The following is a 56667-nucleotide window of genomic DNA, read 5'->3' on the forward strand; positions in this document are numbered from 1 at the left end:
ATCTCCGAAATACGGCGGGTCAGGAACTTGAGATCATCGTCATAAGCGGAATAGATATGTGTCGATGCCATGGGGCTTATCCTTGAATGTCCTGACCACGCCTAGCCGAACCGGCCAGTGATATAATCCTGGGTCCGCGTTTGGGTCGGCGATGTAAACATCTTGGAGGTATCGTCAAACTCCACCAGCTCACCAAGATACATGAACGCCGTCTGGCCGGAGACGCGTGCTGCTTGCTGCATGTTGTGGGTGACGATGACGATCGTATACTCACTTCGCAGCTCGTGTATCAGCTCCTCGATTTTGGTCGTCGAGATTGGATCGAGCGCGGAACACGGCTCATCGAGAAGAATAATCTCCGGTTTGACGGCAACCGTGCGCGCAATGCACAGGCGCTGCTGTTGTCCACCGGACAAGCTCAGGCCGCTTGCGTTCAGCTTGTCCTTGACCTCGTTCCACAGAGCCGCGCGCTGCAACGCAGCTTCGACGCGCGCGTCGATTTCGCTTTTGCTCAGGTTCTCGTAAAGTCTGACACCGAAGGCGATATTCTCGTAGATCGACATCGGAAACGGCGTCGGCTTTTGGAACACCATGCCTATCTTCGTGCGAAGATGGTTGAGGTCCTGCGATCGATCCAGGATATTCTCGCCATCGACAATCACTTCGCCCTCGGCGCGTTGCTTCGGATAGAGCTCGTAGATGCGGTTCATGACGCGCAAAAGCGTCGACTTACCGCAGCCAGATGGTCCGATGAACGCCGTGACGCTGCGCTCGGGCAGCGAAACGTTGATGTTCTTAAGTGCCTGGCTGCCACCATAGTAGAAGCTCAAGTTCCTTATATCGATCTTGGCTTTTTCACCCAACTCCGCGGGCCTGGCTGTCTGAAAAGTTGTCGACGTCGTCATTTTTCGTCTCCTCTGCGCCCAGTGAGGCTGCGTGCGAGAATGCTCAGGCCCAGGACCGTAAGGGTGATGATCAGCGCACCGGTCCAAGCAAGCTGCCGCCATTCTTCGTAAGGGCTCATCGCGAACTGGAAGATGGTGACCGGCAGGCTTGCCATTGGTGCATCGAGATTGTTGCTCCAGAACTGATTGTTGAGCGCGGTAAAGAGCAGGGGGGCGGTCTCGCCTGAGATACGCGCGACTGCGAGTAGAACGCCGGTGACGATCCCCGACCGCGCGGCGCGATAAGCAACGGATCGGATTACGATCCAGCGCGGCGCGCCGATGGCCGTTCCCGCCTCACGCAACGCGTTGGGAACAAGATTGAGCATATCCTCGGTGGTGCGAACGACGACCGGGATGACGATCACCGCTAGCGCAAAAGCTCCGGCGAGGGCCGAGAAATGCCCCATCGGCCTGACGACAAGCTCGTAGATGAACAGGCCGATTACAATCGACGGCGCGGACAGAAGAATGTCGTTGATGAAGCGTACCGTCGTCGTCAGCTTCGAATGCCGCCCGTACTCCGCCATGTAGGTTCCGGCAAGAATGCCGATCGGTGTGCCGATCACCATCGCGATGATGGTGATGACAAGGCTGCCTGCCAATGCGTTCAAAAGGCCGCCGGCGTCTCCCGGCGGTGGCGTCATCTTCGTGAAGACATCAAGTGAAAGACCGGCAAATCCGTTATAGAGAAGCGCGCCAAGTATAAGTCCTAGCCATACAAGCCCGATGCCAGCCGCGACGACGCAGAGCGACATCATGATTGCATTTTTTGCCTTGCGGCGGGAAGAGTTCGTGCGCATTGCTCAAGCCCCCGTCTTGCTTTCAATCCTCATCAGCATGTAGCGAGCAAGCGCTAGGATCAGGAAGGTGATGAGGAACAGAATTAGGCCCAGAGCGATAAGCGACGACGTGTAGAGCTCGCCGTCCGCCTCGGTAAACTCGTTGGCGATGCTTGCGGAAATCGTGGTTGCAGGAGCAAAGAACGATGCGCTGATACGGTGAGCGTTGCCGATCACGAACGTGACGGCCATCGTTTCCCCAAGTGCGCGGCCGAGGCCGAGCATCACCCCTCCCATGATTCCGACGCGCGTATAGGGAATGACGATGCTGCGCATCACCTCCCATGTGGTGCAGCCGATGCCGTAGGCGGATTCCTTCAGCACGGCGGGAACCGTGTCGAAAACGTCTTTGGTGATGGACGTTATGAAAGGCAGCACCATGATCGCCAGGATCAATGCCGAGGTCAGCATGCCGATGCCGTAGGGCGGACCTGCGAAGAGGCTAGAAAGAACAGGAATGTCGGAGAAGATGGAGATCATAAACGGTTGAATCGTGGCTTGCAGAAATGGTGCAAGGACGAACAGGCCCCAGATGCCGTAGATGATACTGGGAATGCCTGCGAGGAGCTCTACGGCGATGCCGATCGGCCGGCGGAGAGGGCGCGGGCACAGTTCGGTGAGAAAAACCGCGATACCGATGCCAATCGGAACTGCAATGAGGATAGCGATCGCCGATGTGACCAGCGTGCCGTAAATCGGGGCCAGCGCTCCGAACTTTTCCGTGACGGGGTTCCAGCTCTCCGTAACGAGAAACGACAATCCGAATGTCGAAAGCGCCGGCCAGGCTCCCACCACAAGCGAGATCGCAACCCCGCTGAGCAAGACAAGAACAAGAATAGCGGCCGCACGAGACACACCGTGGAAAACAGCATCCGTAAGAGCAAAACGCCTTACGACCTTTCCGCGTGCGCTGTCGGCGCCTTGAATGACAAGCGTCATCGTACAGCCTCAGTAATTCAAGGATGGAAAGAAAGGGGTGACCACGTGGCCACCCCTTTCGATAACACTTACTTCGCGGAGTAAACGGCCTTGCCGTCCTTGCCGACAACATCCTTCGCCCAGGTCTGTTCGATGTCCTTTACGACGTTTTCCGGCATCGGCACGTAGTCGAGTTCCGCAGCCATCTTGGTGCCGTTCTTGTAGGACCAGTCGAAGAACTTCAGAGCCTCGGCCGTGGCTGCGGCATCATCCGGCTTCTTGTAGACGAGAATCCAGGTAGCCGCCGTCATCGGCCAAGAGGATGCACCAGGCTGGTTTGCGAGGATCACCCCGTAGCCCGGTTGCGACTTCCAGTCGGCGTTCGCTGCAGCGGCGGAGAAGGTTTCGGCGGTCGGTGCAACCGTCTTGCCGTCCTTGTTGATCATGTCGGTGTAGGTCAGCTTGTTCTGCTTCGCATAGGCATACTCGACATAGCCGATCGAGCCCTTGGTCTGCGCTACGTTGCTGGCGACACCTTCATTGCCCTTGGCACCGATGCCAACCGGCCATTCGAGAGCGGTGTTGACCCCAACCTTGTCCTTCCACTCGGCACTGATGTCAGCCAGATAGTAGCTGAAGTTGTATGTCGTGCCGGAACCATCGGAGCGGTGGACGACGGCGATCGCCTGCGACGGAAGCTTGGCCTTCGGGTTCAGCTTCTTGATGGCCGCGTCATCCCAAGTCTTGATCTTGCCCTGAAAGATGTCCGCAAGCGTTTTGCCGTCCAGGACAAGCTCGCCCGGCTTCACACCTTCGAGGTTGACGACTGGCACGATGCCACCCATGACCATCGGAAACTGAGCGAGTCCGATCGAATCCAGGTCTTCACCCTTCAGCGGCGCATCGGAGGCGCCAAAAGTGACGGTCTTGGCCTTGATCTGCTTGATGCCGCCGCCAGAACCGATGGACTGATAGTTGAGGCCGTTTCCGGTTTCCTTTTTGTAGGCATCGGCCCACTTGGCATAGATCGGATAGGGGAAGGTCGCGCCAGCACCCGAGATGTCGGCAGCCTGTGCCAGGGTGGATGTGAACACGGAGGCGGCGATTGTTGCGCATGCAACTGCGACCGACCGAATGAGAATAGTCATGATTGGGTCTCCCTGCAGGATTCAATGTCGTCGATTGCGACGCACTCCCCTTAGGCACATGGGATGACAGTTAGGTGACACAACTGTGACACTTCTGCTGGACCGGAGCTGCAAAACACCCTGTGTCCAAGCAGAGTGCCTGAATAAAATATTCAATAAATTCATATGTTTAATGAAATATATTGCTTATAATTAGCCCCGATATCAATAGAATCAGAACGAAACCTTACGAAAATGTAACGTTCGCCGGGGAGATGGCCGCGCGGGCTGCCGATCATTGGAGGGCCTGCCTCTCTCATTGCTCCGATTCCAAAAAGCTGGATCGTTTTGGGGATCAGAGCACCGGAAACTCCAGTTCTCGGCGGTCAAATCTTCGCTCTTAGAGCACCGACGGCCCAATGTTTGGGGGCGGTTCAAAACCGCCGGGGCTCTAATCGCAACCGGATGAAAATTCAGTGGCAGGTCAACGGCGCTTACGGTTTTCTCGCGCACCTGGCAAAAAGAGCAGCAGCTGCGGTACCAACCAAAGTACCGCAGGCTTTTGAGCGCAAGTCATCGCGAGTTAGGAACGCACGCTATTATAGTGTAATTTTTGTCGTCCGAAGAGGCATGCCGACACCGGTTGTGAGATTATCGGCGGCTATCTGGACATTCAGTATCTGGAGCGTGAGAAGTATTTGAGCCGCCGCGGCCAAGCCTTCGAGCGCGGGCATCTCGACACGATAGGTCGCGTCGCAGGCGTGACCGCTGCTGTCCAGAACCACGGTCGGGCAGCCGGCATCAACGCATGTTTTCACCAGCGGCGGAATCGAGTCACGGTCGGCGCCGGCACTCCTCATGAGGATCACGCCAATGTCCGGCCCCAACATTTCGAGTGGCCCGTGGCGAAACTGCCCCGTCTCAAAGCCGATCGTCGGGATACGCGCGAGCTCCATCAGCGACAATGAAGCACTGCCGGCCACACCATCCATGAGCCCGCGTCCGGCCACGACGATTGCCTTCACGCGTGAAAGGGCTTTCGCAGCATTCCCGAGCTCACTGGGCTGGTTGTCGGTGAGAACCTTTTGAAGCTTTGTCTGGTCAATTCCGAGCTGTTGAAGGATTGCCGCATGCATTGCAAGCGTCAGGATAATGCTACGGGTCGCGGCGAAAGCAGCCTCGGGTCCACCCTCTGCCACGAGCACATCATGAGACGAGGCGGCGAGGGTGCTGTCGGGATCAAGTGTCAAAGCCGCCCGGTATATATCCTTAGGCATGGCGGCAAGAAGCTCGACGACCTCACCGGACTCGCCGGACTGCGAGGTGATCAGGCAAACGCGCTTCTTGTCCAATGCCGACGGCCGCAGTATTGCCTCGGATGCCGTTACTGAACGGCAATCCAAGCCGGCATCGATGTAGAGACCCTCGGCGATCCGATTGACGTGGTGAGATCCACCCATGCCGTACATCACCAATGAACCCTGCTCGCGAATGCGGTCCGCGATGCGGCGCGCGGTCTCTTCGGTCCGGGACAACGTGGCGAGCGCATTTTCGCACTGTCGATCCATCTCGGCCTTCATCGCTCGGAGACCGGGTTCACGAAGCATGAGCTCAGAGACGGCGGTTGTAAAATCGGTCATCAGACGCTTTCTCTCGTTGGTTCAGGTGGGGATTTCTCGAATTGCCGGGACAGAGCGTCTGCTTCGTACGACACGCCGATCTGGGACCGGATGTCGTCCATCACACCCATGATCTCGATGCTCTGCTCAAAGGGCATGATCTCGCTCGAACGCCGGCCGGTATCGACAAGACTCTGAAGCTCGAGAGCTTGGAAATGCATTCCTCGACCAATGATTTCGCCGCCAAAGTATCGCTCCCAGCAACAACCTTCGCTGTCAAACACCGCAAAAGTGGTCGGCGTATACCAATCGCCGTCGATCACGATGTGGCCATTCGAGCCCCCAATGAAGGCTGTGTTTGGTCCAGAAGCGTCACTCGATGCAGACAGGAGGGCGGACGCCCCACCGTTGTAACGGAACATGACGGAGACCTCCGCATCGGCACCGGTTGGCCTTAGCCGCCCTGTTGCTATGACGGTGTCGGGCTTGCCGAGCAGGTCCATGGCAAACGATACGGGGTAAACGCCGAGATCAAGAAGCGCGCCTCCGCCGAGTGCTAGATTGTTAAGACGATGTTCCGGGTCGGAAGGCAGAACCTGCGCGTTCGTCGCCACTATCGATCGTATTTCTCCTATTGTCCCGTTCGCGACGAGGTCGCGGATCCGGCGCATGTGCGGCAAAAATCGTGTCCACATTGCCTCCATCACGACCACGTCGTAGTCCAAGGCAAGCTCTTCCAAGTACCGTGCCTCGGCGGCGTTAAGGGTAACGGGCTTCTCGATCAGCACATGTTTTCCCGAGCGGATCGCCAAGGCAGCAGCCGAGCAGTGGAAGGGATGCGGCGTTGCGATGTAGATCACATCGACGTCGGCATCCTCCATAAGGGCCTCATAGCTGCCGTGCGCGACCGCGATCCCGTGATCGGCGGCAAACGCGCGCGCTTTTGACAGGGAGCGCGATCCTACCGCGGCAACCGACATGCCATTGGCGATAAGGTCCCTTGTAAACGCGCCAGCTATATTGCCGGCGGCGAGAATACCCCAGCGAAGATTTGGCAAATCCCCGTTCCCTTGAAATTCATGACCGCGTCGGCGCTCTACGCGGACAACGCGGCCGGCATTGGACGCTATTGCAAAGCCCGGCCGCGGCGATTGCGCCGAGGTAGCCGGGCTTGGCGTGTTCTAAAGATGTGGGCGCTCGGTTCTAACGCGGCTTACCAGGGAGCGGTCAGCACCGGAGGGTTCGCGGCTTCACCCCACCACTTCTTGTAGTTTGCCGCCTGTGCTCCCGAGGCAACGTAGTCGGAAACGAACATGTCGAGCCAACGAACGAACTCCAGGTCACCCTTCGCGATGGCGATGCCGATCGGCTCGTTGGAGAACAGGCCCGGCAGGGTCTTCAAGGCAGAATTCGTCTTCGCGAGGTAGTCGAGGATGGAGGAATCTTCCAGCGCTGCGTCAACGCGCTTTTGCTGAAGTTGAAGAATGCCGTCGGGTGCGAACTGATCGACGTAGACGAGTTCAGCATTTGGGACGGTCGCCTTCATGAACGTTTCCGCGGTCGAACCACGGGCGACCACGACCTTCTTGCCCGCGAGCTCATCGATCTTGGTAACGCCGCCGTCAGCCTGGACGATTACCCGGAGCCCGGTGCGGTTGTAGGGGATGCTGAAATTCACGATTTTGGCGCGTTCAAGGGTCGCCGTCGTGTTTGCCACCACGACATCGAGCTGCCCGGACGCCAGCATGGAGATACGCGCGTCACCGGATACGTCGGTGATTTCCACGGGAACACCGATCTTTTCCGCAAGGCGGTTGGCGACATCGACATCGTAGCCTGCCGGATTATTCTTGTCGTCACGGAAGCCAATCGGCTCTCCGCCCAAGGATACGCCGATGCGGACCACGCCGCGGGACCGGATATCGTCAAGCATGCCGGCCGTGGCTGGCAACGTGTAGCTTGCCGCGAGTGCAAGAGCGGCAAGTGCGGTGAAAAGCTTCTTCATTTTGAATTGATCCCTCTGAGGTTGTACCGTTTAGATTGTTTGATCCCGATTTCCGGCATCAAGGTTTGAGTGCCAAAGGCAATCACTGCCCCAACACTTATCGAAGACCACGCTTTGGTTGCCGATGACCGGAGAATTTGTCGGGCTTCCACGTCGCTTGGTCTCCTCCCCACTCACGAACTGGCTTGGCTTCGCCTACATCCAGCCGCGGTGTTGGATTCGTACGATAATGATCTGCCGCGCTCATCGGGCTTGGTGCCTGAGCGCCGCGGCAGATGGCCATTGTGTCAATCCTTCCTCATCTTCGAGAGGAATTGGGCAACACGTGGCTGCGCCATTCCGCCCTCCGCATGGAAGAACTCCTCGGTCGGCAGATCGACCAACAGCTTTCCCTTTTCCAGAAAGACGATCCGGTCCGAAATACGTCGGGCGAACTCGACTTCATGGGTGACGAACACCATGGTCGTGCCCGTCGCCGCGAGCTTCTCCAGGATCGCAAGAACTTCCGCTGTCATTTCCGGATCGAGGGCGCTTGTGACTTCGTCCAGCAGCAGGTAGCTCGGCTTCATTGCCAGCGCGCGGCAAATGCCGACGCGTTGACGCTGCCCTCCCGACAGTTGCCCGGGATAAGCATCCGCGCGCTCGCTGAGGCCGACGGAAGCCAGCAGTTCGCGAGCCTCCTTTTCGGCTTCCGCCCGGCTGCGCTTAAGCACCTCGATCGGCGCGATGGTGATGTTACCCAGCACGGTCATGTGCGGATACAAGTTGAATAGCTGGAAGACCGTTCCGGAACGTTTCCGCGCTTCGCCCAACTCCTTTGGCTTGGACACGTCAAAGCCATCTACCGATATCCGGCCGCCATTCAGCTTCTCAAGCCCATTGATGCAGCGAATGAGGGTTGATTTTCCAGAGCCGGACGATCCGAGGATTGACACGACCTCGCCGGGCTTGATGGTCAGATCGACGCCGTCGAGGACGACGACATTTCCGAATGACTTCTTTACGCTGGCTATCTCCAACATCTTAGATACCTCTGAATTGGCTGTGGGCGCGCAGTCGCGTCTCGATGCGGGCACCGATCGACGCCACCAGCTTCGCGGTTGAGTAGTAGAGGACGCCAACCGCCGTCCACACGATGAAAGGCTGAAGAGTTCTCAGATTGAGGTTCGCGCCGATTTTGGCTAGATCCATGACGCCAATGACCGAGATGAGCGACGTGACCTGGAGTTGGTTCACCATGAGTGAGACAAGCGGTCCGATCGAAAAGGCTGCCGCCTGGGCATATACAATGTGACGAAGAATTTGCCAGCGAGACATCCCGAATACACGCGCTGCCTCGAGCTGGTCGCGCCCGACGGACTCGATGGCGGCCACGATGATAACGTAGACGAAGGCCGCGGTGCTCGCCGATAAAGTGATAGTCGCAGCTTCGATGGGTGTCAGTCTGATCTTCAGGAGGCCCGGAAAGCCGAAGAAGACAAGGAACAGCTGGACAAGGACAGGCGAGTTCTTGATCAGCTCCGCGAAGAAATGGACGATCTTCGCAAGGACAGGAACACGGTAGAACCGGATAACCGCCCAGATGATTCCAAGGACGACGCCAATGGCCGAGGTCAACAGGAAGAGACCGACGGTTACGCCCAATCCCTGCAGCAGAAGTACCAAGTCATACGAAGTGAAGTTAGTGTACCGCATTCAGGCCTCCTGTTGCTGCAGGTCGCGGTTGAGCGCGCGATGTAGAAGGTCAACGCCGAGTGACAGCAGCCAAGTCAACGTTGCGTAAACGACGAGAAGCACGACATAGACCTCGAACGGGCGAAATGTATTCGAGGCCACGATCTTTGCCTGCCCTGTGAGCTCGTTGACCGTGATCGTCGAAAGAACCGACGACGTCAGGATCATGTTCACGAGTACGGCACCCAATGGCTTGATGGATGTGCGCAGCGCAATCGGGAGGACGATGCGGGTGAAGACAACGCGCTTGGAAAGCCCGCTCACCTCCGCCGCCTCGAACACACCAGTATCGATTGCGAGAATCCCCGAGCGGATGGCATCGGACGCATAGGCTCCAGCGGAGATGGAAAGGGCAATCACGCCCGTCGTCACGCCATCGATATAGATCCCGATGACGGGAAGCCCGTAGTAGAAAAAGAAAAGCTGAACGATGAATGGAATGTTTCGGAAGAGATCCACGTAGATATACGCCGCCCGCCGAACAGCGCTGGACGAAGAAGTCCGCGCAACCGCGATGATCGCTCCCATCAAGATACTGCCTATCAGCGATAGAGCGCTTATCTGGGCCGTCAGCAACGCCCCGTCTGCGAGAACACCCATGTGCGGGATGAGCACAGTGAGATCCATCTTCATGCCCTGTCTCCCGTGCAGTGTATGATGATACTAGGCATCGCCATTAGTCTCCGTAGAGCCCTTGCTCGGGCGTCCATGCAAAATCTTGATCGAGAGGATATGTAGGTCGCGAAAGGCGGGACCACTGCAGCCGGGACATGTCGAGCTGCGACACCCCATCGCTGATCAGCAGGATGTGCCGTGCGACGATGTCTTCGAATTCCGGATGAAGGTAGCCAAGCTTAACGACGTATGCCCTGTGATCCGTGGGGCTGATCCCCATCGCCTGAAAATGCTGCGGCGTCGTGATTCCCACCGGATAGGAATGGAAAGTCGCCAAGATCTCACCGATCCTCACACAAACCCATGGCTCGTCGCGAGATTGCTCGGGCTTTAATCCTCCAAGATCGAGGTCGCTCCCGCAAGCAACCACGTGAGCAACCACCCGTCGCTCTGTCCGCGGGCGAGACAGGTGTTCGTCGCCGAGGATGATTTCGACATCCGCCCCAACGCCCGCCGCCATCAGCCGCTCGACCGTGCGAGGAGCCGTGATACCGGCAACCACGATATCCTTCACACGGTCGTCATCCAGCGCCGCCTGCAGCACATAGGTCAGGTCGCCAGCCGCTCCCGCCGTGGTATTGTCGCCGGAATCGGAAATGAAGACCGGTGTCAGCTCTGATCGCATCGCCATTTCAAGGCCCGCGCCAATCTCGGCCGTTTCCATTTTCAGGCGAAATTCCGATCGTTCCGCCCAGATCCGAACTGCGAGTTCAAGCGCTGCGCTGCGTGCCGCCTCGGCACTCGTTTCGCTGACGGCAAACGCCGTTGCTCCGGTCCAGGGACGGTCATTCCATGCGAAGCCAACAAGGATGTTAGCCTCCATCATGTCGGACCGCTCATCGAATTCGGGCAGCGCACCATAGAGTTCGCGGCCAGGGCTGCTTGTGGTCACCGAGATTTCGCCAGGCAGCAGGATCGGTAGCCTCACCGCGGCCTTCTTCGGCTTGATGCCCTTGCGAACGACGCGGATCAGCTGATCGGCGGCCCGACGCCCGGTCTCGCGATCGTCGCGATGCGGCGCGGTCCTGAGGACGCTGAATACGGTCGCGGCCGAAAGCAGGCCCGGCGTCATGTCACCATGCAGATCGAGAGACACCGAGATCGGAACTTCCGGCCCCAGCAGATCGCGTATGGCTTTCACGAAATCGGTGTCCGCGTCCGTGTCCATCTCCGCGACTTCGAGTGCCCCGTGATTGGCCACGAGAACGCCGTCGAATGGTCCTGCGGCATCGATACGTTTCAAGGTATCGGCTTTGATCTCTTCGTAGGCGCTGGCGGTCAGGGGGCCGCCGGGAAGCGCCTTTGCCCAGCACAGAGGCACGATCTCGATCTCAGCGTCTTCGGCGAGGCGCTCGAGCATGCCTCGGATAATCCACAGGTCGCCGTTCAGTATCTCGTCGGCGTAATAGCGCTGGACCGCGGAAAGCTCCGTCGGAATTGGTGAAGCAAGCATGATCTCGATAGAGAGACCGACGATGGCAATGCGCATGTAAGACCCTTAGAAGGCTTTCGTGTTGAATCACTGGCGAAGGAATGACCCCTCGGAAGGCTCTGGACAAATCGACATCGCCATAACAGCAGCGTGAGATTTATTCCGAGCCTCAAAATTTATTGCCTAGCTTTGCCCCAATGGACGGACATTGGAAACGTCTAATGGACGAAAGAAGCAAGAGAACTGATCATCATCAATCCAGCTTAAGTTACGTCTGTGTCGTGACTTCTCGGGCTGTCGCGCAAGCAAAAGCGATGCAGCGGAAGCAGTGTTGCTCAGTGGTGAGGACTGCCTGGCGCCATGCGACTTTGGGTGATCGTGCACGGCAGCGCTCGTGATGGGGGATGTCGAAACTTCGCGAAAAGGCTTGCTTGTCCGCACCCGTAGACCCGAACTGAATTTAAGGAATTGACGCTTCAGCAAATGTGTCCCTCCGGTCGATGTGTCGGCATCACTTATTTTCTCCCGTACGAAAACTAAATCGTGTCATCTCGATTTTGAATCGTCAACATTCAGGCAAGTCGATTTCCAAAATTTTCCATAAGTGGAAATCTATTCCTGTAAGTCGCGTATTGTCCGCATTAAATTTCCAATATCGTAAAAATGCCAACGGCTAAGCGCCCCATATCTTCCGTATCTCAATGAAATTTCTTGACCCGCTCCGCATTTTTTGCAAAATCTTTTTTGAGACTCAGAATAATTGAGGCCAGATTTGCATCCATCTTTTCTTCGTCAGTTTCACGCATCCCAGATCTTTCATGCAATCCGAGCCCAGCCGGGTGTGTCGCAGCGTGAACTCTCGGAACTGACGGGCTGCGACAAATCCACGGTGTCCGTTATCATCAAGCGGTTCGAGGGGATCGGACTGGTCGAAAGGACGATGGGAGCCTCCAGTGGACGTCGTGGACGTCCCTCGGAGTCACTCCGTATTTCCGAACTCAGCGGACTGCTGATGGGCGTCCACCTTGAGTTCGAATGCCTTCGATTTGTCGCGGCAAACGTTGATGGCCGTCCCTTTGCCTCAATCGATAGGCCGCTTCCCACGACGCCATCCGAGCTCGGCGACGATGTTCGCAATGGGCTCGAAGCGCTCTGCAACGAGGTTGGTCGTAGCCTCTCCGAGATACGCGCGGTGGGCATGACGCTCCCGGGGCTCGTCGGCTCCGCGGGCGGTCTTGCGGAATCGTCCAATCTTAGTTGGGATACGGTGGCCGTTCCCGATCTTCTCAGGACGAAGATCGGCGCGCCTGTCTACGTGGACAACGATTCAAATGCATCAACTCTCGCGGAACATCTCTTCGGGGTTGCCGCGGACCTCTCGGACTTCATCATGCTCGACGGCAGTCGGGGTATTGGTGGGGGCGTTTTCATCGACGGCCGTCTGTACCGGGGTAGAAGCGGCTTCAGCGGCGAAATGGGCCATATCAAGGTGGTCAAGGATGGCCGCATGTGTGGCTGCGGCGCGCCGGGATGCCTGTCCGCATACATATGTGCGCCTGCGCTGGTGGCGCGATCCCGTCGAGTCCCCGGCATCTCAAAGTTCAGCGACATCCTCGCTGCCGCGGAGGCCGGAAATCCGGACGTTCGCTACTTGCTGGAAGAGGCGGGACAGTTCCTCGGCGTTGCGATGGCGACCTTGATCAATGTCTTCGATCCTCCCGCGATCGCACTGGGCGGCATAATCGCGCAGATTTGGCCGTATATCGAGAATAGTACCCGGCAGACAATTCAACAGAACGCGATGCGAACGCCTGCACGGGAGTACGAGATCCGTATCTCAACAATCAGCAACAGTCAGATTCCATGGGGCGGCGTCACCCTTGCTTTGGAAGGCTTTTCAAACCTCCATCCGACGGACCCTCTGCCATGGTAGCCGCGGCCAGCGCAGCCCTCGGGAATGCAGTTGAACATGCGTAACGCCGGGAAGCCAGTGCTTGGCGGATCAGCGACGGGAGCGTCGAACCGCAATGTCAAAATTGACATTGGACCAACTACCACACTTTGCCTCGAAGCGGATCCGCGGTGGATCCGCTCAGGCATAAACGTTCACGTGACCTAATTGAGGAGATCAAATGTCCATTTCACTTCGCTCCATCCGTATTCCAGATTTTGGCGTTCCAGTCGAAATGCCGGTCATCCCGGCCGAGGTGTACGAAACACGATCCAAACTCGCTTATGAGCGTTCCGGCGCGGATTGGCTGGTGGTCTATGCCGATCGCGAACATCTTGCCAACATCGCGTTTCTGACGGGCTTCGAGCCTCGCTTCGAGGAGGCTCTCCTTGTGCTCGGCAAAGGCGGGAAAAGAGCGCTCGTTGTCGGCAACGAAAGCCAGAGCTATGCTCCGCTCGCTGGTCTTCCGGGTCTGGAAGTCTTCCTTTGCCAGACCATGAGTCTGATGGGGCAGGATCGTTCCGAGAAGCCCAATCTTGAAGCGGTTCTACGCGACATCGGTCTACAATCCGGCGACACCCTGGCACTCGCGGGCTGGAAGTACCTCGGTGAAGAGGAGTGGTCCGGTCCTTACGCTACCTTCCAGGCATCCGCGCTCGTCGTTGATGTCCTCAGGAAGATCTCGGGATCGAACGCCGGCGTTGTCGACGCAACGCATGTGCTGATGCACCCGGAGAAGGGTTTGAGGACCGTGGTGGACGTCCATCAGGTGGCTGCGGGGGAATGGGGTGCGGCCCGCGCCTCGGCGGCTGTCTGGCGCATCGTCAGCGGAGTGAAGGCTGGCGAAAACGAACTCCAGGCTACCTCCCGAATGGGTTATGCTGGAGAGGAACTCAGCGCGCACATCATGTTCGCGTCCTCTCCCAAAGGCGCACCCGTCGTAGGGCTGCGTAGTCCGCGCGCGCGAGTTCTGGAAAAAGGTGACGGTGTGACCACCGCTGTCAGCTATTGGGGCGGCCTGTCCTCTCGCGCGGGCCTCCTTGTCGAGCATGACGACGACTTCCTCGAAGTCGCCAAGGCTTACTTCCGCGGGCTAATTGCTTGGTACGAGACCGTGGACATCGGCGTGACGGGGGCGGCAATTCATGATGCCGTCGTCTCCAAGCTCGCTGAAGGCAATCTTCGGCCGGCGTTGAACCCGGGTCATCTGGTTGGACATGACGAGTGGGTGCATTCTCCCATTCGGCCAGGCTCTCAGGAAAAGATCAGATCGGGAATGCCGTTCCAGGTGGACATTATCCCCGTGCCTCAGCCGGATGGCTGGGCTCTGAACAATGAAGACGCGGTGACTTTCGCGGATGAAACGCTCCGGTCCGAGCTGAAGCAACTGTATCCGGAAGCCTACGCCCGTATTGAGGCACGACGTGCATTCATGAAGGACATCCTCGGCGTGGAGCTCAAGCCGTCGATCCTTCCAATCTCCAATACACCGCTGTGCCTGCCACCGTTCTGGCTTGCCTCCGACAAGCTGCTCGTGCGCGACTGATCGACGGTTGATGCTGGCGGCGGGCCATATCCGCCGTCAGCAATCGGCCATCGAAAGAACGGCGATCGTGTCTCTGCATCTCAAGTTCTGAAACACATCCAGGGCGTCTGCCGACGACGCCTTGGAGATCTCTCGAGAAGAGCAGACAATAAAAAGAGAGGCCGAAGCAACGCTCCGACCTCTCTCGTACTCGTTCCGATCAGAACGCTGGTTACTTGAGGGTGTCCTTCAATGCGTTATTCATCTTTATGAGGAACGCCGAGTTCTGGATGCCATTTGCCTTCTCCAATTCCAGAAGCGTTCCGTCGCGGTGCATCTGGCTGACGACGCCGGAGAGGAAGTAGGAGTAAGCCGTGTTGTCGTCGGCGGGCCGAATTACCATGCCCCACGGGGTGTCATCCTGGACCGGGAGGGTCATGTGGAAGCCTTCCGACCACTTGCTGTCGGCCAGACGGACGTTGATCCGGTTGTCGTCTTCGAGGAGGCCGATACAACGGCCCTGCGCCAGTGCTGCTTCGATCTCGGAGGTTCCGGAAAAAGCAAGAATGGTCACGCCGTTATTTTCCTGTGCCGGCTTGTTGTAGAACGCTCCCTGAATTGCGCAGACAGTCTGACCCTTGATCTGACTCCAGTCCGTGGCATTTACGGCCTTGGGCGTGAGGACCGAGTAGCCGGAAGAATAGTAGTTCGGATGGACGAACGTGACCAGCTTGCGGCGTTCCAGCGTTTCCGACGCCGATGCCAGGAGAAGGTCAACCTGACCCTGAAGCAGGAACTCAAAGCGGTTCGCGGTGGTAACCTTCACGAATTCCGCTTTCACGCCGAGAATGTCGGCGATCTTGCGTCCGAAATCGACTTCCATGCCCTTGAACCCGCCGTCTGGAGCACGATAAGCCCACGGCCGATAATCGTCCTTGGTGCCGATCTTGAGAACACCGCTCGCCTTAATCTTGCAAAGTGTGTCGTTTCCGCAGTCCATCGACTGCGCCGATGCGATGGAACTGATGAGCGCCAGACCTAGCGCAACTGCGACTGACTTGAGATTGATCATTGTTACTTCCCTCTGGTTCAGGTTCTTTCGCCTTTCGCCCTCCCTAAAAGTCGAGCCGGGTTAGGCGCGGCATCGCAGCGTCGTCAATCTCCGGAAGCACTTCAATCTCGATTCAGTCACATAAGCGGAATTACTAAACATCATTATTCGGACTTAAGTGGAAGCATTCTCGTTTCTTGGCGTCAAAAGCGGTACAACCGACCTGCGCTTCGGCAAGCAAACGCGGGCCGGCTGCATTCGGCAGGTGCCACTCCCAAAGGTGATTCAATCAAGTTAAATGAGCGCTGGACATGGCTTCACATGCTACAGAGCTCGGGGCAGCCTGAAATCAGAACGCCGCCAGTCGTCTCGGTCTTATCCGAAGCAATCTTCTAAGGCTTCGGTCTAAACCCCGCTTGTCAAAGGCAGCCAACGGTTTATCGCGGAAATGCCCTCGTGAATATCCGCCCAGGTGTCGAATGCCTGTAGTTCTCGATAGACTTCCTCGGCGGCAGGCTGATCCAGCAACCGACTGGCGCACATCATGAACTTGCTTCTGCGATCGTCGTCCGTGAACGGCCGTTCGGGATTTCCAATCGCCAAATCCCTGGCCGCTCGAAGAACCTGACCATTCCTCAGCGTAATATCGATCTTGACCGGAGCAGTGCCGATGAAGCCGAGCTTCGCGAGTTCGTCATCGAGTTCAAGTCTCACCCTGCCCATCAGGCCGCGTATCTCCGGATCTTCCAGCACTTCGGTCCGGAAGCTGTCGAGGCCGAGCGAACCCTTGGAGACTGCAACAGCGAGCGCGAACTCCATGGAAAATCGCGCTTGCTGCGGCGTCGCTGGATTGTGGCAGACCAGTTCTCGCTCCGCGAGAAGGCTCGCCCCGACCCGGATGGAGACGATATCTTCAGGCTTGAGGCTGTGCTCGTTCACGAGTTCTATCATCACGTCACATGCAGGGTGCGATCCGCTGCAGCAAGGATACTTTTTATAAGCCAGTCCGCGTGACACCAAATCGAACGGCTTGCCAAAGATCATTTGGTCCATGCGCTCGAAATAGGCGGATCGGTCGCCCGCAAAGCAGTCTAGGAAACCATCAACACCCTCAACCGCCGATGCGGAGGCTGTCAGGCCAGCGCGCGCGAGCGAGACCGCTTCAAGGCCGGCCCGGGCTGCCATGCCTGCGTGATAGGGCTTGGCTTGTGTGCCGAAGTTCGAACGGACACCGCTGGACCGAGATATAGAGAGGCCGAGCGCATTGATTGTTGTCCGCCGATCCAGGCGAAGTAGGAAGCTGGCCGCCGCCGCCGCACCGATGGCGTAGTAGACACCGGTCGTATGCCAACCATTTTCCGACACGAATGGCATCGAAATGTCTGCAAGCCTATGCGAAACCTCGACGCCCACGAGGTACGCGGACAGCACCTCCCGCCCTGAGGCCCGCACCATCTCTCCAGTCGCAATGGCTGCGGGAGCGACAACGGTTGTCGGATGACCGATGGTGGACCAGCTCGTGTCGTCGAAATCGAGGGCGTGGCCCGAAACGGCATTGCATAGAGCCGCATTCTCCGGATCCAGGCGATCTACTCTCCCAATGACGGCGCAGGATGATCCCCAGGATCGTTCGGTCGCCCATCCTAGAATGTTCTTCGAAACAGGCTCGCCGACGCCTCCCAGCGCAACCGCGATGTAGTCTATGAAAGCCTCTTTCGCCGCCGCGATGGCATCGGCGCCAATCTGTTCATGCCGAGCCTCGACCAAAAAATCTGCGGCCTTCTCAATAAACGGCAGCGTCACGCTTCTTCTCTTTCCTATCGAAAATGGATGGGATTGTTGCCCAGCTAAGCCAGCTTCGCTTCGATGATCTCCGCGAGCTGCAGCAGGCGGAGATCATCGCCCGCGGCGCCGACGATCTGGAGTCCGGCTGGAAACTGTCCTTCGGTTGGGATCGGGATCGAGACCGCGCAGAGGCCGAGGTAGTTCACATATCTGGTAAAGCGTGACATCGGGATCGTTCCCTGATCGACCTCGTGTAACTCGACCGGACCGATTGGCGTGGTGGGTGAAACAAGGAAGTCGAAGCGTTCGAAAGTATCCCGGAAGTCACGTCTGTCGTCCAGGATCGTTTGGTTGAGATCGTCGTATTCTCCAGCGCTGATCCCTGATCCGGCCATCACGCGATGTCGTACATCGGCGTCCATGATTGCAGCCGCATTCGAGGCAATCGAGCCAAGATTGGCATATGCTTCGTAGGCGATCACCGCGCTCGATATGTCCTGATAATCGGTCAACCCTCGCGGGAGCCGAAACGGGGTCATGGACGCGAAGCTGTCTCTCATCCTGTGTATCGCCGTTTCGAAAGCGACCGAGATGCGCCGATCGACAGCGCCATACTGGGCAGGATCGAGAATTCCTAGATTGATGAGGTCGGGTGCCACCGCACCTCCGGCCTGGGCTTTGCCCGCGAGAACAAGGTGAACGGCACGTACGTCCTCAACACACCGCGCGATCGGTCCAATGGTGTCGAGAGTGGGCGACAGGGACGCGACCCCTTCCAGTGGCACGGCACCGAAGGTCGACTTGAATCCGGTCACGCCACAAAGCGATGCGGGGATTCTGATTGAACCCCCAGTGTCCGACCCGATGGCAGCAGGGACCAGCCCAGCGGCGACAGCCACGGCGGAACCGCTGCTGGAGCCGCCGGCAATCCTGAAGCGGTGCTTGTCGAGCGGATTGCGAGGGGTGCCCGTGGACGTGTTGGTTCCCCAACTCCCGAGAGCGAACTCGACCATTCGCGTGGTGCCGAGAATGATCGCGCCAGCATCTCTCAGGCGTCCTATGAACGTGGCATCGCCGGCGGACGGGGCCGTACCGAAGGATTGGGAGCCGAATGTCGTGACATGCCCCTCGATATCGGCGAGGTCCTTCACAGCGATTGGTATGCCGTGAAGCGGGCCGCGGACCGCGCCCGACGTGAACTCGGCATCCAACCTCCGGGCGTCGGAAATTGCGGTGTCCTTGAACAGCGTGCTGAAAGATCCCAATTCCGGATCAAGCATCTCAATACGCTCAAATAGGTCGCGCACCAGCCTTTCACTGGTTAGAGTTCGTTGCCGGTAGCGTTCACGAATGTCACTAAACGTTTCCATTGCTTACCTTCACGATGCGAGATGACTTTGCCAGGCGCGGTCGTCCGGGCGGCGACCACGCGTCGCCGCCCGCTTCTGCTCAGCCCATCCGTTCGGAGGCGTAACTTCCAGGGCTGGCAGGGAAGACGACGGTACGGTTTCCGTTGATGAACGTTCGATTGTGAATGTGGGCGTGGATCGCGCGTGCGAGAACCTGGGCTTCGACATCGCGCCCCAGCGACACGTAGTCGTCCGCCGACTGGGCGTGATTCACCCGTACCGTATCCTGCTCGATGATCGGACCCTCGTCCAGATCGGCGGTAACGTAGTGGGCGGTCGCTCCAATGAGCTTCACGCCACGATCATACGCCTGCTTGTAAGGATTTGCGCCCTTGAAAGAAGGCAGGAACGAATGGTGGATGTTGATGATCCGGCCGGACATTCTTTCGCAAACAGCGTCCGACAGGATTTGCATGTAGCGTGCCAGCACGACAAGTTCGGCGCCGGACTCCTCGACGACCGACATCAGTCTGGCTTCGGATTCCGGCTTGTTCTCCTTCGTCACCTTTATGTGGTGGAAGGGAATGTCGTTGTTGACGATCACCTTCTGGTAGGTCAGATGGTTCGAGACCACGCCAACGATGTCGATCGGCAGGGCGCCGATCTTCCACCGATAGAGAAGGTCGTTGAGGCAATGACCGAAGTTGGAGACCATAAGCAGAACCTTGGTCCGGTGGGCGGCATCATGGAACGCGGACTCCATCGCAAAAGGCTCCGCTACGGCACCAAAGCTGCTTCGAAGTGTCTTGAGGTCGGCTCCGGTTTCAGACCGGAACGTGATCCTCATGAAGAACCTTTTCGTCTGTGGGTCGTCGAATTGCGCGGAGTCGGTGATGTTGCAGCCGTGTTCGGCCAGAAAGCCCGCGATCGCAGCGACGATGCCTCGTCGCGTTTCGCAGTGCACGGTGAGAACATAGTTGTCCACTGGCGGCGTTCCTTATTTCATATATTCGAGAGCGCCCTGCTAGGCCGCTATGGCTAGGTGTGTAACGAGCAGGTCTGTCAGAGAGCGAGCCCATGTCGTGGGGATGAAGGCCATGAACTCGCGCTCGCCGGTCCGTTCGATGAGGACGCCGACATGGTGCAGAGATGTCTGCACGAACGTGCCGACCGGAAATGCCGTTTCCGAAAAGTCGAGCGCAATGACGCGGCTGAGAAGTCCAGCGGCGCCCGGGCCCTCGAGTGCGAGGCAAACTCGCGCGTGCGACAGATCGAGTGCGACGACGCTTTCGGTGCTGGTGAAGTCCAATTTCGCGTCGGAACGCACAAGGACGCGATCCGGAGCAATGCGCCACACCGTCATCATTCCCCGCCGGACGGGCGTTCGGTAATCCTCGGGAATGGCGAGAGCCTGCGCACGCAACATGTTGTCGGCCGCCGAGACGAAATCGCCCCATCCGGCGAGCTGTGCGAGGTAACCGAGATCGACCTCTCGAACCGACACGGCAGCACCGTCGCTGTTGACGCCGCGAAGCGGCAGGTTGTGTTTCTTAGCCATTTTGTCGATGCCCCTCAGGATCGAAGAAGTGATGCGAGACGACCTTTGCCCGCAGCGTCTGGTTTCCGACGAAATCGATCACCTGGATTGTTTCGCCTACGCGTTCACGCCCCCTGGAGAGCAAGGCCAGTGCGATGTTCTTCTTGAGAGCCGGCGAATAGGTGGTGGACGAAACCCATCCCTCTCCGTGTCCCTTTGCGGGGACGTTGAGTCCAAACAGCAACGAGCCTGCTTTTGCTCCCGCGTCGCCTTCGATCTCAAGTCCGACCAGGATTGGCCGGGTCGGATCCTCGAGAATCGGCCGCTTGCGCAGAACCGAACCGATAAAGGGCTTCTTGCTCGAAGCGAACGCCTCCAGTCCAAGGTCCTTCATCGTGGTACGGCCCTCGATTTCGGCACCGGCGACATGGCCCTTCTCGATACGAAGAGCGCCCATTGCCTCCGTCCCGTAGGGCTTCAGGCTGTGAGGCGCGCCCGCCCTCACAAGGGCTTCCCAAACCTTGCGGCCGAACTTGGCCGGAATGTAGATCTCGTAGGCCAGTTCGCCTGAGTAGCTCATGCGGTGCAGGCGGCACGGGACCCCATCCACGGTGACGTAGATGAAGTGATTGTTCGGTAGCGCTTCCTTGCTGATGTCGGCTCCGGTCGCATCCCTGAGCACTAAGCGGGACTTCGGCCCCGCTATCGCGATAGCAGCCCACTGATCCGTCACTGTCGTGACATGGACCTTCAGATCCTTCCATGCGGTCTGGAGAAGAAGTTCGGACTGCGCGAGAACCTTGGCCGCATTCGCGGTCGTGGTCGACATGAAATAGTCGTTCTGAGCGATCCGTGCGGTCGCTCCGTCGTCCAGAACAAAGCCGTCTTCACGAAGCATGACCCCGTAGCGAAGGCGACCGATCTCCAGCGTCTTGAAACCGTTCGCATAGACGCGGTTGAGGAATTCGGCAGCGTCCGGTCCCTGCACGGCGATCTTGCCAAGCGTGGAGACGTCCACGATGCCAACGTGTTCACGAACGTGAGCTGCCTCCCGGATGTAGGCGTCGCGCAAGGATTCACGCGCGCCAGGATAATACCAAGGGCGCAGCCAAGCGCCTGCTTCGATCATTACCGCGCCGTTCTCCTTGTGCCAATCATGGATCGTCGAGAGCCGTGTCGGCCGGAAATGGATGCCGTGATCGTGTCCTACGATCGCGCCGATCGCGACAGGGGTAAACGGCGGACGAAATGTCGTCGTGCCGACGTTGGGGATGTCCATTCCACGCAGAGACGCCATTCTGGCAAGCGCATTGAGATTGGACGTCTTGCCTTGATCGGCCGCCATGCCTGATGTCGTGTAGCGTTTCAGGTGCTCGACCGAGACGTATCCCTCAAGATGAGCTTGGTCGATATCCGCCAGCTTCACGTCATGCTGGAAGTCAACGAAGGCTTTACCGGGGGTGCTTCCATCGGCGTTCGAAATGACCGTCGTCGGCGTCAACCCACGGCCCCAGAAGTCGTCCGCGCCAGCCAAGGCGACCGACGAGCCAACATTGCCGCCAGCGGCATGCCCCTGCGAGATAGCAACCGCGGTTGACTGAGCACCGACAAGCGAGCCGACGCAAGTGAACGCACCCTTCTCAACGGGTGGCAGGAATGCGTCTAGCTCGGCCTGATATTGGGGCTTGCCAAACCGCTGGCTCCACAGATGAAGCGCGGGCGCCCAGCCTCCCGATGTCGCGACGATGTCGCAGTCGACGAGGATCGACTTGCCAGAGGCCCTGCCTTGATTGTCGACGGGAACGATCAGGGCCCCACGTACACCCTTGCCGCCTTCGGCCTTCAGAACACCATAGCCCTTGTAGAGAGTGATGCCCGCGTCTTTTGCCGCGCTGGACAGTTTCTCCGGACCAGTGTTGCGAATGTCGCATAGCGTCACGCGCGCACCCGCCTTCGCGAGGTCGATGGCTACGGTGTAGGCGCTGTCGTTGTTGGTCGCGACGAGGACTTTGTCGCCGACGAGCACGGCAAAGCGATTCAGGTATTTTCGAACGGCGGACGCCAGCATGACGCCAGGCACGTCGTTGCCAGCGAATACCATCGGGCGTTCGATAGCACCGGTGGCAAGCACCGCACGTTTCGTCCGAACGAGCCAGTATCGCTGCCGCGGCTTGCCGGCCTCCGGCACGCGAACATGATCCTGAAGGCGCTCGACCAGTCCGAACACTTCGCTGTCATAGGCGCCGAACGCCGTGGTTCGCTGCAGGATACGCACGTTGGGCATGTCCTGAAGTTCGGAGACGGCATTTCGCAACCAGTTGTCGGAAATGTTGCCAGCGACCTCGTTCAGGAGTGAGCCGCCGAGCTCATGGTCCTGTTCGACCAGAACGACGTCGTCGCCCTTGCGACCCGCGGCAAGCGCTGCCGCCAGGCCAGCCGCGCCGGCCCCGACGATCAGGACATCACAGAACGCGTTGATTTTCTCGTAAAGGTCGGGATCGTCGAGCGTGGTTGCCCTGCCCATTCCCGCCGCGTTCCGGATAACCTGCTCGCAGAGCATCCAGAATTTTGTGCCGCTGAACGGTCCGATGAACGTCTTGTAATAAAAACCGGCGCCAAAGAAGCGGGAAAGCGCTCCGTTGACCGAGCCAACGTCGAAGGCGAGGCTGGGCCACGCGTTCTGAGGCGTGGAGACCAGACCATCGAAGACCTCCACCATGGTGGTTTGAGCGTTTGGCTCATGGCGGGCGCCGTCGCGCAGATGCACGAGTGCATTCGGCTCCTCAACACCTGCGGCCATAACACCACGTGGACGGTGGTATTTGAAGCTCCTCGCAAGTATCTTCTGCCCGCCGGCGAGAAGCGCGGATGCCAGGGTGTCGCCGGGATGCGCGGAGAAAGAACGGCCGTCGAACTGGACTGTTACAGTGCGCTTGCGGTCGATACGCCCGCCTGAAGGAAGTCTGCGAGCGGTCATGCTACCACCTCACGAGCAAGATAGGATCCGGATATTTCATGAGTGAGGGTGTCGCGGTCCACGACCACCCACTGTCGGCACCCCGTCACATGGTGCCAGTATTCCTTGTGCGGGCCGCGCGGGTTGTCGCGTTTGAACACATAGTCGAGCCAGGCCTTTGGATCGGTTTCGTCCATAGCCGGACGGCGGATGGTTGCATCGGCACCGTAGGTAAATTCGGTCTCGTCCCTCGTTCCACAGACGGGGCAGGTAATTCTGAGCATCTTGGAACCTCAGTGGGCGTTTGGTTGCGGGCCTACGCCCTTTTCGTCGATCTGATAGCCGCGTTCGAAGCGCTCGAGCGTGAATTCCGCGTTGTCTGGATGAGGTTCGCCCTTGGCGATCGTCCATGCGAAGCAGTAGCCGGAAGCCGGCGTGGCCTTGAAGCCGCCGTAGCACCAGCCCCCGTTCAGCCAGAGGCCGTCGACGGGCATTTTCCCGATGATTGGCGATCCATCCATCGACATGTCCATGACGCCAGCCCAATGACGAAGCAGCCTCAGACGCGACAGCGAAGGCATGAGCGATTTGGCGCTGTGCAGCGTGTGCTCGACGATCGGCAATCCACCGCGCTGTGCGTAGGAGTTAAAACCGTCGAGGTCGCCGCCGAGTACGAGACCGCCCTTGTCCGACTGGCTGATGTAGAAGTGTGCCGCGCCATAGGAAATCACGCTGTCTACAAGCGGCTTGAGGGGCTCGGTGACGAAAGCCTGCAAGACATGTGTTTCGATGGGAAGGCGCAGGCCAGCCTTCTGGGCAAGATGACCAGTGTGTCCGGCGACCGCGAGCGCAACCTTCTTCGCCCGGATCGGACCACGGGTGGTTTCAACACCCACGATAGCGCCCTTGTCCCAGATATATCCGGTCACTTCGCACTGCTGGATCAGATCGACACCGTGCTTATCGGCTCCGCGGGCGAAGCCCCAGGCAACGGCGTCGTGACGTGCCGTGCCAGCGCGCGACTGGTAAATCGCCCCATGCACAGGAAAGCGCGCATTCGCCGAGTAGTCGAGATACGGTATGCGGCGCATCACTTCCGCACGGTCGAACAATTCCGCATCAATGCCGTTCGCACGCATGATATTGCCGCGGCGCCGCGCCGCGTCCATCTGGGCGGGAGAATGGCAAAGGTTGTACTGACCGCGCTGGGAGATCATCACATTGTAGTTCAGGTCCTGACTGAGGTTCTCCCAGAGCTGCATTGAGCGCTCGTAGAACATCGTATTGCCAGGCATCATGTAATTTGAGCGGACAATGGTTGTGTTTCGTCCGGTATTGCCACCGCCGAGCCAACCCTTTTCGAGCACCGCCACGTTGCGGATACCGTGTTCCTTGGCGAGATAATAAGCTGTCGCAAGGCCATGGCCACCACCGCCAACCACGATTACGTCGTAGCTCGGCTTGGGCGCCGGATCACGCCACGCGCGTGTCCAGTGCTTGTTGCCACTCAAGCCATGGCGCAAGATTGAGAGGGCGGAATAGTGGCTCATACGAACTCCTCGCGATAGTCGGTGCTTTCACGTACGACCCTAAGCACCTCGTCGTGGCTCAAGAGCCCGCGCTCAATTGCCAGATCAATGAATGGACGGCGCTCTTTCAACGATTCCTGGACGAGCTTGGAGACTTCCGAGTATCCGAGCTTCGGCACGAAAACTGTCGCGAGAGCTGATGATTGAAGCAGGTTTTTCAGGGACTGTTCCTGATCGGCCTCGATCCCCGCGATGCACTTATCAGCGAAGATCATCGTGGAGTTCGCCAGAAGCTCGATCGAGTCGAACAGCCGCGACGCGATGACAGGCTCGAAATGATTGATCTCGAGCTGGCCATGCAGTGCCGCCAGAGACACGGCGGCGTCGTTGCCAACGACCGCGAAGGCAACTTGCTGCATCATCATCGGCAAGACCGGGTTTACCTTGCCTGGCATGATCGACGAGCCGGGCTGGACGGACGGAAGCTTCAGTTCCCCCACGCCACTGTTCGGCCCCGAAGACAGTATGATGAGATCGGATGCGATCTTGCCGATGACTTCGCCACAGATCCGGATCTCGGAGGATACGCGGGCAAACGCGTCGGCGTTCTGCATCGCGTCGAACATGTCGTCGCCGGGACGGACGTTCGCGCCCACGATGTCCTTGAGATGTCGGTAGACGGCGCTGCGATATCCAGGAGCGGATCCGAGACCGGTCCCGATCGCTGTTCCGCCCAATGGCAGAACGAGCATTTCGTCCCTTACGCATTGCAACTTTTTCTCGAGCCGCCCGATAGACGCAGCGTATCCACCGAACGCCTGACCGAGCCGCATGGGCTGGGCGGCCTGCATGCATGTTCGGCCGATGCGAAGAACATCTGCGAAGGCATCGCTTCGCTCACGCAGACGCGAAGAGAGATGGCCCAATGCCTCGATAAGCGACTGCGCCTTGTCGTATACCGCGAGCTTGACCGCGGCGGGAAGCACGTCGTTGGTCGACTGCCCGGTGTTCACGTGATCGTTCGGGTGGACACGACCATAGTTGCCTGGGTCGTCTCCGAGAAGTTGCAGCGCCCGGTTGGCGATCACCTCGTTGATGTTCATGTTGATCGAGGTTCCGCCCGACCCCTCGAGAAGGTCGACGATAAATTGCTCGGAGTGCTGTCCCTGCTCGATTTCCTTGGATGCCTCGATGATCGCCGCGGCGATATCGTCAGGCAGTATGCCCAGATCACGGTTCGCGGCCGCGGCAGCTCGCTTGATGCGTGCCAGAGCCTTGAGCAGTTCGGGAGCATCCCCGAGCTTGTGGAAGGAGATGTCGAAGTTCTCCTGCCCACGAAGAGTGGAGGCGCCATAGAGCGCGCCAGCGGGAATTACCCGCGATCCAAGGCTGTCGGTATCTGTTCTGGTATGGGCCATGGGAGTTCCTCAGGTCCTTTCAAATCGTGCCCGAAGCATTGCAAAACCCTGATCGGTTTTAAATCGAATAAGCGCCACTTAAGCCAATTCACTAGACTGCATTATTTCATCTAATGTTCAGCTGTTTGCCTTGCTTGGCCTCGCTTGTGCCAAGTATGAGGACAGCAGGGAACTGGAGGGGTGCATGCTTCGCAAAATCGCATTCATTGGAACTGGCGGAACAATCGCTTCGATTGGATCGGACCAGTTCGACTTGCTTGATTACAACGCGAGTGATCAACGGATCGATGCAAAATCATTGATCGAACGCATCGGCATTGACGGCATTGTCGCCGATCTCGTCCCCATTGATTTTCGGCGGATCGACAGCACGGCGATCACGATGGACGACTGGGCGGACTTGGCGGATCTTTGCCATGATGTCGCCCGCGACGAGACCGTGGACGGGATCGTGATCGGCCACGGAACCGCGAGCCTCGAAGAGACAGCCTGGGCCCTCTCACTGGTGCTTGATCTTCACATACCCGTTGTGATCACGGGTTCGATGCGGCCATTGACGGGCATATCAAGCGACGCGAATGCCAATCTGGCTGCCGCAATTCGCGTTGCCGCAAGCGGACGGTCCGATATCGGGGTGGTCGTGGTCGTCAATGACGAGATCCATTCACCAAGGCGGGTGACCAAAGGACACACGCTTCGTCTCAATGCGTTTCAATCTCCTTGGCATGGACCGATCGGATATGTCGACGGTCCGCACGTCCGCATGGGAGAATATTGCCAGCGGCTTCGAGGCGGGTTCGACCGTCAAGCCCTGCGAAGCCTTCCCAGAGTCGATATATCGTACAGCTACGTCGGATGCGACGGAGTGGCGATTGCCGCTTTCGTGGCGGCGGGGGCTAAAGGAATTGTTTCAGCCGGATTCGGACCGGGAATGGGTACGCCCTCGGAAATAGAACTACTCGCCGATGCCGTCAAAAGAGGGGTGGTCGTCATCCAGTCGGCCCGAACAGGGGCAGGGCTCGTTGTCGATGGAAAACACCATCAGTCGCTCGGCATCATAGCTGGCAATGACTTGAGCCCTCAGAAAGCCCGCATCCTGCTTGCGCTATGCCTTGCTCGTGGGGACACGTCTTCAGAAATCGCGGGGCTTTTTCACTCGCTCTGATCGCTTTCCAGAGGTGGGGCGCGCCAGATCATCTCCTGCGCGGAAGCGGCCAGCCACGGAATGTGATTGACGATAAGCGGAAGTGTATGCCGTTCCAGCATTTCCCTTGCTGCGTCGGCAACGCGCGGCCCGAGAGTATCGAACTCTCCCCGTCTCGTCACGAGGGTCAGCTCGCGTGAGAAACCCGGGCTTGGCAGGGGAAGTACAGAGACTGATGGGAGATGTATCGCGCCCTGAAGAAGGCAAAGCGGTGTCGTGATTGCAACGCCTACCCCGCCAGCAACCATCGCAAGAAGCGAATCCGATGAATCGAAGGAAAGGACCTGGGGGTGCTCTATCCGAAGTCTCCGGAGATGACGTTCGACCTGAGCTCCCATATGTGAGCGTGCGCTGAAGCGAATAAGCGGGTGATCGAACAAAACGTCTCGCAACGGCAACCCGCGAAGCGCATCCCCCCAAGCAACCGGCGCCACCAGAACGAAAGGCTCCCTGTACAGCGGGAACCGCATGAGTTCGTCGAGCTCGTCCATAGGGTCCGACGTGATCGCGGCATCGATCTCGTGGCGCATCAGGGCGTCGGTATGCGATTGGGTCAAGCCGGAAAAGGCGGTGACCCGGAGTGCGACGGAACCCTCCATGAGATGGCGGATCAGTACGGGGCCGGCGGCCGACGCGAACGTGTCCACCATGCCCAAGCGTAAATCCTGTCGCTCCGGTCGCAAGGCCGTCGCTCGAACTTCCTCGATCGCGCGCTCTGCCCGCAGTGAAATTTCGCGAATGTGCGCGACCAGAACACGACCCGCCTCCGTCGCCACAAGCGGCCTTCTGTCCCGATGCACCAAGGTTACGTCGACCTGTGCCTCGGCCCGCTTCATTGCTTGGGACACCGCGGACTGCGTCATGCCAAGTTGAGAGGCGGCAGCGCTCATGCTTCCCTCTTCGATCACGACTGCGGCAATTTCGAGCGCGTGAAGATCTGGCAAGGGCATATGTATTCGCCTGGCTTAATGGTTTCAGTAATTCCATTACTACTATCGAATATGCATTGATGCAACGCTTGATATTCGTGACATTTCACTCAGCGCAGTTCGTCAGCTCATACCATAATAACAAAAACGCTGGGGCGGATGCGCTTCAACAACTTTTGACAGGGGAACGACATGAGCAATTTAACCAACCAACTGGCCGCGGGTTCTCACTCCGGGGCTTTCTACCAATTCGGCAGTCTAAACAAGCCGCATGCCCTGAACGATCACGCCATCTGATCCTTGGATTATAAATGGTCCGGCGCAAGCCATTCCAGACAAACCAGAGGATCCAAGCATGATCACTCAAATTCAAACCTTCTTCCGAGAGCTCGCGGGATCCGGGATCAACCTGACGATCTTCTATGACGCCTTCGACTTCGATCGGTTCATCACCGGCCTGGGAAATACGCTGCTGCTCATCGCGGCCAGTACCTTCTTCTCGATCGTCATCGGCGCCGCTTGTGCTGCGATCTTGACGCTGAGCAAAGGACCCGCAGCTGCGCTCGTGCGGGGCTATGTCGCTCTTTTTCGCAATACGCCACTGATCGTCCAGATGTACTTCTTCTATTTCGCCATCGGCAGCATCATGCCGGTAGGGCGAAACGAGATCGGCCTGCCGCAGCCTCTCATCGGCAGCTTTGCCTGGGCGGTTATTGCTCTCTCGCTCTACTCCGGAGCGTTCAATACGGAAACTTTCCGTGCGGGAATCGGCGCCGTCCACAAGTCTTACGACGAGGCCGCTTATGCCCTCGGTTACGGGAGGCGCCAGGCATTTTTCGCGGTGACGGTTCCGCTGGCCCTACGCTTTTCCTTCGCGTCCTTGGCGAATAATCTGGTCGACCTCACCAAGGCAACCACGGTCGCCTACGCCGTCGGCGTGGCGGAGTTACTCTACGCCTCCAATCAGATCTGGTCTGACTCCCTGAACACGATCGAGATGATGAACGTGATGCTGGTCATCTACCTGGTGCTCACGGGAGCCGTCGTCTTCATCATCAATAGGGTCGAGGCGGCAATGCGCCTGCCTGGGTTCGGTCTCGGAGACGGAAAATGAACCAGACAAATCTTCTCGCAACGGTCGTTGAGTGGATGCCCTTTGTCTTGCAGGGCTTTCTCCTGAATATCCTTATGAGCGTGCTCGCAATCATGATCGGTACTGTGGTTGGGACCTTTCTCGGTTTCGGCCAGATCTCGCCGAGCGCGGTTGTTGGCGTGCCTTCCAAACTGGCGACGCAACTATTTCGGAACGCCCCCTGGCTGGTCCTGCTGTTCTACTGCATCTTCCTGATGCCATACCAAATTACCGTTTGGGGAGCTACGATCCAGCTGCCGAGCTGGCTTCGAGCAACGGTAGGCTTTTCCTTTCCCGTCGCGGCAAACTTCTCGGAGATCGTCCGCGGGTCGGTGAATTCCATCCCTGGGGGCCAGTGGGAGGCGGCAGAGGCACTCGGATACAACCGTCGCACGACCCTCTTCAAGATCATCCTGCCGCAGTGCTTCAGCCGGATGCTACCGCCCTGGATGAACCTTTATGCGCTTCTGCTCACCGCGACGCCTCTCTCGATGATCGTTGGTGTGGAGGAAGCTCTGGGAAGAACCCAGGCCGCCGTCCAAGCTCAGGGCGACTCTAGCACGCTGATACCCATGTATCTCGCCCTACTCATTATGTTCTTCCTCTACACCTGGCCGATCAATCGACTTTCGTTGGTGCTCGAACGCCGCTTCCGCACGAAATGAGGTGCTGACATGACCATGAATTCAAACGCTAAACCGCTTATCTCGCTGCGCAATGTCCGTAAGTCGTTCGGCACTTTTGAAGTCCTTCGGGGCATCGATATGGACATTCGCAAGGGCGAGGTGGTGGCTATAATCGGTCCTTCGGGATCGGGAAAATCCACTATCCTTCGCACGATCAACGGCCTCACACCGATCAACGAAGGAACCATACGGGTCGGTGACATTTCCGTAAGCGATCCGAAGCTCGACCCGGTCAAGCTTCGTCATCGGGTGGGTATGGTATTCCAGCAGTATAATCTCTTCCCGCACAAGTCGGTGCTTGAGAACGTGGCCATGGCACCGATTCAGGTGCTGAAACAGCCCCGCAAGCAGGTTGAGGAACGGGCGCGCAAGCTGCTTGCGGACATGCGTCTTCCGGACAAGGCTTCCTCCTATCCTGGCGAGTTGTCTGGCGGCCAGCAGCAGCGCGTGGCTATCGCGCGAGCGCTATGCATGGAGCCGGAAGTGATCCTCTTCGACGAAGTCACCGCGGCGCTCGATCCTGAAATGGTCAAAGAGGTCCTGTCCGCCGTTCGAAAGGTTGCGGAAGACGGCATGACATGCATCCTGGTGACACATGAAATGGGTTTTGCCCGCGAAGCCGCCGACCACGTATACTTCACGGACAAGGGCGTCATCGTCGAACACGCGCCGCCCGCGGATTTCTTCACGAAGGCAAGCGATCATCGTACCCAAGAATTTCTTTCCAAGGTGCTCTGATCCATGACCGTTTTGATCGACGGAAAGGCCTTTGCCAAAAGGCTTCGCGATTTCATCAGCCTACAGGTCGCCGACATCAAATCCTCACTGGGAGTCGTTCCGGGTCTTGCAACGATCCTGGTGGGAGAAGATCCAGCCTCCGAAGTTTACGTTCGCAATAAGTCCAAGCAGACGATCGAAACGGGCATGGCTTCCTTCAAGCATACGCTTGGTTCCGCGACCTCCGAGGCGGAAGTGTTGAAGTTGATCGCGCAACTGAACGCCGACGATAGAGTTCATGGGATTCTCGTGCAGTTGCCCCTTCCTCGACATATCAACGCCGAGAAGGTGATCAACGCGATCGAGCCCGCAAAGGACGTCGATGGGTTCCACGTGTCCAACGTCGGAATGCTTGGTACAGGGCAGAAGGCGATGTTGCCCTGCACACCTCTTGGATGCATCATGATGCTCCGGGACCATTTCGGTTCGCTCAGCGGCAAGAACGCTCTGGTTGTGGGGCGCTCCAACATCGTTGGCAAGCCGATGGCGCAGCTGCTTCTGGCTGACGATTGCACCGTTACAATGGCGCACCGATACACCGAAGATCTTGAAGGCCATTGCCGTCGTGCGGACATCCTTGTGATGGCGGTCGGCAGACCTGAAATGATACCCGGCGATTGGATCAAACCAGGAGCAACGGTTATCGACGTTGGCATCAACCGGGTCGAGCGCGACGGCACGACCAAGCTGGTTGGGGACGTGGACTTCAAATCAGCCTCGTTGGTAGCCGGCGCGATCACTCCGGTGCCAGGCGGGGTCGGGCCGATGACGATAGCCTGCCTTCTCTTCAATACGCTGACAGCCTTCTGCCGTGCGAAAAGCATCCCCGAACCCGAAGAGATCGGCTTTTCGCTTGCGGAAGGCGTCGGGATTATTCGTGAGTTCAAGCAGGCAAGCTGAGGAAACGTCACAGGCTTTTCCCCGCGTGACATTGGACGCGCCATCTCGCCCGGCCACCATCAAGCGGCAGGTGTATGGACGCGGGAAGTTGGATCTGCCCGAGGCACGCATTGTCGGAGCGCCTTGATGTCATCGAGATTGCGGCAAACCCAATATTGAACGCCGATACGCTCTCAACATTCCGCGCCGGTTGACGGTTCACGAGGGTCCGAAAAACTCTGTTGCTTTTAAATAGGACTCCTATATAAAAGACACATGGAAACGCCCAAGAACCCACATTCGCTCAATTACCGCATTCGCGAGGGCCTTTCACGCATCGCCATGGTGATGCGGGTCGATGACTGGAATATCGCGAAGGCGGCCGGCCTCAATCCCACCCAGGTTGCGATTCTTTCCTTGCTGGCGGCCCGGGAGGCAACCGGCCTTACGGTCAAGGAGATCGCGTCGCATCTCGGAGTTTCGCAGCCCACGGCGACTGACTCGATCAACGTACTCGAGCGCAAAGGCTACCTGAGGAAAGCCCCCGATCCCAAAGACGGGCGGGCAGTTTGCATCACCCTGACCTCGCAAGGTTCCGACGTTCTTGCGACAGACGAAGCCGACGATGGTCTCGCCGCGGCGGCCGTAGACGCGCTTGATGCCCGCGAACAGGAGGATCTGCTCATTTCCCTGATCAAAATGATCAGGCATTTGCAGGTCCGCGACTCCATCCCCGTCCAGCGCATGTGCGTGACCTGCCGCTTTTTCTCCCCTTATGCGCATCCCGACAGCCGACGACCGCATCACTGTCATTTCGTGGATGCGCCGTTTGGTCAGCCCGAGATCCGCGTCGATTGCCGCGATCATCGTGAAGCCGATCTCGTGACCCGGGCAGCCGCCTGGGCTGCCTTTGAAAAGGCATCACCGGCACCAGGGCCAGGAAACCGTGAGGAATAGCCATCGTGCCGCGTATTGAAGTCTGATCCACCGATCGGCCCGGGCGCCGGGCCATGAACCGAATTCAACATCTTCAAGGTCGTTCTCGCCAAGCTCAAAACCAAAGAGAAAATTGAGCTCTGTCAGGCGATCCTTGTTGCGCCGGTCCGCCGACTGCAATCGACGAACCGGCTTATTCTCCCCTCCAGGCTAACAGAGAGAAAGAACATGAGCAGAATTACTCTTATTGACCCCGTAAACGCAACAAGCATGGTCGGCGAACACCTCGCGCAGATCAACGACGCCTTCGGCGTTGTTCCCAACATGTTCAAGGCAGTCGCGAACTCGCCGGCCGCTCTCGCCAGCATGTGGGGATCCTTCGGGGCGCTCGGCGGAGGCAAGCTTGGCGCCAAGCTTGGCGAGCAGATCGCCGTGGCGATCGCCGACCGCAATAACTGCAATTATTGCCTCGCTGCGCACACGGCTTTGGGTCGCAAGGCAGGCGCGACGGCCGAGGATATGACCGAGGCACAAGCGGGGCGATCGAGTGATCCGAAGACCGCGGCAGTGCTCCGGTTTGCGCTCAAGGTCGTGGAGGACCGTGGCGACCTTGCGACCACCGATGTCGATGCACTGCGCAATGCCGGCCTGGACGACGAGGAAATCGTTGAAGTGATCGCCCAGGTCGCCCTCAACCTGTTCACCAACTACATCAACGTGGCACTCGATGTTCCGGTCGACTTTCCGGGCGTGAAGCTGACGCGCGTCGCACGCTAAACACTCACCGTCGGGTGGACCGTCGTCCGGTCCGCCCGACGTTCGTCGAAAAGGATCAGAAAATGTCAACCGCTACCCATCGGCTCGCGCCGGAGCTCGCCGTCAGCGAATGGTTCAACGTCTCCAAACCGCTTACGCTTGCAGCGCTACGCGGCCGGCCGATCTTCCTGCACACCTTTCAGCTCCTGTGCCCCGGCTGCGTCACCGACGCAATCCCGCAGGTCAAACGCATCGAGCGTCTGTTTGGTCAAACCGACCTGACGGTCATCGGCCTCCATACCGTCTTCGAACATCACGCCGCCATGTCGCCAACGACGCTCAAAGCCTTCCTGCATGAATATCGATTGACCTCGCCGGTCGGCGTCGATGTTGCCGAAGACGGCGACGACGTGCCGCTGACCATGCGTCGCTACGGGTTTCGTGGAACGCCATCCTCGGTGCTCATCGGACGAGACGGCACGATCCTCCACCAGGCTTTCGGTGTCGAGGAGGACCTGGCGGTCGGTTTTCGCATTGCCATGGCGCTTGCAGCACAAGTTCCTGATGAGCTTGTGGCCTCTCCAGATCGGGCGGAGCAGGACTGCGGCAGCGGGCGCTGCGTGATGACGCCGATAACAATGGAAGGCGCGCGAGGTTGACATGCCAAATACTGCCCTTGTCTTGCGCCATCTACATTTCGAAGACCTTGGATGTTTCGCCGAGGTCCTGGAGGAAACGGGTTATGCCGTACGCTATTGCGATGTCGGCGAACCCGATTTCGTGCGGAGCGATCCCCTCCAGCCCGATCTTCTCGTGGTCCTCGGCGGTCCGATCGGCGTCTACGAGGATCACCTCTATCCATTTCTGGCCCGGGAACGCGAATTCATTCGCACCCGGCTGACCGCGAACCTGCCGATCCTTGGCATCTGCCTCGGTGCCCAGCTTATCGCATCGGCTCTTGGCGAGAAGGTGTTCCCGACGGGCTTGAAGGAGATCGGCTTCGCTAGGCTTTCCCTGACGGAAATGGGGATGACAAGCCCGCTTAACCATCTCACCGACATCCCGGTGCTGCATTGGCACGGCGATACTTATGGACTTCCGATCGGTGCAGTGAACCTTGCTTCATCAGCGCAGGTCGAGCAGCAGGCGTTCTCGCTTGGCCCGAGCGTGCTTGGTCTGCAGTTCCATCCGGAGGCGTCGCTCGATGAACGCTTTGAGCGCTGGCTGGTCGGACACGCCCATGAGCTCGCCGCAGGCGGTATCGACATTTCCGCATTGCGGCGTGACGCGGAGGAATTTGGCCCGCGCCTGCGTGCGGCAGCGATGCTGATGTTTCGAGATTGGCTAGCTGGCCTGGCGCCTCGGCCATGAAAGCGACCCCAATCCGAAGCCTTCGGGTCGGGGCTCTGGCGCCGCTTGGCCCGCGCCAGGTGCAGAGTGGCATTGCCAAGACCGAAGTGATATCCGCCGTCGCGCTGACGGCTGCGGGATTGGATGGCGACATGCAGGGTGACCGTGAAAGGCATGGTGGCCCGGAAAAGGCGATCCATCATTATCCGTTCGAACATTATGCCGCCTGGTCGCGCGACCTTGGCGCTGATCCCATGCTGGCGACACCGGGAGCATTTGGCGAGAATATCTCCACGCTTGGGCTGACCGAGGAAAATATTGCGATCGGCGACCTATTCGAGCTTGGAAGTGCAATCGTCGAAGTCAGTCAGGGCAGACAGCCCTGCTGGCGTCTCAACGAGCGCTTCGGGCGCAAGACGATGGCACGCGCCGTGCAGGCGACCGGCCGCACCGGCTGGTACTATCGCGTCCTGAGACCCGGCATTGTCGCGCCTGCCGATCACCTGACCCTTGTCGATCGCATCTCGCCCGAATGGACGATCGGCCGGATATGGCGCGCCTTCTACGTCGATACGCTCAATCGGAGCGAACTGGTGGGCATTTCCGCGCTCGATCACCTCTCGGAGAACTGGCGCACGCTTGCGGCACGCCGGCTGGACAGTGGCGCGGTCGAAGATTGGGACAGGAGATTGATGGGTGGCTAGGCCTGCCGATCATCCCGCCATCGGGACGTGGCCGAGGACTTCTCCGCAATTACCGCCATCGTCTTCGACGGTTGCGAGGGCGCGGATGGGTCATATTGTCTGGGATGAAGCGGCTCTCGTAGCAGGTGTCGGCATGGCTTCGAACATATCTGCGTCAGTCCGAGAACGTAACCGCCACCCCGCGCTGGCGAAAATAGGCCTTCATCCGTTTCCGGCCCTCCCGATTGCTCTGCACGAGCTTGGCGGGGTCGAACACGGCTTCCTTTTGACCTGCACGCGTCAGCGCAGTCTTCAGGTCTGCAATGCGCTCGTCGATGTCGACGTTGTCAGCCTGAAGCGATTCATAGATGCGCTTCGTCGCATTCTCCACGGTGGGTTCAGTCATCGTCATGCTCCGGCTTTCTGCGTTGCCCGCGGCTTCACGCCGCCAGTTTCAATTCAAGTTTCCAAGTGTCTTCGGGATTGTGCTTGGACTCGTGGATCGAAAGGCCGCTGCCTTCCATATCGATTTGCATCGTCGCCAAGAGCCAATCCGCGGGCATCACACAGGGCAGGGATTCTCTATTCAGCAACTTGAAGAGTTCGTTCTCAGTCGCAAGGCCATTACGGGACTGCTGACCAGCGCGGTCGAGGGTCCATAGGTAGCGTATCGTCAAAGTCTGTAGTCCATGCGTTATTCGAGCGGCCTCTCTACAGCCCGAGTCCAAGGTAACAATCCGTACCTAAGACATAGGTAACAACCTCGTGCCGAACGGGTTGTCGATTGTTTGCAGTGTCCTCTGTTCGAGGTCGATATATCCGAGATCATAGCGCAGGAAGCTGACGAGCCAAATGCCGTCGTCGGCTTCCTTGAGGCCGAGTTTCTGGCCGGCCATGACGGTCGAGATGTTGATCTTCTTGCGATGGATGCACAGACGCCCGCAATTGGTGACGATGGCATCGCGGTCGTGGAAGAGGTAGCTGATCTCGGGCAGTCCTTCGTAGGGGCGCGGCGAGGCCTCGTATAGCTCGGCCGGCACCTTCATCGACAGGGCCTCGTGCGGTCTCTCCGTATTGAATTCGCTGATGAATGCGTCGAAGCGCATCTGCTGCCGCAGGATATTGCGTCCCGGCGGTCGGGTGGCTTCCTTTTTCAGCGTCAGGTGCATGCGTTCATGGCGGCCGTTCTCCTGCGGATGGCCGGGGCGGATGCGTTCGACGGCGATGCCGAGCCTGAGCCACCAGACCGACAGCTTGGAGAGATTGTAGAGCCCATTCGGGCTGGCGAATGGCAGGCCGTTGTCGGAGCGGATGGCAAGCGGCAGGCCGCGTTCGGCGAAGACCCGCGCGAAGGCATCGAAAACGCCGCGTTCGCGGGTCGTCTCGAAGGCTTCGCAGCACAGCAGATAGCGCGATGCCTGGTCGGTGATTGTCAGGGGGTAACAATATCGGCCGTCGCCGAGCTTGAACTCGCCCTTGAAATCGGCGCACCACAGGTCGTTGGGACCGACCCGTCGACAGCGCCGTGCCCACGGCCTTGTTCGCCCGGTTCCTCTTGCGGGCCTGGCTCACAAGGCCGTACCGGTCGAGCACCGCATGCACCGTGCTTGTGGCCGGGGTGGGCACGTCGCCGGCTGGTCGGCGGAGCAAAAGCGCGACGATAGCCGTCGACAGCGGACGTCGGACCATGGCGTGCGAAGGGCACGCTTGCGGGCATCAATTTTATCCGAGGCAATTAGCCGAGGTGCCGCGCCGCGTTCGTGGTGTCTTGGTGGCAATCAGCACTTTGCTCTCACATCGCAGCGCTGGCTATTCCGGGCCTCGCGCGCGCCCTGTCGAACACGTCGCTCTCGGCGTCTTCGCAGCCGGACTGTTCGACAACAAAACTCCACTTCAAGAAACGAGCAATTGCGTGATTGACATTTGTCGAAATGTCGCTGACACTTGTAAAAATCGCTCCAATGGAGAGGGCGCGATGATCCATCGTTCCATCTGACCGGTGGCCGATGTTGGGAGGGGTTGAGGTGGAATATCTTCTCGATGTCGAAGGGCTGAAAAAGTCTTTCAATGGTGTTGCGGCTCTGCGCGATGGCCGGTTTCAGCTCAAGGCTGGGTCCGTTCATGCGCTGTGCGGTGGCAACGGCGCCGGAAAATCCACCTTCCTCAAGATCCTGATGGGTATTCACAAGCGCGATGCCGGGTCTATTCGGCGACGAGGTGTGGATGTTGAGTTTTCCGGTCCCGCGGCGGCCTTGGCATCGGGCATCGCCATCATCGAGCAGGAGCTCAGCCCCGTGCCGCACATGACGGTCGCGGAAAACATCTATCTCGGCCGGGAGCCCTCGGGTCGTTTCGGTGGCATCGACTTCAAGACGATGAACCAGAATGCTCAGCGGCTACTGGAACAGCTCGAGTTCAATATCCGCCCAACGCAGTTCATGATGAATCTGTCGGTTGCGCAGATCCAGCTGGTCGAGATCGCCAAGGCGCTGAGCCACGATGCTGAAGTAATCTTCATGGACGAGCCGACCTCGGCGATCGGCGAGAAGGAAGCGCAGCAGCTTTTCAAGACCATCGAGCGATTGAAAGCTGCCGGAAAGGGTGTCGTTTACGTCTCCCACCGCCTGTCCGAGATTTTCCAGATCGCCGATGCCTACACCGTGTTCCGGGATGGTTTGTATATCGGTGCTGGCGACCTTGCAAATATCGATCGTCCTGAATTGATCCGCATGATCGTCGGCCGTGAACTCGGCGAGGAATATGTCAAGACCAACACACCGACTGACGTCACCGGGCTTGAGGTCACGGGGTTGAGCGCAAGCGGCAAGGTTGAGGATGTATCCTTCTCCGTCAGGAAAGGCGAGATTTTCGGCATTTACGGGCTTATGGGGTCCGGCCGCTCGGAGATATTCAATTGCCTGTTCGGTCTCGACCGGATGGACAAGGGCGAGATCAAGCTTGATGGCGAGGCGATCACCGTCAGCAAGCCGGTCGACGCGATGGCGCACGGGCTTGCCTTTGTCACCGAGGATCGCAAGCTGACGGGCCTCAATCTCGTCGACAGCGTCAGGGGCAACATCGCGCTCGCCAGCCTGCCGGAATTCAGCCCGGGCTTCGTCATGCGTCGCGGCCAGGAGCAGGCTGCCAGCCAAAAGATGATCGAACGGTTTGGTATCAAGACCGCGCGCGACACCATGGCGGTCTCGGGGCTGTCAGGCGGCAACCAGCAGAAGGTCGTTCTCGGCAAGTGGTTCCTGCGCAACCCGAAGGTGTTGCTTCTGGACGAGCCGACGCGCGGCGTCGATGTCGGCGCCAAGCGCGAGATCTATCGCATCATCTGCGAATTCGCGGCCACGGGAGGCACGGTGGTGATGATTTCATCGGAGATAGACGAGGTGCTCGGCATGTCCGACCGCATTCTTGTCATGCGCAATGGTCGCTCGGCGGGCGTCTACCCGCGGTCCGAGACCGACGCGCAGGCGCTGGTGCATCTGTCGACGTAATCGGCGCATCGCGAATTTCTCAATACGGATCGGCATGGGAAGAGGTCAGAAACAGTGTCCCTTACAGATAACAAACCAACGACGGGCTGGTTCAACTCGGATCGCCGCAGGCTGCTCATTCAGGAATACGGCATCTTTCTCGCCTTCCTGCTTCTGTCTGTGATCCTGTCGCTGTCCAACGAGTACTTCCTCACGGCCGGCAATATCTCGAACGTGCTCCTGCAGACGTCGATCAACGGTGTTCTCGCGATCGGCATGACCTTCGTCATCCTGACGCGCGGCATCGATCTGTCGGTTGGGTCGGTCGTGGCGCTCGCGGGCATCGTCAGCGCCAGCTTCGTCACGACGTCGGCGACGGCAGGCATCGCTGGCGCGCCGTATCCGGCGGCCGTTGCTCTGCTGGTCGGTATCGGCGTCGGCTTGGCGTGTGGCGCCATCGTCGGCTTCATTGTTTCCCGCTTCGCCGTGCCCGCCTTCGTTGCCACGCTCGGCATGCTGTCGGCGGCACGCGGCATGACTCTGATCTACGGCGGTGGAAAGCCTGTTCCGGCGCTGATCCCGGAATTCCGCTGGATCGGAACCGGAAACATCCTCGGCGTGCCCATGCCGGTGGTGATCCTTGCCGTCGTCTTCATCGTCTCCTGGTGGGTCCTGACGCGCACCCGTTTCGGCCGCTACATCTATGCCGTTGGCGGCAACCCGCATGCGGCGATCACCTCGGGCATCAACGTTACGCGCATCCGTTTCGCCGTCTACGGTATCTCGGGCTCGCTTGCAGGCCTCGCCGGCATGATGCTCTCGGCCCGCACCGGATCGGCGCTGCCGCAGGCCGGTATCGCCTACGAACTCGATGCCATCGCAGCGGTCGTCATCGGCGGCACCAGCCTCTCGGGTGGTGTCGGTCGCGTGACTGGAACGCTGATCGGCGCGCTCATCATTGGCGTCATGAACAACGGTCTCGATCTGATGGGTATCCAATCCTACTACCAGCAGGTGCTCAAGGGCGCGCTCATCGTCGGCGCCGTCATGCTGGACCAGAAGCGAAATCAAGGTCTCTGACCTGATAATTCGGATCGCATCCGCGATCCGTTGGCAAACCGCGCGTCATACCGGCGACCGGACATCTCTATGGAGGAGAAACAGATGAAGAAGTTGATGCTCGCACTTATCGCCAGTGCGGCGATCCTTGCTGCGCCGGCCATGGCGCAGGAAAAGAAGCTGAAGATCGGCGCCACGACCTATGGTTTGAATGCCGAGTTCATGCAGATCTGGTCGGCCGCGCTGAAGCAGCACCCGGCGGTCAAGAGCGGTCAGGTGGAACTGACGGTGTTTGACGGTCGTTATGATGCGCTGGTCCAGCAGGAGCAGTTCAACACCATGATCACCCAGAAGTTCGACGCTATCATCTTCGTGCCGATGGACGTCGAAGCCGGTGCCGCCGCCGTGCAGGCCGCCGCTGATGCCGGCATCCCGGTCGTCGGCTCCAATGCTCGCGTGAATTCGGATCTCTTGACCTCCTATGTCGGCTCCAATGACGTCGAAGCCGGCGAGCTGGAAGCCAAGGCAGTTCTCGACAAGATGGGTTGCAAGGGCAACCTCGTCATCCTCGAAGGTCCGATCGGCCAGTCCGGCCAGATTCAACGCCTGGAAGGCAACGAGAAGGCACTAAAGGCGTGCCCTGATGTCAAGGTCTTGGCAAAGCAGACGGCCAACTGGTCGCGTGCCGAGGCCCAGACGTTGATGGAAAACTGGCTTACGTCCTACCCAGGCCAGATCAACGGCGTTATCGGCCAGAACGATGAAATGGCGCTCGGCGCGATTGAGGCGATCAAGGCTGCGAAGCTCAAGGTCGAGGACTTCGCGATCGCCGGGGTCGATGGCGTCACAGACGCAATCAACGCCGTCAAGCGTGGCGAGATGGCATCGATTCTGCAGGATGCCAACGCGCAAGCGCAGGGCGCGCTGGATGTCGCCATCAAGGCGGCGACCAAGGACGCCAAGCCGCAGTCGGCGATCTGGACCCAGTATCCGGAAATGAAGTGGGAAGACGGCGCATCCAAGGACTATCTGGTTCCTTGGACCCCAGTCACAAAGGACAATGCCGACAAACTGCTCGAATCCCGCAAGTAACGAACGCAAAGCCAGGGCGGTGTCACGCCGCCCTGGCATCCACATCGCAAGGGCTTGAAGAGATGACAGAAGCTGCTCCCCAGATTGACCTCAATTTCCCCCTGACGGGCAAGATCGCCGTCGTGACTGGCGCCGCGTCCGGGATCGGCTCGGCGATTTCCGACGCGCTGACCGCCAAAGGCGCCACGGTGGCCGTGCTCGATATCAATGCCGATATCGCCGCTGCCAAGGCGGCCGCGCTCGGTGGCGGTGCGAAATCCTTCGTCTGTGACGTCTCACAGCCGGTCTCGGTCAATCGGGCCATATCGGATGTCGTCGCCGCGTTCGGCCGCATCGACATCGCCGTCAACAGCGCCGGCGTCGTCTTCCTGGCGCCAGCCGAAGATCTGTCGCTCGACTACTGGGACAAGACGATCAACATCAATCTCAAGGGCAGCTTTCTCGTCACCCAGGCTGTCGGCCGCGCCATGATCGCTACAGGAAACGGCGGTAAAATCATCAACCTCGCGTCGCAGGCGGGCACCGTCGCGATCGAGGAGCACGTCGCCTACTGCGCCTCGAAGTTCGGCGTCATCGGCATGTCGAAGACCTTCGCCGCCGAATGGGGCAAATACGGCATCACAGTCAATACCATTTCGCCGACCGTGGTCCTGACCGAGCTCGGCAAGAAGGCCTGGGCTGGCGAAAAGGGAGAGGCCGCCAAGAAGCGCATTCCCACCGGCCGCTTCGCCTATCCCGAAGAGATCGCTGCCGCCGCCGTCTTCCTGGTTTCGGACGGCGCGAACATGATCAATGGCGCCGATCTTCTGATCGATGGCGGCTACACAATTCTCTGAGCCGAAGCGCCAGGACATTTCAAGGAGACTTCATGCAACGGTTCGTCAACAATCCCGATCTCGTCGTCGAGGATACAGTCAAGGGCTTCATCAAGGCCCATTCCGATATCGTGCGGCTTGCCGAAAATCCGCGCGTGGTTGTCGCCAGGAATGCACCGGTGAGCGGCAAGGTCGGCGTCATTACTGGCGGCGGCTCCGGCCACGAGCCGGGCTTCATGGGCTACACCGGCAAGAACATGCTTGATGCCGTTGCCATCGGCGAATTGTTTTCCTCCCCGACCGCCAAGAGCTTTCACGATGCCATCCGCGAGGCCAATGGCGGAGCGGGGGTCGTCTGCCTCTACGGCAATTATGCCGGCGACAACATGAACGTGAAGATGGCGACGAAGCTCGCCGCCAAGGACGGTATCGAGGTCGCGACCGTCGTTGCCAATGACGACGTCTGCTCGGCGTCGCCGTCGGAGCGCGAAAAGCGCCGCGGTGTTGCCGGCGAGATCTTCATGTGGAAGATCGGCAGCGCCAAGGCGACGCAAGGCGGCAGTCTCGAAGAGGTTCGCGCGGCTGCGCAGAAGGCGATCGACAACTGCCGCTCAATCGGCGTTGGCCTCGGCCCATGCACGTTGCCGGCCGTCGGCCATCCGAATTTCCAGATCGAGCCGGGCACGATGGAAGTCGGCATCGGCCACCACGGCGAACCCGGCGTGCGTGTCGAGCCACTGAAGCCGGCCGCTGAAGTCGCCAAGGATATGTGCAGGATCGTTCTTGATGATCACAATCTTCCCGCTGGCACGGAGGTTGCGGTCCTTGTTTCGGGCTTGGGCGCCACACCGCTCAACGAACTTTATATCCTGAACGATACCATCGAGAGCGAGATCACCGGCCGCGGGCTCGTCGTCTACAAAACCTATGTCGGCAACTATTTCACGTCGCTTGAAATGGTCGGCGCGACGTTGACGGTTTTTGCGCTCGATGCCGAGACCAAGCCACTTCTCGACCTCGAAACGTCCTGCACAATGTTGCTCTGAGGAACGCTGACATGCAAACTTTCAAGAACGCCTCGGCGGGTGCGATCGTCCTTTCGCTGGCGGAACGCATCATCGAAAATCGAGCCTATCTCAGCGAGATCGACGGCAAGATCGGCGATGGCGACCACGGCGTCAACATGGCCAAGGGCTTTGGCATGGCGGCGGAGCGACTGAAGGGGCAGGATTCCTCGCTCAGTGGTGCCTTTGAAACGCTCGGCACGCTGCTGATGACGGAGATCGGCGGCTCGATGGGGCCACTTTATGGGGTCATGTTCACGGAATTCGGTGAGACGCTCGAAGGCAAGGAAGACGTCGATGCGAGGCTCTTCAGTCAGATGCTCCACGCAGGTCTTGATGGCATCCAGTCGATCGGGTCTGCCAAGGTCGGCGACAAGACGCTGATCGACGCCTTCGTCCCGGCTGTGAATGCCTTCGATGAGGCGACGGCGTCTGGAAAGTCATTCGCGGACGCGCTCACGGCCTTGGCCGATGCCGCTGAGAAGGGGCGCGATTCGACGATCGACCTCGTCGCGAAAATTGGCCGCGCCAGCCGTCTCGGCGAGCGGTCGCTCGGCATTCTCGACGCCGGCGCCACCTCCTGTGCTCTCATTTTGAAGGAGATTTCCGTGGGCGTCTCTTCTCGCCTGGAAAACGCTTGATCTTGCAGTCTGTCTCCCAAGACAGCGCGGCCCGTCCTTTGGCGGCGGGTCGCGTGCCGCGCGGTTGCAAACGGGCCGCATTGGCGGCATCTTCCCGGCAATTGTAAGCGGGAGTTTATTCCAGAGTGGCAACGGTTAAGACACAGCAGGCGAGAAAAGCCGGCGCAGGCAAGAGCGATCTCGCACAGGCACCCGATGCCATGCCGCTGCGCTATGGCGACGACCCCTATGTCTGGGCGTGCTGGCTCTATTACGAGGACGGATTGACGCAGGGCGAGATTGCCGACGTCATGGGCATATCTCGCGCAACCGTCAACAGCTATCTCGCTGACGCGCGGGATCGCGGCATCGTTAATATCGCGATCGAGCCGGCCAGGCTTGCATCGCTCACCGTTGCACAAGCGCTCAAAAGGCATTTTGGCCTTGCTGACTGTCTTGTTGTTCCGAGCGAGGATACCGCCCGGCCGTTGATCGACAGGATCGGCGCCGCAGGCGGTCAGGCGTTGCACCGGCTGTTCAAGTCGGGCGATACGATCGCCGTGTCGTGGGGGCGTACGGTACTCGCGATCAGCGAGCATGCGGAGGTTGCAGGATTGCAGGACGTGACGGTCGTGCAGGCGACCGGCGGCACGCGCGCGAGCTTCGCGTATACTCCCGAGCTCTGTGCGGCGGCGCTCGCCAACGCCGTAAACGGCAAGCTGATCAATATTTCCGCGCCCGCGATTGTCTCCGCTCCCGCCGTGCGCGATGCTTTTCTGCACGAGCCCCTGATCGAGAGCCAGTTCGAGGCACTTGCCAGAGCCAACAAGGCGCTCTTCGGCATTTCGTCGCTGCGTCCCAATTCCACCATTCACACCAGCGGCTTTTTCGAATCCGTTCCGCTACAGGATTATCTTGCCAAGGGCGCCGTCGGCGTGGTGGCCGGTCGCTTCATCGATGTGCACGGACGCGCGGTGGCAGGGCCGCTCGACGATCGGACGATCGGTATTTCCCTTGATATGCTCAAGAACATCGATTTGCGTATCGCTGCCGCAGGCGGCTTCGACAAGGTGCCGGCTATCCTCGCGGCTTTGCGCGGAGGCTATGTCAACGTACTGATTACTGATGCCGCGACCGGCCGTGGCATTCTCAACGCCGATGGCGTGACCGATATCGATCAGCGGTCATCGCAGCGTCTGCGGCCCGAAAGTCAGGCGCCGTTGCCATCCGCGACGCGAATGCGCGTGAAGAAGTTTCTGAACGATCCGGACAAGATCGTCGAGGAGATGCTGGATGGCGTGGTGCGTGCGCATCGCAAATATCTGTCGCCGATCGACAAATCCAATCGTGCCCTGATCGCGCGGGACGGGCCAAGATCAGGAAAGGTCGGCCTGGTCATTGGCGGTGGATCCGGACACGAGCCGGGCTTTCTGGGTTACGTCGGCAAGGGGCTTGCCGATGCCGTTGCGGTCGGAAACATCTTCTCGTCGCCTCCTCCGATCCCCATCCTCCATTGCGCCAAGGCGGCATCGGGTGGCGAGGGCGTTCTTTTCGTTTACGGCAACTATGCCGGCGACGTGATGAACTTCGAGATGGCCGCGGAGATGGCCGAGACGGCGGGTATTCCAATCCGAACGGTTCTGACCACCGACGACATCACCTCTTCGCCGATCGAGGACCGCGATGGCCGCCGCGGCGTGGCCGGTAATTTCTTCACCTTCAAGATCGCCGGTGCGGCCTGCGATCGCGGTCTGTCGCTCGGTCTTTGCGAGGCCGTGACCCGCAAGGCGAACATGCGGACTTTTACGGTTGGCGTGGCGCTCGAGGCGTGTTCGATGCCGCAGACCCAGCGTCCCAACTTTGAGATCGGAGCGAAGGATATCGAGTTCGGCATGGGTATCCATGGTGAGCCGGGCGTCATTCGCGAGAAGATGATCAGCGCTGACGAGATCGTCGACAAGGTGATGGATCGGATTTTCGCCGAGATGAAAGCGGTCGAAGGCAGCCGTGTCGCCGTCCTTGTCAATTCGTTCGGGGCAACGCCGATGATGGAGCTCTATGTCTTGTTCCGTCGCGTAGAGCAGCGCTTGAGCGCCAAGGGCATCGCCATCGAGGCAAACTGGATCGGTCATTATTGTACGTCACTCGACATGGTCGGGGCGTCGATCTCCATCATGGAACTGGATGAGGAACTGACGGGACTGCTGCATCATCCATGTGACACCGCAGTCTTGAAGATAACGTAAGAAGCAGAGTGCGCCCGGCTCGCCGCCGGGAGCGTTCTGACGATGGGAGGGGAAACGATGGCAGAGAACGATGCGCGCAAACTGAACCGGATGTTCAACCGGATATCCAGCCTGATTGCCACGGAGAAAGATTACCTGACCGAGCTTGACGGTGCGATTGGCGACGCCGACCACGGCATTACCATGCTGCTCGGCTTTGGCGCCGTTTCCAGTGAACTGGCGCGATCCGATCTTGACGACATGCCGCCATCGGCCGTGATGACAATCGCCGCCTCTGTGTTCCTCAATGCAGTCGGGGCCTCGACTGGCCCCTTGTACGCGACAGCCTTTTTGCACGCTGCAAAGGCGTTGGAATTGCGCCAGTCTCTGGATGCCGCTGGCCAGGTTGCCGTGTTGCAGGCGATAGCACTCGGAATTCAAGAGCGAGGCAAGGGCCAACGTGGCGACAAGACCATGCTCGACACCTGGATCCCGGCGGCAGAAGCGGGCGGTGCTGCACTGGAGCGTGCGAGCGGGCCTGCTGAACTGTGGCGCGATGTCGTAACAGCAGGCGAGGGAGGGGCGATGGCCACGCGGTCGATGGTCGCGGTACGCGGCCGCGCCGCCAGATTGGGCGAGAGGTCACTCGGCCACGTCGACCCAGGAGCAGCGTCCGCGGTTCTTATTTTGAAAGCGATGACAGAGGTTTTCACGGATTGAGCTTTGTCGGATGACAGCTTGAAAGGGTGCCGCCCGGTCTTGGGCGGCACACCTCGGATGCGTGTCCCTTGAAGTCGGTTCCGAAACCCTTGTTTCGGTGTGCGCCCGCCGAGCGATCAATATGTCGATCACTACAATATCGAGCAGCATCGCAACGTGGCTCGCTGAAGCGGCCATTGGCCACTCAGCGCCCGGACTGTGCGGGAAACTCAAGCTTTCTGACATCATAGCCGAGTTGGCTCGCCTTGCTTATCATCACCTTCAGTTTTGCCTTTGAAGGCACGGCGCGCGCGTAGATCCAAAGGTTTCGCATCTTGGGATCGGCACTTATGAACCACGATTTATCGGGGGATTTGTAAAGGACCCAATAGTTGAATGTGATGAAGAAGGGATATCTGACGCGCATCTTGGCATTGCCGTGCCCGAGATCGAGGATCCGTCCTCCACCCTTGACGGTCTTCAGCTGCCCGCCGGGAGTGCGGACGTGGCAACCGTCTTCCACCTGGACCTCGCCTTGCGTCCTTCCGGGCTTGTAGGTCGAATAGCCCGCAACGCAGCCATCGGTCAGCCACATGGGCCGGCGGCCGATCTCAAGCCATGTCCCACGATAGTGGTCCATGGCGACTGCAACCGGCCGCGGTTCGGCCTGCGCTGACAGCACCGGGCTCGATAATGACATCAGTGCGACTGCCGCAGCAAAACACCAGCTATGGATCTTCTGCATACTGCGCTCCAATTCGTTCTGGTTGTCGTGCGATCAACTTCGTTTCATGTCCTTGCGACCCCTGCATGTCGAAGGGCGATAAACGCCAACAGGCTGGCGACGGCGAAGGCATTCAGATTGAAGAGGGTGGCGAGCTCCGGCGCAGACCAGACGTAAAGCGGCACGCCGATAAAATTCCGCGAGAACACGAAGACGGCAAAGACAAGCACGGCCATTCCACGTTGCCACCACTTTTCGTGTGCCTGGAACGACAGCGCGACGAGCATGATGCAGGCGGCGAAGTACAACTCCGTGCCTGAAGCCGAGCCGAAGAGTTTCGTTTCGAACAAGGTGTCGAGCGTGCCGATCAGTGGCAGCGCGATCCGAGCTGTCAATGGCGATCGTCTGGCCAAAAACGGGATCGCCAGGAAGAGCGGCGCCGAGAGCAATGTGCCGAGCGACGCCACCACGCCATTGCCGACCAGATACCAGACATAGACAGGATAGAAGGGCTTGTTCAGCATGATGACCCACGCAATCGTAATGGTCGCCTGCGTCGTTGAGTCGAGCTGATTGCGGTTCTGGGACATCATCTGGTCGGCGCCAGCAGATAGTGGCCGACACCCCAGACCTTGCCGTTATCATGCCCGAACAGTCCTGCTGTCGACAGGAAAAACAGCCGCCAGCGGCGCTGCCAGCGGCGTGCGTCCTTGCCATACACCCTGGCAAGGATTGGCTGAACTCGATGAATATTGCCGTCAAAGTTCGCCAGCCAGTCCAGCGCTGTGCGACGATAGTGTGTTCCCGACCAACGCCATTCCTTTTCCACCTTGAACAGATCGCCGAAGCGATGCGGCAGGTCGTGCGCGGGCATGATTCCGCCGGTAAAGAAGTGCTGGGCAATCCAGTCGGACGGGTCGTTGGGATCGAACCTGTAGGAGCGATCCTTGTGGGTGAAGACGTGCAGGAACAGTCTGCCGTCAGGCTTCACCCAGTTGCGGACGCGCTCGAGAAGCGTGCGCCAGTTGGACATGTGCTCGAACATCTCCACGGACACGATACGGTCAAACTTAGCCTCCGTGGTGAAATGGTTCATATCGGCGGTGATGACGTCAAGGTTGGTCAAACCATCCCGCCGTGCGACGTCGAGAATATGGGCGCGCTGCGAGGCCGAGTTCGAAACGCTTGTGATGCGCGAGTTTGGAAATCGTCGCGCGAGATAAAGCGAAAGCGAACCCCAACCACAGCCGAGCTCGAGGATCGTCATGCCGTCTTCGATCGCCGCGTTCGAGACGGTGTCGGCAAGCGCCAGGATTTCCGCGTCCGCGAGCGTCGTATCGGGCGTCGGATAAAGGCAACAGGAGTATTTGCGCTGCGGGCCAAGCGCTGCCGCGAAAAAGTCGGCCGGCACCTCATAGTGCTGGCGATTGGCCTCGTACGTATGGGTCGCGACCGGAAAGTGGTTCATGATCTGGACGAAATCGCGCTCGGTATCCGTCGTCGTTGCCGCGAGCTTGTGTTTGGTGCGTGCGCAGAGAAAATCGATGCCGGCCAGGGTCATTGCGTCGGTGAGCGGCGCGCGCTCGGCAGTGTTGATGGCGAATGCCAGCATGTTCATTCTTTTTCTCCGTGAGCGGTGGATTTGCGAGGACCTGGGAAGAAGGCGTTGACCCGGCGCTGCAGCGCACGGAATTTGTCGCCGCGCGAGCGCAGCATGTGCTCCTCAAGCGGCGGAACGCCGGAAACATGAACCAGCAGCCAGTACATCATCAGTGGCGCCAACAGCGACAGACCGTTCCAGATCGATCCGGTCGACGCAAACAGCGGCCAGCAACACCAGAAAAGCCATTCGAAGAAGTAGTTGGGATGGCGCGAGTAGCGCCAGAACCCGATCTCGCAGACTTCCGTCTTTGCCTCGGGCGTTCTACGGAAGCGGGCGAGCTGGGCGTCGGAAATGGCTTCGCCGCCTAGCGCGATGATGGCGAGGAGTATGGCCAGAGCGTCGATGGCCCCTGGAAACGGTCGGTCATTGGCTGCGGCGAGATAGACGGCCAGGACCAGAACGAACGCGGCCAATGCCTGTATCTGCAGGAAGGCGAACAATCGCCATGCTGCGCGGTCGCCCCAGTCTTCGATGAATTTTGCATAACGAGGATCTTCAGCCGCACCTCTGGTGCGCGAGCCTATATGGCTTGCGAGCCTTAGCGACCAGGCGCTGATGACTATCAAAAGGGCGACGCGGCGGTCGAAGTCGCCACCGGCGAACGAGACAGCGACAACACCTCCGACACCCACGGCGGCCGACCATATTGTGTCGATCCAACCGCTCCGCCCGGTCGCGCGTTGTATTGCCCACGCGCCGGTCATGGCCAGCGACAACCAGATTGCGATGACGACCAGGAGCAGAATGTCCATCAGCCCTCCCGTGTGGACCCGAAAGTGGGTGTTGTCTCTACGGGAGGGAGCGCCTCTTAGTTTCATTCCGGACAAAAAATCTTCGGAAATCAAAGTCCTCTATGAAACTCGCGACGCCGCATCGGGGCGCCAAAAGGCCAGTTGTTTCGGCATTCCATAATCACAGGCGCGTGATGGCTGTAACAATTCACCGGGCGGCTGCGAACGAAGGCATGTGACCCCGTCGCATGGTGCGGCGGGCAGCATTTGGGAGGCCCACCATGAATACGCGTCTTTTCACCACCTTCGCCAGTGCCACGCTTATCGGGGTTTCGCTGATCGCCGGCGGCGCCAGTGCTCAGTCGAGTATGGATTCGATGAAGAAACCCGAAAGCATGAAATCGAACATGACGAAGACCGACAATATGATGTCCGGATCCATGAAGGCCGACAGCATGAAGATGGGCGGCACGAAGGCTGACTGCGTTCACAAGGCCGGGATGGAAAAAGACAGCATGAAGAAGGCCGACATGATGAAGCATTGTGATGCCATGAAGTGATTGCGATGGCGCTCCCGCTGTCGTCCTCGCAGGAGCGCCGCCGGCATCCTCTCTCATCTCTCTTGGCCATATCCCCGTCTATCACCCAATAAGAGACCGTGGCCCTTGTTTTAGCCCGGCGGAATCTCTCGAAATTAATATGCCCGCCATGAAACTCTTGGCCTTCGGCCCTCGTACAAATGTCAAGAGCGAGTAATCGAGCCGCTGAGGCGCAGGCATTGATGGAACTGGCAAACAGAGGGGCGGATAGCCTGAAATTGAATGGTGCGGTCGTTGGCACTGGGATTTCCAGGCTATGTCGGGCTCGCCACGATCGAGCACGCGCAACCCACCGCCAAGAGGAGAAACGAGCATGATGAAGACGACACCAGCGGCAATCGTGTTCGGCCTCTGCGCCTTCACCACGGTCAATGCTGCCGATATCGACGGCCAATGGGCGCGCGGCGATGGCAATGCCAAGGTCAGGATCGCCCCCTGTGGATCGGACATCTGCGCCACAAACACCTGGATCAAACCGGGGACGCCCAAGGAAAAGGCGGGCGACAGGCTGGTGATGACCATCAATCCGGACGCCGACGGAGGCTACGCCGGAACAGCCTTCGATCCGCAACGCAATCTAACCTACAAGCTGACCGTGACAATCAATGGAGACAAGATGACCACGAAAGGGTGCGTCGTAGCCGGGCTGCTATGCAAGGGCGTTGATTGGACCCGGATCAATTGAATGCGGAAGATATTGCGATGAAAGAGGTGACAGAAAAATCAATACGACGATTTACCGCGAAACTTAGCGCAATCATAGCTGGCGGCGTGCGGCCCAGTTCAGGCCTCGCCGTAGTATCAGCGGCATGTGGGGATGATCGAACTCGCCGGCGACGTGGCCGAGGGCGGAATAGAAGACGCGGCCTGCGCCAAATCGGCGTTTGAAGACGACCGGCATGGTGACGTTGCTGGCCGTAGGGTCATGTTTGCCGGTGAAGGTGGTGGTCGCGAGGATTTCGATCGAGGGATCGTAGTGCAGGTAATACTGCTCGGACCGATAGTCGAAATCCGGAATGTCTCGCATCACAGGGTCTTCCGGGCGGGTAACCGCGACGCGAAAATCGATGATGTTGCCGGGATGGGCGACCCAGGTCACGCCGGAGACATAGCGGAACGGCGCGCTTTCCTTGAATGAGGTCGCGAGTGAGCCATGATGTCCACCAAGCCCAAGCCCTCCGCGTACGGCTTCCACGAGGGCGTCGGCATGGGCCTTTTCGAGGCTTTCACCCGTGATTACGGGCACGAGAAGATCCGCATGAGCGAGCCTCGGTGAACCGAATATGCCGAGATCGTCGGTGACCTCAGTCTGAAAGCCGTCTTCGCCGAGCAGGCTGGCTACGATGCGAGCGCATTGCTCCGGCTCATGACCCTTCCAGCCGCCCCAAACGATGATCGCCTTGCGCATGATCTGTCCTTATCCTTGATACGTTGAACCGCCGGGGCCATGGTGCGCCGGCGGTTCAATACGATGTAACGACCTCAGCTGCGGATCGTGGCCTTCCCTTCCTCGACCAACCGCGCCGCCGCTTCGGCAGGCGTGGTGCGCTCGAACGCCAGCTCGTCGGCGATCGGGCGCAGGACGCGCTGGTCGAACTCGGTCGATCCCAAAGGTGCGGGTGCCGGGTAGTCGCCCACCTGATCCTTGAGCAGGTTCACGTATTTCACGGTATCCTGCTCCGTTGGGTTCAGGTTCGGCAAAATCGCCTCGCGGACTGCCGGCGAAAGCGGCACGCCGCGTTCGACACCGAGAATCTTGCCGGCCTCCGGGTCATTGACGAAGAAGCTGATGAACTGCGCCGCGGCTTCGCCGTTCTTCGTGGTCGCGCCGACGCTCCAGATGAGAGCCGGGCGATAGTAGTGGCCGGACGAGCCGCCCTTCTTCTCGCGGGGCAGCATCGTGATGGCCAGCTTGTTCTTCGAAAGGAGCTGGTAGCCGACGAGCTGATTGGAATAGGCCATGCCCATCGCCGACTTGCCGAGCGCGAGGCAATTGGTGTCGATCGTATTCTGGTCCAGCGTCTGCACGTCGGCGGCGACGGTTCCGCCCTTCTTCCGCAGGTCCTCCCAGAAGCTGTACCACTCCTTGGCGTCCTCGACGTCGAAGCCAAGCGCCGCATCCTTGTAGAGGCTCTTTCCGCGCTGGCGCAGCCAGGCGTCGAACACGTAGGTGTAGCGCGCGCCGTAGGGGCCGCCCGCATAATTGGTCTTGCCGACCGCCTTTGTGAGCTCGACCGCCAGCTTGGCGTACTCGTCCCAGGTGAGATCCGGCGTGGGCAACGGGATGCCCGCCGTCTCGAATGCCGTCTGATCGAAGAAGAGCGCGAAGGAATTAAGGCCAAGGCCCACGCCATAGAGTTTTTCGTCCACGGTCGTCAGTTTCAGCATGTCCTTGCCGAAGGCATCGACCTTCAATGTCGAGGGTACGAATTCATCGAGCGGGAGGCAGGCGCCGCGCTTGGAGTAGTCGGAGATCGTTCCTGGCTCGAGCTGAAACACATCCGCGATCGAGCGGCCGGCCATCTGTGTCGCGAGCTTGGTCCAGTATCCGTCCCCGCTAAGAGATTCGCCGATGATGGACACATCAGGCGTCTTGCCCTGATAAAGCCTGGCGACATCGAGCGTGCGCTTTGCCCGATCGTTCGAGCCCCACCACATGGCGCGCAGCTGTGTGTCCGCCGCAAAGGCCGGAACGCCGGCGCCGAGTGCAAGGCCGGTCGCCACGCCGGCGGAGCCCATCAGAAATGAACGTCGATTGATCTGCATGCTGATTCCTCCGGTTGTCTGCCCGGCGTCCTCCAACGCCTTTTGGGCATATGGCGGGAAGATTACGCAAAAACTTTCTGTTTGCAATAAAATATCTTTCTATTGCAAATTTGCATAATTTGCATAACTCTGTGTTTATGAACGAGATCAAATCAAAGCGGCCGCGTCAGGCCGATATTGCCGCCGCCGCAGGCGTTTCCGTATCGACCGTGTCGCGTGTGCTGGCGAATGAGCCGGGCATCAGCGAAAGTGTTCGGCAGCATATACTGCGGGTCGCGGCCGAGCACGGCTACCAGACGAAGGGGATTTCCGAGCCGATGCCGGGCGGCCTCGCCTTGATTGCCAGCGACGGTGCGACCGGCGGGCTCAGTGTCTTTTACGAAGCGATCGTCGAAGGCTTGCGGGCGGGTGCGGCGGACGCGGGAATGTCCTTCGAAGTCAGGCTGGTCCGTGAGGATCGCGCGATGCCTGATGTCATTCGCGACCAAATGAAGGCCACCAACGCAGAAGGCTTGTTTCTTGTTGGCATCGACCCCAACACCGCGTTGCGACAGTGGATCGAGGCCGATAAAATCCCCGTCGTGCTCGTCAACGGCACCGATCCGCAACTTCGCCTCGACGGTGTCTCTCCCGCCAACTTCTTCGGCGCCCTCCAGGCCGGCGAACGTTTGCTTGCGGCTGGACATCGGAAGATCCTGCATTTCACCGGTTCCCATCGCCACACCATCCGCGAACGCGTCAGGGGCTTCGACGCGGCGATCGCCTCGGTGGAGGGAGCCGCGAGCAGGATGGTTCCGATGAGTTTCCAAGGCAGCGCCAGCCGGGAAGCCCACGAATTGATGGGCGCCATCCTGGATGAGAACGAGGGCTTTACCGCCGCCTTCTGCATGAACGACTTCATAGCGGTCGGTGTTCTGGAAGCCGTCACCGAGGCGGGCCTTCGTGTGCCGGAAGACTTCGCGCTCGTCGGCTTCGACGATCTGCCCTGCGCCTTGATGACCAATCCGCCGCTTTCCACCATGCGTGTTGATCGGGGCGCTCTCGGGCGCGAAGCCGTCGGCCTGATGATCGACAGGTTCCATGATCGGTCAGCGCCTGCCCGCCACGTATGTCATGCGGTCGTCCCCGTTGTGGGCGGCACCGTACCAATGCCGAAAACCGATGAGCGATAGAGATGACCTATGATCCGGCCAGCGCCAATCCGTTAGCAGGCAACCCGCTGGAGACGCGCGAGGACATGAGCCGCGCGCTTCTCGACCTCTTCGATCCGTTGCTTCCCTATTTTTTAAAGGGGAATGCACGTGTTCGGCTGGATGGTGCCGGCGCCCATTTTGATCGCGCGGCCGCGGACCTGGAAGGGTTTGCCCGCCCTCTTTGGGGGCTGGCGCCGCTTGGAGCGGGAAAGGGCGACTTTGCCCACTGGCGGCGTTTTGCGGAGGGGCTGGCGAACGGCACGGATCCCGAACACCCGGAATATTGGGGCACAGTCAACGGGCGCGACCAGCGAATGGTCGAGCTCGCGGCGCTAGGTTTCGCGCTGGCGCTTGTCCCCGACAAGATCTGGGAGCCTCTGAGCAAGCGGGCGCGGGCAAATGTCATCGCCTATCTCAAGCATGCGCGGCAATTCGATTATGCGGATAACAACTGGAAATTCTTCCGCATCTTCGTCGACATTGCCCTCGATCGCGTCGGCGCCGAGTTCGATCGCAGCCTGACGAGGCAATACCTCGATGAGCTTGAAGGCTTCTATATCGGTGACGGCTGGTATCGCGACGGCAACGTGCGCCGCGTCGACCACTACATCCCCTTTGCCATGCATTTCTATGGGCTGATCTATTCCAAGCTCGTCGATGACGACTACGCCAAGCGCTACCGCGAGCGCGCCGCTCTCTTTGCCAGGGATTTCCGCAACTGGTTTGCACCTGATGGCGCAACCATCCCCTTCGGCCGCAGCCTCACCTATCGTTTCGCTTGCGCCGGCTTCTGGTCAGCGCTCGCCCTTGCCGATCTGGAGGCACTGCCCTGGGGCGAGATCAAGCATCTCTGCCTGCAGCATCTGCGTTGGTGGAAGGACAAGCCGATGACCAATCGCGATGGCATCCTGTCGATCGGCTTCGGCTATCCAAACCTGCTGATGTCGGAAAGCTACAACTCGGCGGGATCGCCATATTGGGCGTTCAAGGCCTTTCTGCCGCTGGCGATCGCGGATGACCACCCGTTCTGGACCGCGAAGGAGAAAGCGCCTGCACCAAGCGAAAGCGTCTCGCCGCAGCGCCATCCCGGCATGGTAGTGATGCGCGCCGGTGGCGATGTCGTGGCGCTGTCTTCTGGACAAGAAAACCTGCAGATGCGGTTCGGCACGGAGAAATATGCAAAATTTGCCTACTCGGCGCGATATGGCTTCAGCGTCGAAGCCGATGAACGGAGCTTCGCCGGTGGTGCCTTCGATTCCGCGCTCGCCTTCAGCGACAATGGACTGCACTACCGCGTGCGCGAGACGAACGCCGAGGCGAAGCTCGCCGGCGACGTGCTCTATTCGAGATGGTCGCCATTCAAGGATGTTTCCGTCGAAACCTGGCTGGTTCCCGCGACACCCTGGCACATCCGCGTCCACAGGATCAATTCGCCGCGGCCGCTGCAAACGGCTGAAGGTGGCTTTGCGATTGCCAAGCGAGACTTCGATCTCGACGTACTTGAGGCAGGGCCGGGCAGTGCCCACGTCATTGGCGATGCCGATTTCTCCGGCATTGTCGATCTGGGTTCGACGGTGAGCCGAATCGGGCTGGCGCAGAAAGCTCTGCCGAATACCAACCTGATCGTCGCCAAGACGCTTGTCCCTCAGTTGCGCGGCGAAATCCCGGCCGGCGAGACGGTCCTCATCACGGCCGTGCTCGCGTTGGATGACCCGGCCGCGGCTTCCGGCGCATGGACTACGCCTCCGGCGGCACCTGATATCTCCGCGCTCGAGGCAAGGGTTACCAAGGACGGCATAACCGTCAGCGCCATCGAAGCGCCGGGGCAGATGCCATGAGCCGACCGGGTATCGCGCTTGCCATGCACCCGGGGCGGACGGAGCACGTTCTCCCCGATCGCCTTCTCGACCGGCTGGGAAGTCTGGGCCGATTGCTTGACCGAGAGCCGTTGCAGACCTTCGCTGACGAACGCGCCAGGCGACTACTGCCCGAAACGGAAATCCTCATAACCGGATGGGGCGCTCCCTATGTCGGCCGCGATGTGCTTTCGGCAGCCGGGGGGCTGAAGATGATCGCTCATGCGGCGGGAACGGTGAAGGGGCTGATCGACGAAGACATATTTCGCGCGGGCATCACCGTCAGCCATGCGGCCGAGGCGAACGCGGTCCCGGTGGCCGAATTCACGCTTGCCGCCATACTCTTTGCC

Annotated in this window: 54 protein-coding genes and 1 pseudogene (1 of these 55 only partly in view); 25 read left to right on the forward strand and 30 right to left on the reverse strand. The window is 59.3% G+C overall.

Going from position 1 to position 56667, the window contains the following annotated elements:
• Window positions 1-101: 101 nt before the first annotated feature.
• The 11 genes from pstB to GGQ67_RS18425 form a co-directional block, all read right to left on the reverse strand.
• The gene (pstB, locus tag GGQ67_RS18375) at window positions 102-905 is read right to left on the reverse strand and encodes a phosphate ABC transporter ATP-binding protein PstB (RefSeq protein ID WP_183901582.1); all 804 of its coding nucleotides are present in this window, start codon (window positions 903-905) and stop codon (window positions 102-104) included.
• Window positions 902-1747, reverse strand: a complete 846-nt coding sequence (gene pstA, locus GGQ67_RS18380) for a phosphate ABC transporter permease PstA (protein WP_183901583.1) — start codon at window positions 1745-1747, stop codon at window positions 902-904. The genes pstB and pstA overlap by 4 nt, the downstream gene beginning before the upstream one ends.
• 3 nt (window positions 1748-1750) lie before the next feature.
• The gene (gene pstC, locus GGQ67_RS18385) at window positions 1751-2725 is read right to left on the reverse strand and encodes a phosphate ABC transporter permease subunit PstC (protein WP_183901584.1); all 975 of its coding nucleotides are present in this window, start codon (window positions 2723-2725) and stop codon (window positions 1751-1753) included.
• Window positions 2726-2793: 68 nt separating this feature from the next.
• Entirely contained in the window at window positions 2794-3852 is a 1059-nt protein-coding gene (gene pstS, locus GGQ67_RS18390) for a phosphate ABC transporter substrate-binding protein PstS (protein ID WP_183901585.1), read from the reverse strand.
• Between the two features lie 578 nt (window positions 3853-4430).
• Window positions 4431-5471, reverse strand: a complete 1041-nt coding sequence (locus GGQ67_RS18395) for an SIS domain-containing protein (RefSeq protein WP_183901586.1) — start codon at window positions 5469-5471, stop codon at window positions 4431-4433.
• Window positions 5471-6508, reverse strand: coding sequence for a Gfo/Idh/MocA family protein (locus GGQ67_RS18400; RefSeq protein WP_183901587.1), 1038 nt, complete (start codon window positions 6506-6508; stop codon window positions 5471-5473). The genes GGQ67_RS18395 and GGQ67_RS18400 overlap by 1 nt, the downstream gene beginning before the upstream one ends.
• A gap of 155 nt (window positions 6509-6663) precedes the next feature.
• Entirely contained in the window at window positions 6664-7455 is a 792-nt protein-coding gene (locus GGQ67_RS18405) for a transporter substrate-binding domain-containing protein (RefSeq protein ID WP_183901588.1), read from the reverse strand.
• Between the two features lie 287 nt (window positions 7456-7742).
• Window positions 7743-8477 carry an amino acid ABC transporter ATP-binding protein gene (locus GGQ67_RS18410; protein ID WP_183901589.1) on the reverse strand — a complete coding sequence of 245 codons (735 nt, stop codon included), beginning with the start codon at window positions 8475-8477 and terminating at the stop codon, window positions 7743-7745.
• A gap of 1 nt (window position 8478) precedes the next feature.
• Window positions 8479-9150: an amino acid ABC transporter permease gene (locus GGQ67_RS18415; protein ID WP_183901590.1), complete on the reverse strand. Its 672-nt coding sequence runs from the start codon at window positions 9148-9150 to the stop codon at window positions 8479-8481.
• On the reverse strand, window positions 9151-9822 hold the full coding sequence (locus GGQ67_RS18420; protein ID WP_183901591.1) for an amino acid ABC transporter permease: 672 nt from the start codon (window positions 9820-9822) through the stop codon (window positions 9151-9153).
• Between the two features lie 43 nt (window positions 9823-9865).
• Complete coding sequence (locus tag GGQ67_RS18425) at window positions 9866-11353, reverse strand: M81 family metallopeptidase (protein WP_183901592.1); 1488 nt, start codon at window positions 11351-11353, stop codon at window positions 9866-9868.
• A gap of 715 nt (window positions 11354-12068) precedes the next feature.
• Between GGQ67_RS18425 and GGQ67_RS18430 the strand changes: the two genes are divergently transcribed.
• Together GGQ67_RS18430 and GGQ67_RS18435 are read left to right on the forward strand one after the other, a co-directional pair.
• Window positions 12069-13229: an ROK family transcriptional regulator gene (locus GGQ67_RS18430; RefSeq protein WP_246400235.1), complete on the forward strand. Its 1161-nt coding sequence runs from the start codon at window positions 12069-12071 to the stop codon at window positions 13227-13229.
• A gap of 199 nt (window positions 13230-13428) precedes the next feature.
• A complete protein-coding gene (locus GGQ67_RS18435; RefSeq protein WP_183901594.1) occupies window positions 13429-14793 on the forward strand; it encodes a M24 family metallopeptidase in 1365 nt (454 codons plus the stop codon).
• A gap of 211 nt (window positions 14794-15004) precedes the next feature.
• On the opposite strand, the gene GGQ67_RS18440 is transcribed toward GGQ67_RS18435, so the two are convergent.
• The 9 genes from GGQ67_RS18440 to GGQ67_RS18480 all read right to left on the reverse strand — a co-directional run bounded on the left by GGQ67_RS18440 (window position 15005) and on the right by GGQ67_RS18480 (window position 26397).
• On the reverse strand, window positions 15005-15844 hold the full coding sequence (locus GGQ67_RS18440) for a transporter substrate-binding domain-containing protein (RefSeq protein ID WP_183901595.1): 840 nt from the start codon (window positions 15842-15844) through the stop codon (window positions 15005-15007).
• A 384-nt stretch (window positions 15845-16228) separates the two neighbouring features.
• The gene (locus GGQ67_RS18445; protein WP_343056525.1) at window positions 16229-17626 is read right to left on the reverse strand and encodes an MmgE/PrpD family protein; all 1398 of its coding nucleotides are present in this window, start codon (window positions 17624-17626) and stop codon (window positions 16229-16231) included.
• Between the two features lie 44 nt (window positions 17627-17670).
• Window positions 17671-18978 (reverse strand): amidase, encoded by a 1308-nt coding sequence (locus GGQ67_RS18450; protein WP_183901596.1) that lies wholly within the window; start codon window positions 18976-18978, stop codon window positions 17671-17673.
• A gap of 79 nt (window positions 18979-19057) precedes the next feature.
• On the reverse strand, window positions 19058-19942 hold the full coding sequence (gene purU / locus GGQ67_RS18455; RefSeq protein WP_183901597.1) for a formyltetrahydrofolate deformylase: 885 nt from the start codon (window positions 19940-19942) through the stop codon (window positions 19058-19060).
• Between the two features lie 39 nt (window positions 19943-19981).
• Window positions 19982-20515, reverse strand: coding sequence for an aminomethyltransferase family protein (locus GGQ67_RS18460; RefSeq protein WP_183901598.1), 534 nt, complete (start codon window positions 20513-20515; stop codon window positions 19982-19984).
• Window positions 20508-23471: a sarcosine oxidase subunit alpha family protein gene (locus tag GGQ67_RS18465; RefSeq protein WP_183901599.1), complete on the reverse strand. Its 2964-nt coding sequence runs from the start codon at window positions 23469-23471 to the stop codon at window positions 20508-20510. Before GGQ67_RS18465 ends, GGQ67_RS18460 begins: the two co-directional genes overlap by 8 nt.
• A complete protein-coding gene (locus GGQ67_RS18470) occupies window positions 23468-23734 on the reverse strand; it encodes a sarcosine oxidase subunit delta (protein WP_183901600.1) in 267 nt (88 codons plus the stop codon). Before GGQ67_RS18470 ends, GGQ67_RS18465 begins: the two co-directional genes overlap by 4 nt.
• Window positions 23735-23743: 9 nt before the next feature.
• Complete coding sequence (locus GGQ67_RS18475) at window positions 23744-25000, reverse strand: sarcosine oxidase subunit beta family protein (protein WP_183901601.1); 1257 nt, start codon at window positions 24998-25000, stop codon at window positions 23744-23746.
• Complete coding sequence (locus GGQ67_RS18480) at window positions 24997-26397, reverse strand: aspartate ammonia-lyase (protein WP_183901602.1); 1401 nt, start codon at window positions 26395-26397, stop codon at window positions 24997-24999. The genes GGQ67_RS18475 and GGQ67_RS18480 overlap by 4 nt, the downstream gene beginning before the upstream one ends.
• A gap of 184 nt (window positions 26398-26581) precedes the next feature.
• On the opposite strand from GGQ67_RS18480, the gene GGQ67_RS18485 reads away from it, so the two are divergent.
• Complete coding sequence (locus tag GGQ67_RS18485; protein WP_183901603.1) at window positions 26582-27562, forward strand: asparaginase; 981 nt, start codon at window positions 26582-26584, stop codon at window positions 27560-27562.
• Here GGQ67_RS18485 and GGQ67_RS18490 read toward each other — a convergent pair.
• The gene (locus GGQ67_RS18490) at window positions 27550-28551 is read right to left on the reverse strand and encodes a LysR family transcriptional regulator (RefSeq protein WP_183901604.1); all 1002 of its coding nucleotides are present in this window, start codon (window positions 28549-28551) and stop codon (window positions 27550-27552) included. The two genes, GGQ67_RS18485 and GGQ67_RS18490, sit on opposite strands and share 13 nt — an antisense overlap.
• Before the next feature lie 334 nt (window positions 28552-28885).
• Between GGQ67_RS18490 and GGQ67_RS18495 the strand changes: the two genes are divergently transcribed.
• The 9 genes from GGQ67_RS18495 to GGQ67_RS18535 all read left to right on the forward strand — a co-directional run bounded on the left by GGQ67_RS18495 (window position 28886) and on the right by GGQ67_RS18535 (window position 35750).
• Window positions 28886-29644, forward strand: a complete 759-nt coding sequence (locus GGQ67_RS18495) for an amino acid ABC transporter permease (protein WP_183901605.1) — start codon at window positions 28886-28888, stop codon at window positions 29642-29644.
• On the forward strand, window positions 29641-30327 hold the full coding sequence (locus tag GGQ67_RS18500) for an amino acid ABC transporter permease (protein ID WP_183901606.1): 687 nt from the start codon (window positions 29641-29643) through the stop codon (window positions 30325-30327). The genes GGQ67_RS18495 and GGQ67_RS18500 overlap by 4 nt, the downstream gene beginning before the upstream one ends.
• A gap of 9 nt (window positions 30328-30336) precedes the next feature.
• Window positions 30337-31086 (forward strand): amino acid ABC transporter ATP-binding protein, encoded by a 750-nt coding sequence (locus GGQ67_RS18505; protein WP_281393610.1) that lies wholly within the window; start codon window positions 30337-30339, stop codon window positions 31084-31086.
• 3 nt (window positions 31087-31089) lie between these two features.
• Window positions 31090-32025: a bifunctional methylenetetrahydrofolate dehydrogenase/methenyltetrahydrofolate cyclohydrolase FolD gene (gene folD / locus GGQ67_RS18510; protein WP_183901607.1), complete on the forward strand. Its 936-nt coding sequence runs from the start codon at window positions 31090-31092 to the stop codon at window positions 32023-32025.
• A gap of 255 nt (window positions 32026-32280) precedes the next feature.
• Window positions 32281-32961, forward strand: coding sequence for a MarR family winged helix-turn-helix transcriptional regulator (locus GGQ67_RS18515; RefSeq protein ID WP_183901608.1), 681 nt, complete (start codon window positions 32281-32283; stop codon window positions 32959-32961).
• A gap of 207 nt (window positions 32962-33168) precedes the next feature.
• Window positions 33169-33717, forward strand: coding sequence for a carboxymuconolactone decarboxylase family protein (locus tag GGQ67_RS18520; RefSeq protein ID WP_183901609.1), 549 nt, complete (start codon window positions 33169-33171; stop codon window positions 33715-33717).
• Between the two features lie 14 nt (window positions 33718-33731).
• Window positions 33732-34355: a thioredoxin domain-containing protein gene (locus tag GGQ67_RS18525; RefSeq protein WP_425503802.1), complete on the forward strand. Its 624-nt coding sequence runs from the start codon at window positions 33732-33734 to the stop codon at window positions 34353-34355.
• 1 nt (window position 34356) lies between these two features.
• Window positions 34357-35067 carry a glutamine amidotransferase gene (locus GGQ67_RS18530; RefSeq protein WP_183901610.1) on the forward strand — a complete coding sequence of 237 codons (711 nt, stop codon included), beginning with the start codon at window positions 34357-34359 and terminating at the stop codon, window positions 35065-35067.
• A complete protein-coding gene (locus tag GGQ67_RS18535; RefSeq protein ID WP_183901611.1) occupies window positions 35064-35750 on the forward strand; it encodes an MOSC domain-containing protein in 687 nt (228 codons plus the stop codon). The genes GGQ67_RS18530 and GGQ67_RS18535 overlap by 4 nt, the downstream gene beginning before the upstream one ends.
• Before the next feature lie 154 nt (window positions 35751-35904).
• On the opposite strand, the gene GGQ67_RS18540 is transcribed toward GGQ67_RS18535, so the two are convergent.
• The 3 genes and pseudogenes from GGQ67_RS18540 to GGQ67_RS18550 form a co-directional block, all read right to left on the reverse strand.
• Window positions 35905-36135, reverse strand: coding sequence for a hypothetical protein (locus GGQ67_RS18540; protein ID WP_183901612.1), 231 nt, complete (start codon window positions 36133-36135; stop codon window positions 35905-35907).
• A gap of 34 nt (window positions 36136-36169) precedes the next feature.
• Window positions 36170-36406 carry a hypothetical protein gene (locus GGQ67_RS18545; protein WP_183901613.1) on the reverse strand — a complete coding sequence of 79 codons (237 nt, stop codon included), beginning with the start codon at window positions 36404-36406 and terminating at the stop codon, window positions 36170-36172.
• A gap of 66 nt (window positions 36407-36472) precedes the next feature.
• A pseudogene (locus GGQ67_RS18550) lies at window positions 36473-37382 on the reverse strand (DDE-type integrase/transposase/recombinase); the annotation flags it as partial.
• Window positions 37383-37753: 371 nt separating this feature from the next.
• Here GGQ67_RS18550 and GGQ67_RS18555 point away from each other — a divergent pair.
• From GGQ67_RS18555 to dhaL (GGQ67_RS18590), 8 genes are all read left to right on the forward strand, one after another.
• A complete protein-coding gene (locus tag GGQ67_RS18555; RefSeq protein WP_183901614.1) occupies window positions 37754-39232 on the forward strand; it encodes an ATP-binding cassette domain-containing protein in 1479 nt (492 codons plus the stop codon).
• Window positions 39233-39286: 54 nt separating this feature from the next.
• Window positions 39287-40291 (forward strand): ABC transporter permease subunit, encoded by a 1005-nt coding sequence (locus GGQ67_RS18560; protein ID WP_183901615.1) that lies wholly within the window; start codon window positions 39287-39289, stop codon window positions 40289-40291.
• Window positions 40292-40375: 84 nt separating this feature from the next.
• A complete protein-coding gene (locus GGQ67_RS18565; RefSeq protein ID WP_183901616.1) occupies window positions 40376-41362 on the forward strand; it encodes a substrate-binding domain-containing protein in 987 nt (328 codons plus the stop codon).
• Between the two features lie 62 nt (window positions 41363-41424).
• Complete coding sequence (locus tag GGQ67_RS18570) at window positions 41425-42198, forward strand: SDR family oxidoreductase (RefSeq protein ID WP_183901617.1); 774 nt, start codon at window positions 41425-41427, stop codon at window positions 42196-42198.
• Window positions 42199-42230: 32 nt separating this feature from the next.
• Window positions 42231-43223, forward strand: a complete 993-nt coding sequence (locus tag GGQ67_RS18575; protein ID WP_183901618.1) for a dihydroxyacetone kinase subunit DhaK — start codon at window positions 42231-42233, stop codon at window positions 43221-43223.
• Between the two features lie 11 nt (window positions 43224-43234).
• Window positions 43235-43882, forward strand: a complete 648-nt coding sequence (gene dhaL / locus GGQ67_RS18580; protein ID WP_183901619.1) for a dihydroxyacetone kinase subunit DhaL — start codon at window positions 43235-43237, stop codon at window positions 43880-43882.
• A 200-nt stretch (window positions 43883-44082) separates the two neighbouring features.
• A complete protein-coding gene (locus GGQ67_RS18585; protein WP_210279708.1) occupies window positions 44083-46107 on the forward strand; it encodes a bifunctional sugar-binding transcriptional regulator/dihydroxyacetone kinase subunit DhaK in 2025 nt (674 codons plus the stop codon).
• A 57-nt stretch (window positions 46108-46164) separates the two neighbouring features.
• A complete protein-coding gene (gene dhaL / locus GGQ67_RS18590) occupies window positions 46165-46806 on the forward strand; it encodes a dihydroxyacetone kinase subunit DhaL (protein WP_183901621.1) in 642 nt (213 codons plus the stop codon).
• Between the two features lie 184 nt (window positions 46807-46990).
• Here the strand turns inward: dhaL (GGQ67_RS18590) and GGQ67_RS18595 are convergent, their stop codons facing one another.
• From GGQ67_RS18595 to GGQ67_RS18610, 4 genes are all read right to left on the reverse strand, one after another.
• Window positions 46991-47485 (reverse strand): lipocalin family protein, encoded by a 495-nt coding sequence (locus tag GGQ67_RS18595; RefSeq protein WP_246400238.1) that lies wholly within the window; start codon window positions 47483-47485, stop codon window positions 46991-46993.
• An 89-nt stretch (window positions 47486-47574) separates the two neighbouring features.
• Window positions 47575-48099, reverse strand: coding sequence for a hypothetical protein (locus GGQ67_RS18600; RefSeq protein WP_246400236.1), 525 nt, complete (start codon window positions 48097-48099; stop codon window positions 47575-47577).
• Window positions 48099-49127 (reverse strand): SAM-dependent methyltransferase, encoded by a 1029-nt coding sequence (locus tag GGQ67_RS18605; protein ID WP_183901623.1) that lies wholly within the window; start codon window positions 49125-49127, stop codon window positions 48099-48101. Before GGQ67_RS18605 ends, GGQ67_RS18600 begins: the two co-directional genes overlap by 1 nt.
• Window positions 49124-49924, reverse strand: a complete 801-nt coding sequence (locus GGQ67_RS18610; RefSeq protein ID WP_183901624.1) for a DUF1295 domain-containing protein — start codon at window positions 49922-49924, stop codon at window positions 49124-49126. The genes GGQ67_RS18605 and GGQ67_RS18610 overlap by 4 nt, the downstream gene beginning before the upstream one ends.
• A gap of 227 nt (window positions 49925-50151) precedes the next feature.
• Here GGQ67_RS18610 and GGQ67_RS18615 point away from each other — a divergent pair, with 227 nt between their 5' ends.
• Together GGQ67_RS18615 and GGQ67_RS18620 are read left to right on the forward strand one after the other, a co-directional pair.
• Window positions 50152-50463 carry a pentapeptide MXKDX repeat protein gene (locus GGQ67_RS18615; RefSeq protein WP_425503804.1) on the forward strand — a complete coding sequence of 104 codons (312 nt, stop codon included), beginning with the start codon at window positions 50152-50154 and terminating at the stop codon, window positions 50461-50463.
• Window positions 50464-50815: 352 nt separating this feature from the next.
• The gene (locus GGQ67_RS18620) at window positions 50816-51187 is read left to right on the forward strand and encodes a DUF2147 domain-containing protein (protein ID WP_425503805.1); all 372 of its coding nucleotides are present in this window, start codon (window positions 50816-50818) and stop codon (window positions 51185-51187) included.
• A 72-nt stretch (window positions 51188-51259) separates the two neighbouring features.
• Here GGQ67_RS18620 and GGQ67_RS18625 read toward each other — a convergent pair whose 3' ends face one another.
• Window positions 51260-51910, reverse strand: coding sequence for a ThuA domain-containing protein (locus tag GGQ67_RS18625; protein WP_183901626.1), 651 nt, complete (start codon window positions 51908-51910; stop codon window positions 51260-51262).
• Window positions 51911-51984: 74 nt separating this feature from the next.
• Window positions 51985-53268 carry an ABC transporter substrate-binding protein gene (locus GGQ67_RS18630; protein WP_183901627.1) on the reverse strand — a complete coding sequence of 428 codons (1284 nt, stop codon included), beginning with the start codon at window positions 53266-53268 and terminating at the stop codon, window positions 51985-51987.
• Window positions 53269-53405: 137 nt separating this feature from the next.
• On the opposite strand from GGQ67_RS18630, the gene GGQ67_RS18635 reads away from it, so the two are divergent.
• The 3 genes in view from GGQ67_RS18635 to GGQ67_RS18645 are tightly spaced (at most 2 nt apart) and all read left to right on the forward strand, a layout consistent with a single transcriptional unit that may run on beyond the window.
• The gene (locus GGQ67_RS18635; protein ID WP_183901628.1) at window positions 53406-54440 is read left to right on the forward strand and encodes a LacI family DNA-binding transcriptional regulator; all 1035 of its coding nucleotides are present in this window, start codon (window positions 53406-53408) and stop codon (window positions 54438-54440) included.
• Window positions 54441-54442: 2 nt separating this feature from the next.
• Entirely contained in the window at window positions 54443-56299 is a 1857-nt protein-coding gene (locus tag GGQ67_RS18640; RefSeq protein ID WP_183901629.1) for a DUF2264 domain-containing protein, read from the forward strand.
• On the forward strand, window positions 56296-56667 hold the 5' end (the start) of the coding sequence (locus GGQ67_RS18645; protein ID WP_183901630.1) for a hydroxyacid dehydrogenase. Its footprint extends 639 nt past the window's final position; the window shows 372 of its 1011 coding nt (coding positions 1-372); the start codon lies at window positions 56296-56298; its stop codon lies beyond the right edge, outside the window. Before GGQ67_RS18640 ends, GGQ67_RS18645 begins: the two co-directional genes overlap by 4 nt.

It is taken from the genome of Rhizobium metallidurans (assembly GCF_014196505.1).
In the GTDB taxonomy this organism is placed as follows: Bacteria; Pseudomonadota; Alphaproteobacteria; order Rhizobiales; family Rhizobiaceae; genus Rhizobium; species Rhizobium metallidurans.

What these genes read in the sequence shown, in the direction of transcription:
- GGQ67_RS18600 (WP_246400236.1), bottom strand. Translation starts at nt 48,099, where the DNA reads ATGTCCCAGAACCGCAATCAGCTCGACTCAACGACGCAGGCGACCATT.
- pstA (WP_183901583.1), bottom strand. Translation starts at nt 1,747, where the DNA reads ATGCGCACGAACTCTTCCCGCCGCAAGGCAAAAAATGCAATCATGATG.
- GGQ67_RS18610 (WP_183901624.1), bottom strand. Translation starts at nt 49,924, where the DNA reads ATGGACATTCTGCTCCTGGTCGTCATCGCAATCTGGTTGTCGCTGGCC.
- GGQ67_RS18465 (WP_183901599.1), bottom strand. Translation starts at nt 23,471, where the DNA reads ATGACCGCTCGCAGACTTCCTTCAGGCGGGCGTATCGACCGCAAGCGC.
- GGQ67_RS18490 (WP_183901604.1), bottom strand. Translation starts at nt 28,551, where the DNA reads ATGCCCTTGCCAGATCTTCACGCGCTCGAAATTGCCGCAGTCGTGATC.
- GGQ67_RS18470 (WP_183901600.1), bottom strand. Translation starts at nt 23,734, where the DNA reads ATGCTCAGAATTACCTGCCCCGTCTGTGGAACGAGGGACGAGACCGAA.
- GGQ67_RS18505 (WP_281393610.1), top strand. Translation starts at nt 30,337, where the DNA reads ATGACCATGAATTCAAACGCTAAACCGCTTATCTCGCTGCGCAATGTC.
- GGQ67_RS18480 (WP_183901602.1), bottom strand. Translation starts at nt 26,397, where the DNA reads ATGGCCCATACCAGAACAGATACCGACAGCCTTGGATCGCGGGTAATT.
- dhaL (WP_183901619.1), top strand. Translation starts at nt 43,235, where the DNA reads ATGCAAACTTTCAAGAACGCCTCGGCGGGTGCGATCGTCCTTTCGCTG.
- GGQ67_RS18640 (WP_183901629.1), top strand. Translation starts at nt 54,443, where the DNA reads ATGACCTATGATCCGGCCAGCGCCAATCCGTTAGCAGGCAACCCGCTG.
- dhaL (WP_183901621.1), top strand. Translation starts at nt 46,165, where the DNA reads ATGGCAGAGAACGATGCGCGCAAACTGAACCGGATGTTCAACCGGATA.
- GGQ67_RS18500 (WP_183901606.1), top strand. Translation starts at nt 29,641, where the DNA reads ATGAACCAGACAAATCTTCTCGCAACGGTCGTTGAGTGGATGCCCTTT.
- GGQ67_RS18620 (WP_425503805.1), top strand. Translation starts at nt 50,816, where the DNA reads ATGATGAAGACGACACCAGCGGCAATCGTGTTCGGCCTCTGCGCCTTC.
- GGQ67_RS18595 (WP_246400238.1), bottom strand. Translation starts at nt 47,485, where the DNA reads ATGTCATTATCGAGCCCGGTGCTGTCAGCGCAGGCCGAACCGCGGCCG.
- GGQ67_RS18440 (WP_183901595.1), bottom strand. Translation starts at nt 15,844, where the DNA reads ATGATCAATCTCAAGTCAGTCGCAGTTGCGCTAGGTCTGGCGCTCATC.
- GGQ67_RS18535 (WP_183901611.1), top strand. Translation starts at nt 35,064, where the DNA reads ATGAAAGCGACCCCAATCCGAAGCCTTCGGGTCGGGGCTCTGGCGCCG.
- GGQ67_RS18605 (WP_183901623.1), bottom strand. Translation starts at nt 49,127, where the DNA reads ATGAACATGCTGGCATTCGCCATCAACACTGCCGAGCGCGCGCCGCTC.
- GGQ67_RS18395 (WP_183901586.1), bottom strand. Translation starts at nt 5,471, where the DNA reads ATGACCGATTTTACAACCGCCGTCTCTGAGCTCATGCTTCGTGAACCC.
- GGQ67_RS18460 (WP_183901598.1), bottom strand. Translation starts at nt 20,515, where the DNA reads ATGGCTAAGAAACACAACCTGCCGCTTCGCGGCGTCAACAGCGACGGT.
- pstC (WP_183901584.1), bottom strand. Translation starts at nt 2,725, where the DNA reads ATGACGCTTGTCATTCAAGGCGCCGACAGCGCACGCGGAAAGGTCGTA.
- GGQ67_RS18475 (WP_183901601.1), bottom strand. Translation starts at nt 25,000, where the DNA reads ATGAGCCACTATTCCGCCCTCTCAATCTTGCGCCATGGCTTGAGTGGC.
- GGQ67_RS18420 (WP_183901591.1), bottom strand. Translation starts at nt 9,822, where the DNA reads ATGAAGATGGATCTCACTGTGCTCATCCCGCACATGGGTGTTCTCGCA.
- GGQ67_RS18405 (WP_183901588.1), bottom strand. Translation starts at nt 7,455, where the DNA reads ATGAAGAAGCTTTTCACCGCACTTGCCGCTCTTGCACTCGCGGCAAGC.
- GGQ67_RS18575 (WP_183901618.1), top strand. Translation starts at nt 42,231, where the DNA reads ATGCAACGGTTCGTCAACAATCCCGATCTCGTCGTCGAGGATACAGTC.
- GGQ67_RS18410 (WP_183901589.1), bottom strand. Translation starts at nt 8,477, where the DNA reads ATGTTGGAGATAGCCAGCGTAAAGAAGTCATTCGGAAATGTCGTCGTC.
- GGQ67_RS18540 (WP_183901612.1), bottom strand. Translation starts at nt 36,135, where the DNA reads ATGACTGAACCCACCGTGGAGAATGCGACGAAGCGCATCTATGAATCG.
- GGQ67_RS18450 (WP_183901596.1), bottom strand. Translation starts at nt 18,978, where the DNA reads ATGGAAACGTTTAGTGACATTCGTGAACGCTACCGGCAACGAACTCTA.
- GGQ67_RS18630 (WP_183901627.1), bottom strand. Translation starts at nt 53,268, where the DNA reads ATGCAGATCAATCGACGTTCATTTCTGATGGGCTCCGCCGGCGTGGCG.
- GGQ67_RS18585 (WP_210279708.1), top strand. Translation starts at nt 44,083, where the DNA reads ATGCCGCTGCGCTATGGCGACGACCCCTATGTCTGGGCGTGCTGGCTC.
- GGQ67_RS18635 (WP_183901628.1), top strand. Translation starts at nt 53,406, where the DNA reads ATGAACGAGATCAAATCAAAGCGGCCGCGTCAGGCCGATATTGCCGCC.
- pstB (WP_183901582.1), bottom strand. Translation starts at nt 905, where the DNA reads ATGACGACGTCGACAACTTTTCAGACAGCCAGGCCCGCGGAGTTGGGT.
- GGQ67_RS18570 (WP_183901617.1), top strand. Translation starts at nt 41,425, where the DNA reads ATGACAGAAGCTGCTCCCCAGATTGACCTCAATTTCCCCCTGACGGGC.
- GGQ67_RS18565 (WP_183901616.1), top strand. Translation starts at nt 40,376, where the DNA reads ATGAAGAAGTTGATGCTCGCACTTATCGCCAGTGCGGCGATCCTTGCT.
- GGQ67_RS18520 (WP_183901609.1), top strand. Translation starts at nt 33,169, where the DNA reads ATGAGCAGAATTACTCTTATTGACCCCGTAAACGCAACAAGCATGGTC.
- folD (WP_183901607.1), top strand. Translation starts at nt 31,090, where the DNA reads ATGACCGTTTTGATCGACGGAAAGGCCTTTGCCAAAAGGCTTCGCGAT.
- GGQ67_RS18615 (WP_425503804.1), top strand. Translation starts at nt 50,152, where the DNA reads ATGGTGCGGCGGGCAGCATTTGGGAGGCCCACCATGAATACGCGTCTT.
- GGQ67_RS18515 (WP_183901608.1), top strand. Translation starts at nt 32,281, where the DNA reads ATGGAAACGCCCAAGAACCCACATTCGCTCAATTACCGCATTCGCGAG.
- GGQ67_RS18530 (WP_183901610.1), top strand. Translation starts at nt 34,357, where the DNA reads ATGCCAAATACTGCCCTTGTCTTGCGCCATCTACATTTCGAAGACCTT.
- pstS (WP_183901585.1), bottom strand. Translation starts at nt 3,852, where the DNA reads ATGACTATTCTCATTCGGTCGGTCGCAGTTGCATGCGCAACAATCGCC.
- GGQ67_RS18625 (WP_183901626.1), bottom strand. Translation starts at nt 51,910, where the DNA reads ATGCGCAAGGCGATCATCGTTTGGGGCGGCTGGAAGGGTCATGAGCCG.
- GGQ67_RS18485 (WP_183901603.1), top strand. Translation starts at nt 26,582, where the DNA reads ATGCTTCGCAAAATCGCATTCATTGGAACTGGCGGAACAATCGCTTCG.
- GGQ67_RS18415 (WP_183901590.1), bottom strand. Translation starts at nt 9,150, where the DNA reads ATGCGGTACACTAACTTCACTTCGTATGACTTGGTACTTCTGCTGCAG.
- GGQ67_RS18425 (WP_183901592.1), bottom strand. Translation starts at nt 11,353, where the DNA reads ATGCGCATTGCCATCGTCGGTCTCTCTATCGAGATCATGCTTGCTTCA.
- GGQ67_RS18495 (WP_183901605.1), top strand. Translation starts at nt 28,886, where the DNA reads ATGATCACTCAAATTCAAACCTTCTTCCGAGAGCTCGCGGGATCCGGG.
- GGQ67_RS18435 (WP_183901594.1), top strand. Translation starts at nt 13,429, where the DNA reads ATGTCCATTTCACTTCGCTCCATCCGTATTCCAGATTTTGGCGTTCCA.